Source organism: Halodesulfovibrio marinisediminis DSM 17456 (genome assembly GCF_900129975.1).
GTDB lineage: Bacteria > Desulfobacterota > Desulfovibrionia > Desulfovibrionales > Desulfovibrionaceae > Halodesulfovibrio > Halodesulfovibrio marinisediminis.
Window position 1 is genome coordinate 488,307 of the sequence record NZ_FSRG01000006.1, and the last position, 57,671, is coordinate 545,977.

The following is a 57,671-nucleotide window of genomic DNA, read 5'->3' on the forward strand; positions in this document are numbered from 1 at the left end:
GCTGACAAAAATCTCGATCATTCCTATACTGCTTCTGACCATGATAGCGCGCAGTTTGACCAGTCCATGCGTTCTTTAGTTCTAGTGTAACAAGTGGGATACCATTGATAAACAATGCCATATCCATTTCTTGAAGCGGATTTACCAATGAGTATCGAACTTGGCGTGTGCAACTGAATAAATTAGCAGCAAAATTTTGCTTTACCTTATCACTACTGCTAGCCAGCGGCGCAGGATACATCAAATTGAAATGTGCATTGTCAACGCTGAGTCCTTTCTTCAACAAATACAAGACACCATGCTTTTTGATCAGACGGTCGTAACGCTCAAGCAGCTTTCTTTGCCAATCTGTTGGATTATTTTTCTTAAGTTTGACAAGCTCTCGCTCTTGTGTCTTTTCCAAGAATTGCCAAAAGAACCGCTCATCTAACGCATATTGCATATTAAAGTCTGTAGGCAAACCAAAATGGAATCCGGCACCATCTCCTTGGGCGGATACTCCAGCTCTTCTTTCTTCGCTACTTATACCAACCAAATATTTTTCTATGGCTGATTCAAGTGCCTGCTCGTTCGTTTGACTTGTCATTCCCACAAAATCCTTATTCAAAATTCTGTTGCTTCAAAGCACCTGAAGCTTTTTGTAATAAAGCTTTCAGGGCCTTCTCTAACTTGCTCATGTACCCTAAAAGCCAGGCTATTGTCTGCTGCCGTGCATCTCTATTAACAACCTAAATTTTATAAAAAAATTTGATACGCGAAGATTTTTTATTATCTAAACGCAGCCATTCCAAACTCTCACCAAAAGTACGCTCAATCTCGTCCTTCATTCCAACTTGGTAATCAAAGAAAAATTTATTATCTTCAGTCACAGCACGACTAACCTAAAGTTTGACACGCAACTCCTTTCGTGGAAATATCAAACCATAAGAAAAGCCGCTTAGTCCCGAACCAGCAGCGAGCGTTGGCTATTGCCAAGATTAAGCTTTACTTCACCCAAATCAAGAGCATCAAGAAACTCACAAATACGCGTTGCAGCACGAGCTAGAGCACTATTAAAATTAAGTACTAAGCCAGACTCACATGCAGCAAACTCATACCAATCAAAATACTGTTGATAAATTTCAACCACCTGCCCTTTAGTTAGACTAGCACTATAAGACGAATAGTTAGGAGCTTGCCAAACAACATCACGGCCACTCTCGTCCAGCTTGTTTTCGATAATAACCAGGATGCCTTACTTATCCCGCACCAGCAGGTCTAGACGTTCACGGCTATCATCAACTTTTGAATACTCAACAATTCTTCACCGAACGCATCAAGTTGATAGACCAACCATTCTTGAAGATGCTTACGTTCAGTCCCCCCAAATCACTAAAGAGTTTTGTTTTAACCGAAGTATCCGACTAGGTTGACAATTAACCATGAACATACTTTCTCCAAACCTACAATTCAGCCATTTCTGGGGTAATTCTAAATTTTCCAGTAATGACACTGTTAATAAGAGTAGTTTTATACTCTTTTAATAATGCAATCTGAGAACGCTGAATATCAACAACCTCATCAATCCGTTTAGATTCATTGGAAACAAAGTTGAGTATTTCTCTCTGTTCTTCCACTGGAGCTACAGGAACAGGTATATCAAACAGCTCATCTGAATAAAGACGAATTAAACCTTCTACAATACCAGTAGCACGAACAACAAACTGCTGAATATATTTGGGGTTCCTGAACAAAAGTTCTAGCAACTTCAAATTTTCGACATAGGCTTTAGGCTTGTAAACAGCATAATCAGGACTAACCAGCCCCTTGAAGTTAATACTACTTTTAAAGAAAACTCCGAGATGCGCTTTAAGCTTGTTAAAGACTAAGTCATTTTTATAGACAATCTTATTACCAACGCTACTTACAGCAACTTCTGCCTTATCATGGTACTCGGACCTAACGACTAGCCCATAGATCTGACTAACCATTAAAAGAGGCTCTTCTCCTGTCTTTGAACGCTCATTACGTTCTTCTAAAATGTACTTTAGTCGTATAGTGTCCCAATGTTCTGGAATCTCACCAATCCAATCTATCCCTGAATCTCTCATAGGTACATCAGGATCTAGCCCTTGAGTGATTGCTTTTTGAATAATGGTTTGTTTACGCTCATTAAGCAATGCGACCTGTCGTTCTTTGATGGCAATAGCTTCATCTATTTGCGCTGTTTTTCTAGCAAGAAAATTCGTTATTTGAGTTTGTTCTATTTCAGTGGGCTCAACAATATACAAATTAGACAACTCATTTGAGTTTATGGCAGGATAGCTCATACCTTTCGCAACGGTATCAACCTGATCAGTAAAGGCGTTACTCTTAATAAAGTTTGTCAAATAGGCTGGATTTCCAAAAGCCTTTGGTGAAACAACCGCAAACCCTGTAGAATATACATATCTTGATAATTTTTCATTAATAAAAGCAATTGCTTTCAAGTAAGTCCTGACTGTCGACACTACCGTATCACCAGGCTCAGCAAGCCTTCTTGCTCTTGAAGGCGAATCACCAAATAAAAATTCTTCTATTTTTTCTATCCCATTCTCAAAACTAACGCTGCCAATATCTACATATTTAATGCGATAACTTGCACCAGTATTCTCCGGAAGAGATTGACTATTTATCGATGCACAGAATTTGAGTTTTTTCACACACCAATGAGATGGAATTAAACCTATTTGTGTTATTCCTGACTCTATATAAGAATCATATTCTGACACTCTTGCAACAACCATGGTTTTATCCCCCCTAGCCTTGCCCGAGGTTAACATCGAAACCCAGTATTTGGGCTATCAACCCTTCTGCTTTTTGTTCAAGGCTAATTATATCAGTTGCAACTTCTACTAAAGAGCGAAGCGGCCTATGGCGGTAGAAATGCTTATTAAAGTTAATTTCATAACCAATTTTGACAGAATCAAGGTTAATCCAAGCCTCTTTCACATATTTTTTTACTTCATCCAAAAAATATTGATAGATGGTCTGTTGCAGTGGAATTGATTCTGTATCGCGCAAAGCAGCGCTAGTTTCATAGGTGATGAATTCATCTTTTTTGCCTGTCGGGTAGTAACCAAAATCCGGTAATTCCTCTAGATTGCACCCGTAACAGTCAAGTAACTTATTCAACTTATCGTTACTTAACTTAACTACTTTTTTAATAACCTTAGCTGCTGTTTCATCGTACCAACTGACAGAATTCAACAACGAGTTTTTTTCGGTAGCTGACAGTTTTATTTTACGAGACTTAAGCTCTGCTTCAACAGAAGCTTTGAACACGTTAAAGTCACTGAATTCTTCTTGACCGATATTTTGCATCAGCAACTCTGCCGTTTCATATAAGGCCCTTAGCGACAACCAATGCTTAACATCAAGCAACTTCGACTTAGCCTTGGCCTTGAGAGTAATGCCATTATCTTCACACCAAGCTAACGTATCTTTTTCAATTAATTTCAACCCATCCTTTTCATAAACCTTATCACCATGCTCAGCATACATATATTTCATTGGTTCAAGTAACTGTTTATCAAAACGCAAAAGTTGAATAGCACCCATAGAAAACTTTGCCTTACGACGATCCGGGCGCTCTATCGCAACTTTGTAGTAGCCAAATTCCTCATTTTTTAACACCTGGCTAGCAATCCCTACAGGATCTTTATTTGCATCTACCACACGTTCGATGGGTGCATTGTCCAAATATGTTTGTGTAATTTCGTTAATATGCTTTGGTGCAAGCTCACAATTCTTGTTACCAAGATTTTTTCGTAACTTACGGAAAAGTAAGCTCGCATCAATAAGTTGAATCTTGCCTTTGCGAGTTGATGGCTTGTTATTATTCAAAATCCATATGTAGGTGGTAATGCCGGTGTTATAGAAGAGATTATTTGGCAACTGAACAACCGCCTCCAACATATCTTGTTCAATAATGTACCGACGGATATTACTTTCCCCACCACCAGCATCACCAGTAAAGAGACTTGAACCATTGTGAACAGAAGCGACCCTGCTACCAAGAGAGCTCACCTCTGGTGATTTCATTTTGCTGACCATTTCCATCAAAAATAGTAACTGCCCATCACTGGAACGAGGCATAGCATCAACACTAACCTCATTTCCCCAATAATCTTTCAGTACAACCTTAAAACGAGGATCTATGACCTCTGCTCCATCTTTGATGTGCTTTTGTTCGGACGTCCAGCTTTTTCCGTATGGTGGATTAGATAGCATAAAGTCAAAACGCTGAGAGGCAAACTCGTCTGTAGACAATGTTGAACCAACCTTGATGTTCTCAGGGTTATTACCTTTGATCATCATATCTGACTTACAAATTGCGTAGGTTTCATCGTTGATTTCTTTACCATACAAATAAATATCCCGATGAATTTTCAAGCTTGGATATTTTTCATCGATGAACTTTTGTGACTCAGTCAACATACCGCCACTACCACAGGCAGGGTCGTATACCGTCAATACATTTGGCAAATCATCCTTGACAGGATCAAAGACCAAATGCGTCATCAATTCGATCACCTCTCTTGGTGTAAAATGCTCACCAGCTTCTTCGTTGTTTTCTTCGTTAAATTTCCGAATCAACTCTTCAAACACATAACCCATGCCCAAGTTTGAAAGTGCTGGCAGCTTATTACCGTCAGGATCTTTAATGAGTTTTGGGGTAAGATTAATATATGGAGAAACAAATTTTTCAACGACATCCAATAGAACCTGTTTGGATGCCATATGACGGACTTGCGCATTCAAATTGAAGCATTCAATAATTTCTTTAACATTGTCACTAAACCCCAACAAATATTCTTCAAAGTTGGCTAACAATATCTGTTGATTGTTGGTCGCCGTGTTAAACAGGCTCTTGAGTGTCCATTTGGAGGTATTATAAAACACATAACCAGATGCCTCTTTTAATGGCTCATCATCAAGCTCTGTGGCATTCATTTCGTCTTTTTGGAACTTAACCTCTTTAAGTACCGCATCCTTGGTTGGCTCAAGCAAGCTATCTAAACGACGCAATACAACCATTGGCAAAATAACATCACGGTACTTGCCGCGCACATACACATCACGCAAACAATCATCAGCAATGTTCCAGATAAACGAAATCAATTTATTGTGAACACTATGGTCCATATTTATATCCTATTCTTTTGAGACATTCGCTCATTACTTATGAAATTATATTCAATCATCAGAGGCAGCAGATAGATATAGAACTCTGTTCTTTTTGAGACAAGAGCAAGACATTAGCTCCGCGTAGCAAGTTAGTATTACAACAAGCACGAATACTCAACTGAATGGAGCAATAGGGAAGGAGACTAACAAGTTAACTTAAGCCCATAAAGTTCTTGCAGGAGTATTCTTCAGCCGTTGTCGAAAGTCATTTTTTTGCCTCAATCCTATCGATAGAGCTATAATTTGCGTCAATAATAACGATAAGATTTCAAATAACAAAAGGCGAGGTTTCCCTCACCTATCAACGCCTCAGAACTTCCTTTTAGACCGTATCGATGCATTCAGTTTATCTGGTGAGAAAACTGCAATCTCATCCACCGGAATCCCCCAACAGCCAGGCATCTTCTCAACAGGAAGAACAACTTTTAATTCACAAAGCTGACGTAACGCCTTTTGAAAGCTGCGTACTCCCATTCCAGCAAAAGTGCATAAAACTTGAGGCGCTGCCTGACAAAACGTATACCTATAAAGTTCATATGGAGACCCAGGTCCAAGTATCAAGCGATCTTTTTGAAAAAACACCCCAGGCACCTTGGGTACTTCAAAAAATTTCATAACCGGAAACAAGGCCCGGGCAGTATGGCATAATAGACTCCACGCCCCTCCTTCAATCAATAGTGAGTTTATCTTAATCTGCTTCTGCCCTTCCATTCTGGCAAGTCTATACTCATAGCAACGCACTCCGGAAAAATTCACACTTAGCCCTGAAGTCTCTATAAGACCAACCTGTTGCAGTATTTTAACGGCGCGAACAACACTTGCTCGAGAACATCCTGACTTGATTGCCAGTTCATCTTGAGGCACATGCGCATGTAACTCTTCGCCAGCTAAGCAACACATTACAATATAGACACCTTTAGCAACGGTTGCCAACGAGTGCCACGTGCTTTCAACTACACTCGTCTTGCCTTGCGATTTTCCAATTACTCCATTTGGAAGAAAAAATGGCCTAGGAACAGGTTTCGTCCAATAAAAGCTACTCATTTGAACTCCAACTATAAAAAAGGCACCTTACGGCGCCTTTTCATCTACTCATTAACCAAAGAGTTTAAGACTGGAACAATTGGTTCCCACCACTCCATCAAAACAGCCTTGCCATCCGGCTTATTCAACCATGCCTCGCTACGGTTTACAGCCTTACGCTGTGCCAACCAAAATAACAGCCTATCACACTTAGCCTTACTAAAACCTATTGGGCGCTTAAGCTGGCCAACATTAAAAACCGTCCCTAAAGGATTCGTCATCCCCCATTGTATTAGCAACTTTATTAATGGCTTACACTCTTCAACCACAGCGTTTTCTTCGGCAGTACCGAGCACTTTGATCATTTGTTCTGCAAAATAAAGGGCTAAGTTACAAGCACCATGCATTGTATCTCGCTCAATAAGACTTCCTGATGCCAAGGGAGAGCGTAGCGCGTGGAGAACCATTGCAAGTTTTATAGCTTGAAGATCTAATTTTCCAGCAACGTCTTTAAAACCCTCAAATAAGTTTCCTGGCTCTATAAGTTTATCCACACACACCCGGAACAGACTAAAGCAATCTGCTGCAGCATCAGACAAAGTAAATTTTAAGCTTTCCCCGCTACTCTTCGCAGCAACAGAAGCACATAAAATCCGACTAAAAAGTGAACCTAACTCCCTCTCGGAATCTGAAGACACAAAACCATACCGGGAAAATTTTGCATCCGTAATGATCAAAGGTAAAATGCGAGCAACCAACCCATTCTCACGATATTTTGGCACTCGAAGTAATTTAATTAACGGCTGATCTTGCCATAATATTCCCATAATAAATGTAGGGTTGGGATGAAAAAACGCATGTTTCTTTGTCACATCAGAAATTTCTTCAGAGGACCAAGCACTTAAAAGAGGTCTTATTTTTTCAGGAGACACTGAGTAAAGCTCAGCCAATACGCCCCCCTCAGCATTTATATTCGAGCCTATGCCATCTCGAGCAACTAGCTCCTTAACTATAGAGTACGGAGTAAATTGTGCCATTAGAGGAGATTGAGGAATAACAATCCGGTTAATTCGCCCCTGTAATTCAGAATGCTCGCGAGCCAATAATGCTCGTGCATTCACATCCTCTTCCTTAGCGGCTGCCCGCTCTAGAGCTTTCAGCCTTGCGCTTTCTACTTCACGAATACTAATACGCTCTTGAACCTCTTCAGGTGAAAGCAAGTAATTTTTTTTTAGCGATTGTGTAGCAAGCGCCATTACTCGTTCTAAACAAGGAGTTTTCCCTGAACTAGGAGGAGCTCCTGCTGCAAAATAAAGAGACGACCCTACGACAAAGGATGGTGACACCTCGCAAGTGCCCCCCATAAGCAAAGTTGCTGTTGCAGCAAGGACTGGAACTGCTACCAAATCTGCGCTCACTCCCAATTCACTCGCCAAGCCATAAACATAATCACTAGGTATTTTCGGCAAGCTAGTTGCTGGGGAACAAGGTGAAAAAACATTAGAATAAGGCACGCTGAACCTCCCATTCTTTAGCTAGCCATTCAATAAAGGCTCCTCGTGGATAGGCTACACGGCCACCAGAAATCTTCACCCTTACTGCAGGACCACACCCTAAGCTGTCTTTATTTGCCAAAGTCTTAACCTTAACTGCCCCACCTGTAATCTCTTGCGCCTTTTTTCGTGTAACGACGACTGGACATAACGCCTTAACATCATGAAGTAGCTGTTCTACTGTCATAAAAAAACCTCCCGTCAAATTATGAAGGGAGGCTATGGATTAATTTGCAAAAAAGAGAGGACAAACTTTATTTTTTGATTGTTTTAAAAAAAACAACACGTTATACCGTTAACCTATTTTAACATTTGCGATCCCCATCACGGCAGAATTAAAGTCACGTTTAAGCTGCTTGCTATCAACCCCTCTTCGAAACTCAAATATCGAAACATCTGCTTTGTCATTTTCATAAATATTGAGGTACTCATTCATCGTTCTTCCCAACGACCACTTTTCAAAAGTAACTTTATCCCACATCCATAACCCCAGACAACGGGACAAAAAAGCACGCTGTTCTCTACCAGAGGTAAATGCACGGACTGTCTCAATAGATTCATTAGTCAATAAATACTTATGGGGAGAATGCCAGCGTTGGTAAGAAACTATAGAATCAGTAATAGTATTCCGTACAAGTGGAGGAAGCTTAGCACTATTCTTAATTGACGGATTCTTCTCTATTACGATTTGTATGTCTGCAGAATCAATCTCTCCATAAAAACAATTTTGCTTCGGACGTTTTCTATAATTCTGATAAGCAGCTAAAGCACTTTTCACTTCACTTTTCAAATTAAAACATTCAGAAAGCGAACTAAAATAACAGTAAAAGAAACCAGCTACATGAGCTTCAAAGTATTGTATTTCATCATGCCCTTTAAAATTCGCATCAATAAAATCAACTTGACGCGAATTGATCTTCAAAAAAGTTTCTGCAGAGATTGAGTCAATGTAACTTGAAAGGTTATCCCCTTGTTGCAAACCATAAGCACCCTCCACCGGTAAAGGATTAAGCATCGCCCAAGGAAAATATCCATACTCAACACTTACTGTGTGAAGAAAGCTTAAGGCACTCATGTAGTTAGATTCAGTTCCATTTTCGATTACCGGATAATAAAACAGCTCCTCACCCCCGTCAGACAACCTTAAAGACTTTCCGCGTTCACAATTATGCTTTACCAACAAATCTAAGGGTATCTTGTAGGAGTATTTTGGATTTAATCCAAATTTTCTTTTATGGAAAGCTGCTACTGCCGCACGGAGAGTCTCTACAAAGACAGCTTCTCTAAGCTCTTCTATTTTTTTGTATTTAGTTAATCGAAATAGAGCTGTTTCAAAGTTAGTTTCTTCTGTAACAACATACTTCCTTGCTGCATCACGGTAGCCTTCTACAACACCATCAATCCCTTCCTTATTCTTCTCAAAAACAGTGAGTATGATGCCTGCAACATCTTTTTGTACCACGGATACCATATCTCGATCTTCAAAATCTTCCGGTAGTCCTGCATTACATTTCAAAAATTCATAACGATCTTTTATAAAACGTCTAGTGGTATACTCAAATCTCCAGAACGTTTGTTCAAGATATTTATCTATCGCGCCAGTAGCTTTATTACTCTCTTGATATTCAAAATAGCTTTTCTTGTTACGCATTTTCTCCCTCCTTTAAAAAAAAGAGAGAGTTAAAAACAAAAAGCAGCATGTCAAACCGTTAATTCAGCAAAAAATTTCTCATTGCTAAGTCATTCTTCCAAAACCTTCACTGCTTCTCTTAATCCATCTGGTGCTAAATGAGCATACCGTTCCGTCATTGCAATAGTTGAATGCCCCATTAATGACGCAACTGTATATAAAGGAGTACCTCTCTGCACAAGCCAACTTGCAAATGTATGACGAAGCGTATGGAAAACAACTCGTTGTCTAGAATCCTCAACATTCTCATTCAACCTCAGATCATCTACTAGCTCTTTAAACAAACGTGATACTTCATTCATAGGACCACCAAAACGTCCTATAAAAACAAGTCGCTCTTCTGAATAATCACTTTTGACGTCTTGTTGCAACTTCAACTCACTAAACAACAACTTGGTCATGTATACATGGCGGTTCTTGCCACTTTTTGTATCTCGGATAGAAAGCATCTCGTTAGCAAAATCCACATCTTCCCATGTGAGCTTTAGAATCTCACCTGCTCTAAGTCCTGTATAAAGGGAAAGAAGCATCATGCGATACAGTACAATGTTCCTAGCCTTCGCCCGATCAAGAAGCTCTTTGGCTTCTTTTTCATTCAAAAATCGAGTACGTCGGTTATCTTCTTTAGGCTTTTTGACGCGAGAAACGGGATTATCCCCATGATATAAATCATACGAAATCATCACGTTAAACATTTGGCGGATAACAGCTAACGCATACTCTACAGAACGCAAACTTGCACCTTTTGCTATCATCGCAGATTTAAGTGTTTCTAAATCTTGTACTCCAATCTCAGAAAAGACCTTATGCCCCAATAAAGGAGTGATCCAAATTCGAAAAAGACTCTCTTCACGCTTCCAGGATTTTTCTGCTTTGTTATGTTGAGCTTGAGTAAAGTAATGCTGTTCCCAGACATTGACTAAAGTCATCTTATCCTGCTCTGCCAAACAATACGCCTCTTTCTCTTTTCGTTCAGCTACCTCCGCAAGCTCACGTTTTTCAGCAAGCGTTTGGAAGCCAGTCTTTTCACGATGATTTCGCTTAAGTTGGTTTAATAAGTCAGATACATCTGCTGGCTTCACACCTTCTGAGGCCCATCCAACAGCTTCTGTTTTAGTTTTGCCATTCAGCTTATAGGTAATAGTGTAATATCTATCCTTCTGCCGACCATGCAGACGAGATTGATGCTCGCGATACCTCACGCCAGGGTACTTCGTCTTCATCCATTTTTGAGCAGCCATCACTTCCTCCTGTACAACCATTGTACAACTTTTGTACAACTCCTGTACAACTTTTTGCGTGTACAGCCAAGGTCGCTACGGGAAACTTTGGGCACTCAAAAACTATTCAAGTACTGATTTTAAAGGACTTTTCAAGGAAGCACGGGAAGAAAAAGTAAACAATGGGAAAGTGAAAAATACGGATTCAAAATCCGCCGGCTTTACAGCTGTGGGAGTTCAAGTCTCCCTCTCGGTACCATGTAATTAAAGGCACTTACGTAAAAACACGTAAGTGCCTTTCTTTTATCCTGCCTAAAAAATGCTAGTAAATTGCTATAAAAAATATTGTGACGTCTAGTGCCAATCGCTCCCCGTAATTTTACCCGTCAAGCTGACAGTTCAAAATTAAAGTTTTCAGTGATGATAACTAAAAATTCTGCTGAAAGGGGAAGGTCAACCGTTAAAAACATCATGCAATCACTTTGTATGACAACTTCTACCAGTAACTGGTTTCCATCCCTCATAAAGATAATGGGATAAGTATCAATTCAAGTTATCTGATCTATAAATCTTATTAACCAGTTTATTTTGGGAATCATAATACCAAAAGCCCTTCAGCTATTTTCAGAAGGGCTTTTGAATATAACCTAAATAACTATTGAACGCTTAAGCCCTCATCCAGATATTTAATAAGAGGGTAAATAAAGAACTCAATAAGTCGTCTTGTACCGACATTGATTTCAGCAAGTACAGTCATACCTGAACTCATAGGTACCATCTCACCTTCAACCTTCAGGCGAGGGTCTTTGACAGAGACATAAACTTTGTAGATATCGCCAAGCTTTTCATCTTTAATACTGTCTTTGGAAATCTGGCTCACAGTTCCTTCAAGAGTTCCATACCGTTGATATGTAAAAGCATTAACTTTAATAGTGACGGGCATGTCTTTTTCTATAAAACCGACATCCTTGTTCAACACCTTGGTTTCCACAACCAAAGGACTATTCTTAGGGACAATCGAAATTAGTTTTTCAGCTGGGGTAACAACACCGCCTTCTGTAGTAATGAAAACTTCATTGATCGTACCGGTAACAGGAGAAGCTATGTTTTGTTTTTTGTTAGAAAAAGAAATTCGATCTAAGCGAGCCTTTGTTGAAGCAAGCTTCATGGACGAATTTGCAAGCTCCTCACTTAACTTGTTTGTAAAATCATACTGCAATGCTTCTTTTTGATGCTGAAGCAGTTCGATATGCGTTCTGACTTCTTTTATTTTTGCGCTTACATTGTTCGACGCAATTTCATTTTGCAGAATCTTCCGCAGTAACTCATTGTACTCATTGCGAGGAATAATATCTACTATCGGATCAAGGCGCTGCTTTTGTTCTTCGTAGGTTAACAGCAAGTCCTCGTACCCTTCTTTTTCTAACGATAGCGCTTTAAGCTGCTGGTTTGATTTATGCAGTTCATCATTCTTTGCTGCAATTTGTTTCTGATGTCCATTACGTAATGACGTGTAGATGTCGCGCTGGACCTGAATGCACGCTTTGCCGAAGGCTTCTTCATCAGGGACAAAAGGACGGCCTGAGATAAGTGACTCAAGACGCATGATAGTTATTCCATATGTCTTAAGCTCCTCCCGCAAAGATTCTATCGCCGGGTCAGTTGCGGAAGGATCGATCTCAACTAGCAATTGCCCCTTAGATACTTCATCACCACGGTCGCACAAAATTTTGCGGATAACTCCGGTTTCCAACGGCTGTACAACCTTAACTTTTCCAGAAGGAATAAACTTGCCTTGTCCGGAAACAACAATTTCCGTTTCACCAAACGTAAGCCAAATAATACTTACAAAAATGACTGTGATGATAACCCAAAGAACTAGTGACCCCAGCGGATTTGGCGGTGTCTCTTCAATTTCAGTTAAGATTGGTTTGAAATAGTGGCTGTCATCTCGTGACAAAATTTTTAGGAACCTCAATCTGTGCACTCCTGCAAGGTATACAGTTTCTTGTAGTAGCCATTAGGAATGCGCATGAGTTCGTCATGAGTACCAACCTCAACCAGTTCCCCATTATCCATGGCTAAAATTACAGTACAATTTTTTACGATAGAAATTTTGTGAGCAATAATGAACATTGTTCTGCCGTTGGCAATATGATGCAGGTTTCTACGGATAATAAGCTCTGACTCAATATCAAGGGCAGAAGTAGCTTCATCGAAGATTAAAATACGAGGGTCAGTGATGAGCGCACGGGCGATTGCTATGCGCTGGCGTTGTCCACCGGAAAGCCCTTCGCCTCGCTCCCCCACTTCGGAGTCATATCCTTTAGGCATTCGCGATACAAAGTCGTGAACACCTGTAATCTTGGCTACATGAAGTACCAGATCCATGGAAGCATTAGGTGCACCCATCACAATATTGTCTTTAATCGTACCACTGAATAGATAGTTTTCTTGAAGTACTACGCCGATATTACTTCTAAGCCATATTGGACTTACGTGATTAATATCAACATCATCAATCCGCACACTACCGGAGGAAGGCATGTATAGTCGTTGAATTAACTTTGACACAGTGCTCTTACCGCTTCCGCTTCTACCAACAATACCGACACATGCTCCCGCAGGAATTGTAAAATTGATTCCATTAAGAACCATCGGTGAATCTGGTGCATATCTGAACTGAACTTTATCGAAAACTACATTACCTTCCAGCTTATTCAGCACGATCGCGTTTTCACTCTGTATTTCAGATGGGTGATTCAAAATGTCAGACAACTTTTCTACAGAAATAAGTGTCTGCTGAAGCTCGCTCCAAACACCGATTAATCGCAGCACCGGCCCTGCAAACTGTCCGGAAAGCATATTAAAGGCAATGAGCTGGCCAATAGTTAAATCATTATTAAGTACTAACCGGACTCCTAAATAAAGAATTGAAATTGTCATCATCTTTTGCAGGAAACCGGCAGTCCCTCGAGTGATATTGCTCATGTTGGTCATTTTAAAGTTTGAATGAACATAACGACCAAGATGGTCCTCCCATTTTCGCTGAATACTTCCCTCAATGGCCAATGATTTTACCGTCTGGATCCCAGTTACCGACTCAACAAGGTAAGAGTTAGACTTAGCACCCATTTCAAATTTAGTATTCAACCTTCTTCGAAGTTCAGGAGTAATACATATATAAAGAAGGCCAATAGCAGCCACAAATCCCAAAACAATAAATGTCAGTTTCATGCTGTACATAAGCATAACGACAACAAACACGACTGAAAAAATGAGGTCGATTATAACTGATACTGTTTTGTTGGTAACAAAGTTGCGGATATTTTCCAGTTCCCGAACACGAGCAATTGTGTCCCCGACTCGCCTGGATTCAAAATAAGGACAAGGCAACGAAAGCAAATGGCGGAACAGTTGTGCCCCCAACTTTGCATCCATCTTGTTTGCTGTATGAGTAAAAAGATAATTTCGTGCAAGGTTCAAAACGTACTCAAATACTGCAATTACAATAAAGCCAATCGCAAGAATTTTAAGAGTCGTCATCGCCCGATGAACGAGTACCTTATCAAGAATAACTTGTGTAAACAGTGGTGTTACTAGACCGAAAAGTTGAACAACAAATGAGGCCAGCAGGATTTCTGCCATGATACCTTTTGCATTGAAAACTTCTTTAAAAAACCATCCCAATCCAAATCTGACAGACTCTGACAACCATCTATGGCTAAGGATAATGTGACGATCCGTTGTCAGTTGGCGGTATTCCTCCATGGAAATAGAACGGGTTGCGCCTTCTGCAGGAATGTATACAAGGACAGTTTGTTCCTCTTCCTTATATCCCAGCACAACAAAGAAAGTATCATCACTTGCTTGAGCAATAATAGGATATGGATATTTTTTATGACATTGATCCAACGTAATATTTTTCTTTTTTGCGCGTAAACCAAGACGCTTAGCTATCCGGACAAGCTCTTCACTAGAAATGTCATCGGATGATATACAATGCTCGCGAACAATGTTGGGGACATCTATTCGCACTTTATTTATACGTGCAACAACCTCAAGCGATACTAAGCCACTATTCATGCTTTGTTGCCTCCATCTGGTACTGCAAGCGCAACAATTCATGCGATAACTCTATAACACTTTTGTCGAGAGCTGTTTTCTGTTCTAGTAATACAATACTGCGACGAATTGCAGTTTCGGCATCTATTTCTTTAGCTTTTTTCAAGCGGTTGAGCATATTAAGTTCTTTTTCGAGAATGTTTACCATCTCACGTTTTTGCTTTTGATCATTTATCAAATACTTATACTGTCGCTGACTGATATTCAGTTCTGTTTGCAGCTGTTCTTTTAATTTACGTTTTTCAGCACGGATGCGTTGCTCAGCAAGTTCAGATTGCTGCACCTTATGTCTATTACGTAATGCATCCGATAAAGGAATCACCAATGAAACACCGACCTTGAAATTTGACTCAGATACGTCTTCATACGCTTTCACCATATCCTTACTATTGGAGCCATATAGTAGGTAAGAGCCGTACAAGGATACCTTTGGAAAATATTCACCTTCAGATGCCGCTGTTTCTGCTTGCTGGCTGGAAAGTTCGTTTGAATATCGTTCCACGCCGGGATGTTTATCAATATCAAATAAAAAATCGGTAAGATCCGGCCTTGGAAGTTTGGAAAATTGAACATTACCTTGTAAGGAAGAACCTGTATAAAAATTAAGTTCTTCAAGCTTCTTATTAAACTCAAATTCACACAAAGAAAGCTCGTTCTCTTTTCTTTTTAGTTCTGCATACTGTCTTGCCGCATCAATAGGTCCCTTCTTACCTGCAGTAAATAGACGGTCACAAATAAGCTTTAACTCTTCGGAGTATTGAACAATTTTTTGTAGATTCCGGACTTGTTGGGAAAGCGCCATTGCCGCCGAATATGTTTGCAAAACATTCAACCGAAGCTTTAGTTTTTCTGCCAACGCGGTCGATTTAGAAGCAAGAATTGCTTTTTTTAATGCAAGTTCCTTTTGAAATCGAATTCCAAAATCGTAAAGAACATAATTTGCGCGTACCGACATCGAATTTTGATACTTTGTTCCAGTAGACTGAACAACATCACCTACTGAAACGACCGAGCCCCACCCATTACTTAAATCAGAAGAGTATTCAGTGTTACCTTGCGCGCGTAGAGTGGGGTAAAAATCATACTGCTGCTCTTCTAACCGCTCCTGTTGAAGTTTAGTCTCTGTGGTATACTTATCAAGGTCTGGAGAATGCTCTATTGCTTGCTTTTCTAATGTATCTAGAGAGATTATTTCACAATAACACTCTGTCACTCTAGACAAAGTCATAAAGAGAATTCCGAGTAGTAGAACGAGTACAGCTTTTTTCGAATAAGACACAGTTTGCACGTATTTCTCTCTAATTAACAAAAAAAGCCCGCCATACTGCTATAAAACAGTATGGCGAGCTATCGTATTAGTTATCCCAAGCAGCAGTGACAATACTCATAAGTTCTTGACTATTCTTCACATCCTCAACAGATGTAAAGTCAAGACCATGTTCTGATGCATAGTTAGATAAGTCAGCAACAATCTGGTTTATCTCTGCTGAAGAAAGAGAGCTTCCAGATGCCAATTGAATGTTTTCAATTGCATTCTTGGCACTAGCCTGACCTGCAATTGTTACTTGATCACTTTCACCATAAGAAACAACCAAGTTTTGTCCTTGCATGAAGAAAGAAACATCTTTTTTGGTGATTCCTTTTCCAAACTTAAGAGTGTCAGCCTCTTCATTTACAACACAAGACAATGTGACATTATCTTGAACCATATCTATTCCATCGCCTTTATTGAAGATATAAGTATCTCCACGATGGCTTCCAAGCATCGTATCGTTTCCAGTGCCACCAACAAATGTGGTTTTTGCTATTGTTGCAGAGATCATGTCATGTCCAGCCCCACCGTACACTGTGGCTCCGCCTGTACCCAGAGAAATGCGATCATCTCCAGCACCTCCATCAACAATCACAGGGTCGGCCCCCATGACCATAATGGTGTCCATACCGTCATACCCATTAATAATGGTTGTTTTTCCAGTTGGGGAAGCGACATGGAAGTCTATGCCCTTGGTAAGTTCCACAATGGACAATGCTGAGGATATTTCAAGCTTAGTTCCATCTGCAAAGCAAATTGATTCAATTCCTGCAGACTTTCCTGACTGAGCTCCAACAATTCTGATAGAGTCTGTCTCGTTACCTCTGAAGTTAATGATAAGATCATCGCCATCAGATGAGTAACGCAGATCTTCAATTGCAATTCCAGAACCCAACTTCAACGTATCAAGGCACTTACCCGCAGGATCAACTGACGCTTCAACAATCGTGTCATGACCATCTCCGATATTGAAGATGTAGGTATCGCTACCAGAACCGCCTGTGAGCGTATCGTTACCGATTCCGCCTGTGATGGTGTCATTTCCGCCACCGGCATTAATGGTATCGTCGCCTTCACCGCCAGAGAGGCTGTCTGCTTTCGCACCGGTTGTGATGGTGTCATTTCCTGAACCGCCGTTAATGGTCGCGGTGGTGTCACCTGTAGTAATCGTGTCGTTACCGCCTTTCGCGTTAACAACAGCTAAGTACTTATCAGCAGGTACCACAATGGTGTCATCATTATCAGTAAGTGTTTGACAGGAAACTACAGCAGCGACTGCAATGGATGTTCCATCAGCCAGAACGATTTTTTCAACACCGTGGGAAGGATCAACCAATCCACCGGAAATGCGGATAGAATCGTCATCGTGATCTTTGATGCCGATGATCAAATCGTCGCCATCAGCACTGAAGATAAGGTCATCAGCTGTTACGCCAACGCCAATTTTGATGATATCGACGTCTTTGCAACTGCCATCACAAGCACCTTCATGGATAGTGTCGTTTCCGTCACCAATATTGAAGATATATGTATCACCGCCGGTTCCACCTGTAAGGATATCATCACCAGTGCCACCAGTGATGGTATCGTTGCCGCCGCCAGCGTTAATGGTGTCGTTGTCAGAACCGCCGGAGAGGACATCGTCTTTGGAGCCAGTTGTAATTGTGTCATTACCTGAGCCACCGTTAACTACGGCAATAACATCACCACCTGTGATGGTATCATCACCACCTTTAGCATTAACAACAGCAATAAACTTGTCTGCTGGTACCACGATGGTATCATCGCCATCTGTCGAGATCGGACAAGAAACTACTGCAGCGACCGCAATGGATGTTCCATCAGCCAGAACAATTTTTTCAACACCGTGGGAAGGATCAACCAATCCACCGGAAATACGGATAGAGTCGTCATCGTGACCTTTAATGCCAATGATCAAATCGTCGCCATCAGCACTGAAGACAAGGTCGTCCGCTGTTACACCAACGCCAATTTTGATGATATCGATGTCCTTGCAGCTGCCATCACAAGCACCTTCGTGGATAGTGTCGTTTCCGTCACCAATGTTGAAGATGTATGTATCACCGCCGGTTCCACCTGTAAGGATATCGTCATCAGTACCACCAGTGATAGTATCGTTACCGCCGCCAGCGTTAATGATGTCGTTTTCAGAACCGCCGAAAAGGACATCATCTTTTGAACCAGTTGTAATTGTGTCATTACCTGATCCACCGTTAACTACGGCAGTAACATCACCACCTGTGATGGTATCATCACCATCTTTACCATCAACAACTGCAAGAAACTTATCTGCTGGCACGACAAAGGTATCATTACCATCTGTCAGGATCGGACAAGACACTACGGCAGCGACTGCTATGGATTTTCCATCAGCCAGAACGATTTTTTCAACACCGTGGGAAGGATCAACCAATCCACCGGAAATGCGGATAGAATCGTCATCGTGATCTTTGATGCCGATGATCAAATCGTCGCCATCAGCACTGAAGACAAGGTCGTCAGCTGTTACGCCAACGCCAATTTTGATGATATCGATGCCCTTGCAGCTGCCATCACAAGCACCTTCGTGGATAGTGTCGTTTCCGTCACCAATATTGAAGATATATGTATCACCGCCGGTTCCACCTGTAAGGATATCATCACCAGTACCACCAGTGATGGTATCGTTGCCGCCGCCAGCGTTAATGGTATCGTTGTCAGAACCGCCGGAGAGGACATCATCTTTGGAGCCAGTTGTAATTGTGTCATTACCTGAGCCACCGTTAACTACGGCAATAACATCACCACCTGTGATGGTATCATCACCACCGTTAGCATTAACAACAGCAATAAACTTGTCTGCTGGTACCACGATGGTATCGTTGCCATCTGTCGAGATCGGACAAGACACTACTGCAGCGACCGCAATGGATGTTCCATCAGCCAGAGCAATTTTTTCAACACCGTGGGAAGGATCAACCAATCCACCGGAAATGCGGATAGAATCGCCATCGTGACCTTTGATACCAATGATCAAATCGTCGCCATCAGCACTGAAGATAAGGTCGTCAGCTGTTACGCCAACGCCAATTTTGATGATATCGATGTCCTTGCAGCTGCCATCACAAGCACCTTCGTGGATAGTGTCGTTTCCGTCACCAATGTTGAAGATATATGTATCACTCCCGGTTCCACCTGTAAGAATATCATCACCTGTACCACCAGTGATGGTATCGTTGCCGCCGCCAGCGTTAATGGTGTCGTTGTCGGCGCCGCCGGAAAGGGTATCGTTGCCAGAGCCGGTCGTAATTGTGTCATCGCCGGAACCGCCGTTAACAACTGCAACAACATCGCCACCGGTAATAGTATCGTCACCACCTTCAGCGTTAATGATTGTCACATATTTATCTGCCGGGACAATAATAGTGTCATTTCCGTCAGTAAATGTCTGACAGGAAATCACAGCAGCCACAGCAATAGAAGTTCCATTAGCAAAACATATTTTTTCAATGCCATGCGAAGGATCTGTTATGCCACCAGAAATCCGAATAGAGTCATTATCATGCCCCTTAATTCCAATAATCAGATCATTGCCGTCAACGCTGTAGATAATATCCCCTACAGAAATTCCGACGCCAAGATTAATAACATCGATATCTTTGCTGCCGTTACAGCCACCTTCATGAATAGTGTCGTTTCCGTCACCAATGTTGAAGATGTATGTATCACCGCCAGTTCCACCTGTAAGGATATCGTCACCAGTACCACCAGTGATGGTATCGTTACCGCCTCCAGCATTAATGGTATCGTTGTCAGAGCCACCGGAAAGGATGTCGTTGCTGGAACCAGTCGTAACAATATCATTACCCGAGCCCGCATTGACGATTGTCGTTGCACTCCCTCCAGTAATGGTGTCATTACCGCCACCAGCGTTAACTATTGCTATAAACACATTCGCAGGGATTTGGATAATGTCATTCGCATCAGTAAATGCCTGATAAGAAATTACAGCAGTAAGCTCAATGGAGGTTCCGTCCGCAAAGACGATTTTTTCAATGCCATGGGAAGGCCCTGTAAGAGCGCCTGTAATGCGGATAGAGTCATCGTTGTGGCCATTAATGCCAATGATTAAGTCATCACCATCAACGCGGAAGATAAGGTCACCAGAAGTAACACCAGCACCTATCTTGATGATATCTATATCAGTACATGTATTGCCGCACGCACCTTCTGTAATGATGTCATGACCATCACCAATGTTGAAGATGTATGTGTCACTACCTGAACCACCAATAGTGACATCATTACCGCCACCAGCGTTAATTATATCATCACCTTGTCCGCCAGTGATTTGATCACCTTTTGAACCCGTGGTAATTGTATCATTACCAGCACCACCATCAATTACTGCGGAACTGTCTCCAGTGGTGACAGTGTCATTACCGCCACCAGCATTAATCGATGTAATAAGGTTACTAGTAGGAACGTTAATGATGTCATCATGTTCTGTATAGCGTTGTTGAGAAAGGATCGTTGAAGAAGATAGGGTAGTGCCATCTGCAAACATGAAGTTGTCAATACGGCAATAGATATTACCCATTGCATTAACAATGCGTATTGAATCAGTTGATGTGTTGGTAAAGGTAATTAACCAGTCATTACCATCAAGAGTAAAGATCAGATCGTCTTTTGAGATTCCCTTACCGAAAGAGATTACGTCAGAATTCCATCCAGACGGGTGCTGTTTCGCAACATTGTCATGGATAGTGTCGTGACCGTCACCAATGTTGAAGATATAGGTGTCTTCACCTGCGCCACCATGGATTACGTCATCGCCTGTGCCGCCCTCTATCCTGTTATACCCCCCAGTGACGGTAATATCGTCATCACCAGGCGTTCCTTTCCTTGTATTACTCATAATAACTCCATTAAAAACAATTTAAGAAAAAAATTAATGAATTAATTTGCTCAAAAAAATGAAATAATGTTTTCATAAAATATTATTTAGTTATCCAGTAAACACTGTTCGACATGCAACAAGCGCTATCACCTTGCCAATAAAACCTGAAGAAAAAAATAAGATAACTTTTTAAAATCTTAGAGAAAAAATATTTTAATTAAAAAAGTTAATATTCTCTTATTAAAATAATGATCAAATATTTAAAAACTAGAATTCATATTTATATCTATAAATAAACTTTATTTTATTCATTATGCATCATCTTTAATTCCATAAAAAAAAATTTACTTGCTAAATTTATATATTTTGAATTTCTTGCATATCTATTTTAGTTTTATTTCCAATAATAATGTATTTTAACTGCACCGCTGCAATGCTTTTATACGTTCAATGCTAAAAATAAATAATTTTCAGCAAGCAGTGTGAGAATTATCTATTTTTTTCATCTACCTGATTAGTATGTAAGCAATTACTTCTTTAAATCCATATAGCTTACACTTTAGATACATTTAGATTTCTTTCTTCAAATAGTTATTTCAAAAAGGAAGACTAGACAAAAAAAAGCCCCTCTGGGCAACTGATATGCCCCCCATTAGGTGGACAAGGTAAGAAAGCCCCTCTAGGCTGATGTACCTTTCCACTTAATGGGGGTTTTGCATGAGCAATAGGAAAAACAATAGTTATAGCAGAGAATTCAAAGAGGAAGCTGACGGTATTTGATCGGTGATCAGAGCTACCAGTCCCTAAGTGAAGAACTGGGGATACGTGACAAAAAGCAATTGAGAAATTGGGTTGCTAAGGTGAAGCGTGGCGAGTCCCTTGAAGACATGCGGGGAAAACATACTGGAGGGCGGAAAGGACGCCCGCGAACAACGTTCGCCTCAATTGAAGAAGAATTAGCATATGTTAAGGCTGAACGAGACTACCTAAAAAAGCTATATCGCTCCCGATTCGACAAAGAGTGGGGAGCCGAGTAAAAAGTAATTATTTCAAGATAATTCATACACTTTCAAGCGTACACCCTTTGTCATTATTACTTAGGGCATCAAACTTATCTCGATCAGGATTTTATAAATGGCGCAGACTGAAGGCTAAACGCAAATCCTCTCATGATGGCCACTTAGAGTTGCTAATCACAGAAATTCATTTCCAATGGCCTTTTTATGGCTATCGTCGCATAACGTCGGCTCTTCGTCGCACTGGAATAAGCGTCAACCATAAACTTTGATGAAGGCGTTAGGAATTCAATCTACTATTCGGAAGAGGCGTAAATATTTTGGAAAAAAGGAAGCGCTGTTTTCTCTAATTTGCTGCAACGTGATTTCACCAGTTTAAAACCTAAACAAAAGCTTGCAACAGATATTACATACCTTCCTGTTATGACAGGTTTTCTCTACCTTTCTGCTGTGCAGGATCTGAATAACAATGAGATTGTCAGCTATAAGATTACAAAGAAAAACTCTCTCAATCTTGTGCTTGAGACTGTGACAGCCCTTAAAGGGACAGTCAGTGGTGAAACAATTCTACATTCTGATCAAGGCTTTCAATATACATCAAAACATTACAAGCAAAAACTGCAAGAGATCGGAATACGAGGCAGTCATTCAAGAAAAGGGAATTGCCTGGACAATGCTTGTATCGAATCATTCTTCTCGCATTTAAAGACAGAAGCACTGTCACGTAAGATAACTCTTTCAGAAGAAGAAATGATTGCTCGAGTTGGAGAATACATTACTTTCTACAATAACGAGCGATTTCAAAAGAAATTCGGCCAGCTTTCCCCAATTGAACATCGGGAAAAACTGGCCGCTTAATGCCTAAGGGCTTTTTAGCCTGTCCACTTGACGGGGGTCAGACCAAACACCAGGGGGGCTTTTATACTACATTAGGATTAATTATTTTGAATAATCATTTGAATCAGTGCCATTTGATCTTCTATACCCTCAGGAGACTCAAAAGTGATAACTTGAGAATGCGCAGAATCAGGATGTACAGTGACGGTGTAGTTCACATGATCTTGACTCACATGATCTTGCGTAACCGTTACGTAGTCATCAAAATTAGATGCGGTTAAGTCAACATGACCGCCTGAAACATCGAGCACACTACTTATATTCAAGGTATCTCCATCAGATGCATCAAAGCCTTTGATAGTAATTTCGTCACTATTCTCTGCAATAATAAAGCGATCTGCAGCATCTGTTGTTCCGTTAAGAATATCCATACTTCCATCACTGACTGGGGAATGCACTTCATTAATCGGTTCAGTGGTAACATGTAGATCGTGTGTAACAGAATGCTGAGTAGCAGTGTCCGTCACTTTAATATGCAAAGTCTCATCAGTGGCGTGCGCACCTTCAGCCAATTGAATTTGACCAGTTGCAGCATCAATTGAGTATGAGGTGTCGTCCGCACTTAATTCATTACCATTCTTGTCTACCAAGGAGAATGCAAGATCGTCAGCATCATTCAACGGAGCGGCAGTTGCTACCACATGAGAGCCAAAGGAATCATCATAGTACACGGTTGAAGTTGCAGAACCTTCAGCCCCGGCTGGATGCGATGCTACACTTATATCGTCAAGCAGAATACCACAGGACCCCCTATCATATTCTCTAAATTCAAGGATTGCTGAGCCCCCATCAATATCATATTCCGCAAAATCAATTGTTGCGACAAACTGACTCCATTCATCTCCACAATGAATGTACTTGTCATTTACTTTATGCCCGTTAAGGAACACACTGAATTTTTGCTTGCCGTCAAAGATGCCTGAACCGCTTACTCTTTCCTTATAATAAAATGCTAACGTCGCAGTCGTGGCTCCCTCTTCAAAAGTAACTTCTTGAGTCAAGGTGTTACCAATCCGACCAGACTTTCCATCTACGGAGTCAAGCTCAACGAAGTTACCACTATGAGCAGTTCCCCAAGTTGGGGAATTACCCTCTGCAGATTGAATTTCTATCTTACCCTGATGTATCCTATTACTCCAGTGAGCGCTTCCTTCTTCAAAACCACCATTAAGAACTTCTTCTGTGTTGTACTGCACAAATCCAGAAAGAAGCGGGGAGTTGTGGACGGTGTCATGATGATTGTTTCCTACGTCTGCAACATCTTTAAATGTCGCTCCCGTGCCACCATCATCTAGCACTGCTTCGACATGAATCTGCTTACCCACATCGCTGTTTTGCAGAACATAATCTTCACCTGTTCCGAGTTCATTTCCGTGCTCGTCAAGCCATTTATAGGAAATATCGATATCATCAGAAGCGGAATCTACATCTGTATACTCTAGCTTTGCAGAAAGGGTTGCCCCCACTTCCATAACACCGTTAATTTCAACACTACCTTCAGGGGCTTCATTCACATCTGTGACTAAAACAGGAATAGTCTCTTGAGTAGGGGTTACATCAGAACTTACAGCCTCTACAGTTAATTCATATACAGGGGTTGCATCTACCGATAAAATTTCAACCTGTTGCAGGTTATTTTCTCCACCAGTTGCACCAGTAAATCCAAAGTGAGCAGTAGTGCTATCCCCTAATTGGGCAGATAAATCACCTTTCCACTGAAGAACCTGACCGGAATCCAATGTAGCTTTAAACAGTTGCTCGCTGGCATCCCAAGTGAAAACAACATCATGCCAAGCTCCATCCTCAAGTTCTCCTACAGCAACCACGCTAGGATCATTTTGTGAATGAACAACATTTCCGTCTGTGTGAATTGCCATGTGATCATTACGCAAGTCATTGTGCCCACCATTATGGTACGTATCAAATTCAACGACTAACGCCTTATCAACATCAGCTCCAATAATTCCGCCGTGGTTAGTTTGATCCACGTCAACCGGTTTAGAACGGAGCATGAACGTCATTCAGTCCGCACCATCCTTATTACCGAAGAACATTTTTGCTGTAAGCGTAAAGTCTTTTGTTACGTCAAAAGCTTGCTCTGACCACACAGATCCTTCCTGGCTATTCTCTGCCGTTGTTAACGTGTAAACAGAACCATTATTCTTAGCATCACCAACAGTATCATAGGACCAGCTTGGTGATTCAAAATCTAGCTCCACGCCTTCTTTAACAGTTACGACACCACTCTTAGGATCAATTTCAAACTTATCGTTATGTGTTAACAAACGGTACTTAACGATTGAGTCACCAGCATCTAAGTCTCGAGCATCAAGATCTAAAACAATCCGATCGCCTGTTTTAGTAGCACCATGCACTGTCTTAGGAATCTCAACAGGCTTTAGAGAACTCGTAAATTCTGGGGCAAATTCATTCACATCAGTTACTTCGATTGTAACAGAATCAACAGTTTTATTGCCAGCTAAGTCTGTAACCTGAACTTCTAATGTGCCGCCAGGATTTGAAGATTCTGCATCCATAACACCGGCAGCAATACCAGCTGGAGTTACAGAGATTGAACCACTATCATCAATAGTGAACCAGTCATTGTCATTACCACTTACGATTTCAAATGTTACCTGCTCGTTTGCAGAGACCTTAGCAACATGCTGACCATCGCTGTTTTCAACAACTGGACTGTTCGTAATAGTTACATCTGGAGCAGTCAGGTCGACTGTCATGTCTTTCACCACGGTGTGGTGCAGGTTCTCGTTACCGGCTTTGTCGATGCTGCTTACGGTAAACTCAAGGCTCTTGCCGTCCCAGCCATCTTGCACCGGTACATCAAAGGTGAAAGATTTGTTCGCTATATCCGCTGCGGTCTAAACATGGTGATGACCTGCAAGGGAAGCGGACTCGCCCTCTGCGTATACAGACAGCACTACCTTGTCGCCTGCTTCAAGGCCGGTTCCTTCGAGACTGTATAGCCTGCACGCAGTCGCTTACCTCTTTGATATTAAGGTAACCGCCAGCACCTTCGGATACCTCAAGAACACCATCGGACGGAGCCTTTGTATCAATTATCAAGTCAAGAGCTGTTGACTCTGAAAAATTACCAGCCAAATCTGTTGCTGTTACTGCAAAAGAGTGACTCCCATCTTCCAGAGCTGTTTGACCAGCGCCTAAAAGGCTAAGACTCCAGCTTCCATCACTTCCGGCGGTGGTAGTTCCTACGACAACTCCATTTTCATCAGTAATCGTAACTAAAGAATTAGGCTCCGCAACTCCATTTGCAACCGGAGTCGCATCAGATGTTAAGCCATCTGTAGCATCACTTCCTGAATCTGAATCAATAGAAAGCTGTGAAGGTGCGGAAGGAGCCTGTGTATCAATAACGACTTGAAGGGGCGCTGAAGGATCAGAAGTATTACCATAAGCATCAGCTGATGTAACAGAAACAGAATGGGCACCATCACTCAACTTTGAAGCAGTGTAAGACCAATCACCAGCAGCATTTGCTTTTGCTTCACCAACTGCAACACCATCAATGAACACTGTGACAAGAGCATACGGCTCTGTATTACCAGTAAAAGTTGGAGCTGCAACATTGGTAATATTATCAGAAGAAAAGCGTCCAGAATCAGAGGCTGCGATCATATCAACAACACCTGGAGTTTCTGGAGCAGTAACATCAACAGCCCCATCTTCTAAGACGGCACCTTCAGAGCTATGTACTAACTCAAATGTTCCGGAAGTTTTTTCAAGGGAGTCTCCCCCGCCCAACAACTCTCCAAACCCCTCTTCAAAACCAGCCATCCCACTGGTAAGAGAATTGGCTCCTGCAGATCCGTCCCCCCCCGGCAGCAGTAACAACGTCTGTAACCCCTAACAGTAAATCTTGTAAGGACATCTCGAGGTTATTAATCCGAACGTCGACATGCTCCATAAATTCAGAAAAATTCTGCAATACATAGCTTCCGCCATTTGCAAAAGTGATGACGAGATTTTCTGCATCATCAATAGAATAATCAGCCATCTTAGGATTAAAAGTGATATTAAGATCAGTCTCAGCAATTAATTCAACTTGGTTGCTAGTGCCAGTTTCAGGCACAGGCATATCGATTACTGCATTTAAAGTAACAATAGACATCCCCCCCCAGGGTAGAAAATTATATTAGCTCGTAAACATAGTGTGTTACACCCACTCAAAAAACTACAACAGCCGAAGCTAAAGCAAGTTAGCGCTGTTTACTTTATACTTTTTCAACCGACAACCCATTTTTTTACTCTCAAGAAAACGAAATAGTTGGCTAAAAGTAGGCCATCTGTCCAACGAACTATCCTTTTTCGTAGGCTGCCGACTATCTATTCTGAAATCTATTTCAAGTATGTTTTTTGCACTACTTCAAACAAGTTATTTTCAAATTAACGTTTATAATATAAGCACATTAGGAGCAAAACTGCGGCTCCAACAAATTAATAGCTCCCCTCTGACAGAAAGATTAAACAAGACGTCCTTATTCTTAAAGAGTTTCCCCATCGAGGGCTCGCTCCTTAAGTTGCTCCTTCTCCGCTTCTATTCATTTCGCAAACAGAAAAATTCACACAGCCCTCAATATAAGCTATTGTATAAGATACGACCTAAAAAAGGAGTCTCCCCAATGCTTAAACGGGTTCTAATAGGCTGGGTTGGTCTAATACTGTCTTGCGGAGGGCTTGAAATTGCACTCTACGGACATTACAGCTGGAATTATCGAAATCCAATTGCAACAAGAGTGATGGATGGGCTTATGGGTATCATCGGTATCTACATGATCTTATATGCATTTGCCCCAAACATAGCTCTTAAAATTTCAAAAAAAATATTTAGGCGGCAGGAATAAATCGCAAGACAGCAACTAAACTTACTGCCCATCGTAATATTTAATTCTGATCAGTTGCCATCATATGTTAATGTAAAAAAATCCTAACATTGGAGAACAGATAGTGGGAACTGATTATTCTAAAAACATCCTAGCTGCCATCACAGACGGAATTTATGCTGTAAATAAAGAGCGTAAAATTTTCTTTTGGAACAATTCCGCTGAAAAGCTGACTGGGTATACTTCTGCAGAAGTGCTTGGTGCACGCTGTGCTGACAATCTGTTATGTCATGTTGATGCAAAAGGTACAGAGTTGTGTAGCAATGGCTGCCCTCTTGAACCTGCCATTGAAGATGGAATCTATTCAGAACTAAGTGGTTTTTTTCATCATAAAAGTGGGTATCGCGCACCAGTTACAATTAAAGTTTCTCCATTAAGAAATGATTATGGCAAAATCATTGGGGCAGTTGAAAACTTCTCTTTGGCTACCACACGCAGCACCTTGTTAATAAAGCCTGAAAAATTAGACAATTCTCCTCTCGAAAACAAACTAGCCGAACTGAACAATGAGCATTTCAATAAGACTTCATTACTGAGCATCGCTCGCCGATCATCTCAATATGGATTCCCCTATGGCATCCTATTCGCCGATGTAGATAACTTTAGCTATGTAAGTAAAATTTGGAACCAGTCTGTTGGGTATGACATTATCAAAATGATTGGTAATTCTCTAAATTTTGGAATTCGAACATTTGATACGATTTCCCATTGGGGAGGAGAAAGATTTTTAATCGTTTGCCCTTACTGCAATCATGACGAGCTGGCTTACTTAGGTGAAAAACTACGTATGCTGGTTGAAAATAGCTGGTTTGAATATGAAGGAAATTTCATCAAGGTTACAGCGTCAATCGGCGGTGCAGTTGCCAACCATGAAGAAGAGGTTTTTTCAGTGCTGCAACGTGCAAAAAAACAAATGGACCTTTGCAAGAAAAATGGAAAAAACTTGGTGCGGATCGACAGCTGACCCTGACTCTCCTTATAACGCAAGGACCATTTAACCTACCTCTCCCCCAGCACCATCGATATTAAAAAGCCCCTACTTTTAATCAGATAAAAACTTTTTATACCATCAGCAGCATGCCCTGTTTGAAACCTTTCTTTGCACATAGTTATCCCAAAACGTAACATGCAAGGCCCTCATCAAGGCTCCTCAACTAAATTGAGTCTTGTACCCTTTCTTATTTTTTCTTCTCAAATGTAATACTGCGGTTAACCATTACGTTGCTTATCATCGAACATCCCCCATATGCAGTGCACACTAGGACCAATATAATATTATTAAAGTAAAGCCAGCCCCAGCCTAGAAGGAATAAGACTATGGAACTGCCCTACGTGTTGGAAGTACCTTATTATATGGGAGTACTTATAGGCATAATTGGGATCGTGCTATTTGGCATCGGGGTGTTTTGCTTAGCCACGGCATTTATCTTGCCATTGATAAATCGCAGCCGCATTAACAAGCTACGAAAAAAACATGTCCGGATTTCTAACGTCATTAAGGAACTAACTGTTCTTCTTGAAAAGGATGGAAGTCCCCCCCACGATGCACTCAAGCACGAACAGCCGTCCACGTCTGCTCAACCGCACCAAAAGCTTAACCCAACTGTTGTACCACAAGACAACGCAAAGTCCCCAAAAAAACTCAACGATGAAAATCCGTTTGACATCCCATTGCAAGTTTGGGGCAGTAGTATTGTCCTTATCTTTGCAGGATTTTTCCTATTTAAAAATTCAATGGAAGCATTCATTGGTGTAACTGGTTGGTTATGCTGCTTGATTATGCCATGGGTAAATCGCAACAGTATCAAAAGACTACATGAAGAGACAGAACGACTCGCGACTATCGCAAAAAAGCTAGCAGTTATTCTAAAAAAGAAAGGGCATTCTGTCCCAGACAAACTCAATCCCTCTCCCTTGGCTCCTGCTCAAACATATCCTCACTCAGACTCAACACCAGCAACAGATACAATATCCAGTAGCAACGCTGAACAATCATTTCATACACAGCTAACAGTCTTAGGCGGCTCAATCTTCCTTATGTTTACAGCGTTCTTCCTACTTAATATTTCAATATTAACAATCATTGGAGTGTGCCTTGGGCTATTTTGTTTGACGAATAGAACCCTTATCAACAAACTACTTGAAGAAGCTGAACGGCTTAATTCTATCGTTCAAGAACTAACGACCATTCTTGAAATAGAAGGGAGTTATGCCCCGGAAACGCTTAAGACCGAACTATCTTTGCACGTTACTCCAGCATATGATGTCCCTGCTCCAGCAATCGCAACAGAGAATGCAGTTGCGGATGGCGAGGAGCTAGAATTTACATTCGAAAAGGAAGAGCCTGTTTCAACACCAGATGAAGCTAAACCAACATCAAAGGGTAATATCGGATTTGAGCAACAATTTGGTGTACGGCTTCCGGTGTGGATCGGCGGTATTGCCCTTACACTTTCAGGCTTTTTCCTAGTTAAATATTCAATTGATATGAATCTGCTTACCCCTCCTATTCGTGTCATATTGGGTGGTCTGTTAGGTGGAATATTACTTTATGGTGCAGAATGGGTACGAAGAAAACCACACTTTGCCAACGGCATTCGTATTGCCCAATCCCTATCCGGATCTGGAATTGCAGTGCTTTACGCATCTCTCTTCGCAGCAACCAGTCTTTACCAACTCATTCCATACTTCCTTGGCTTTTTGGGAATGGGAGCAGTTACTGCTATAGCCGTTGCTCTTTCATTAAAACATGGTTCCCCTATTGCATTGCTTGGTCTCATAGGTGGTTTTTGGACACCAGCCTTAGTAGGATCAAGTGCTCCCCACACACTCCCCTTATTTATTTACCTGTATTTATTATTCATCGGCTTAATGACTGTCATAAAACGTAAGAACTGGTGGATACTGTCTATACCTACCTTGCTTGGTGCATTCTTCTGGGTAGTTTTTTGGACAACCAACATATTTACTCAAAGTGATACTGTTTGGCTTGGACTCTTCTTGATTGCAGTCAGTGTCACCATCGTTATCAGTTCAAAACTGTCTTATGAAAAAGAAATAACAGATGTCAGGACAACATCCTATTATACCTCCATCCTAAATTATGGCGGGCTTAGTGGTGCTCTAATACTAATGGGGATTATCACAGGCAAAGCCGGATTTGACGTTCTTGAATGGTCACTATTTGGCTTACTTACAGCTGGAGGTATTAGTCTGGCCTACTTCAATGATCGCTTATACGGGTTTGCACCCTGGGTATCCATGGTCGTAACCATAGGAATGCTCATTGCGTGGAAAACTCCAGATATACACACGTTTGCATTAACACTTACTGCTTTTGCATTAACGTTTGCGGGAGCCGGATATATTTTACTGTGGCGCACTAAGTTGCCACTACTCTGGGCTGGTCTCACTGGAGCAGCTACTATTGTTTTTTATCTACTGGCTTACTTCAAACTGCGGCATACGGGATTGGTAGATGCTATTGCATCATTCTGGACCATCACGGCTATCACGCTTGCAGGGATAGCAGTCTACACAGTGCAAAAAATACGATTCTACTACCAAGACCATCCGTATCAAGACCACTTGCTGGCACTGTTTGCAGCAAATGCAACAGCATTTATCTCCATTGCACTCACCATTGAATTACAACGAGACTTCCTGCCCGTGGCATTCGCAGCAGAAATGTTTGCCATTGCATGGATCAATAGCCGGATACCAATCAAAGCATTACGTCCTATCTGCATGGCACTAGCACTGTCTTTTGTCATCCTGTTACTCCCGCAGCTACATCTACTAGTAACCCTCCTGATGATATCTGGCATATGGCTTGACAAACAACGTGTAATAGAAGGGCTTAGTATTCCTATTGTTCAATGGCCCGCATTCCAGCTTGGTATTCCAGCAACTATGTTTTTGGGTGCGAGCTTCTTCCTCCGACGAGATAACGATGACAATTCGGTACGAACCTTAGAGTTAGCAGCAGTAGTACTGACTACAGTGATGGGATATTACCTGACTCGCCATGCATTCTATGTTGGTCTGGACGACATTCTCTTTGCCAAAGCAGGCTTGCTCCAACGTGGTGTGATCACAAATCTATTGTTTATCATAGGACTAGCATGGTTATTCATTGGTGGACGGTTTGAGCGGATCGCCTTGTCCTTGGGCGGAGCAGGACTATGCATAATTGCTATATTCCGAATCGTATTTTTTGACCTATTAATCCACAACCCACTCTGGGCACACCAAAGAATCGAAGGATGGCTTGTGATTAACAGTCTGCTACTACCTTATGGCCTCCCCCTGCTATGGACATGGATTGCTGGTAGCAAGCTCCCTCTCAAAAATAAGGAGCCGTGGACAAACTGCACACGCGGATTCACGCTTCTGCTACTCTTTGTTTTGATCAACTTGAACGTCCGCTATTTTTTCCATGGAGAATATCTGGATATCGGCATCACAACAAATGCGGAAATCTACACCTACTCCGTCACATGGCTAATACTTGCTGTTTCCCTGCTGCTTGCAGGCGTTGTTTCACAGGTAAAAATGCTGCGCTACGCCTCACTTGGGGTCATGATTTTAACGGTCGGGAAGGTATTCCTCTATGATGCTTCCGAACTAGAAGGTTTGTACCGAGTATTCTCCTTCTTAGGATTGGGAGTAAGCCTGCTTGGCCTCAGCTGGTTCTACACTCGTTTTATTTTCAAAGAGAATGTGCCGCCTCCATCAAAATGAACGAAGGAAGACATTCCTTTAACTAATTGAAAAATAAAATTTACGCTGAAGGACCAGCATGGTGCAGCAACATATCCAGCAGAAAAATTCACACAAACCAAAAGATAAGCTATGATATGAAATACAGCCTTTAACAAGGAGCCCAGAACATGCTTAAAAGAGTCCTAATAGGCTTGGTTGGCCTAATGATAACCTCTAGAGGAGCCCATATCGCGCTCTACGGACATTTCACTTGGGACCCTCGAGATCCAGCACAATCAAAATTGATGGGAGTTCCTATCTGCATCTTCGGCATTGGCATGATTATATATGCAGTTGCTCCAGACTTTGCCCGTAAAATACGAAATATAATATTGGGCAGGGACGAATAGCCCAACCGACTCTTTAATGTGTCCCCTCACATGAATAACGACAGCATACGCGACTTTTTTCTGTATCATGTAATCCTGTTTCTAAATACGATTGAGGGACTCATCCCTATCGGCTTATTTTTTCTTTGTCTTTTAATAGGGTGCATCATACTGAGCAAAATCATTATAAAACGCGCAGAAAAAATTATGTTTAACTGGGTAAAAAATAAGCAGTATCAACTTATCTTTTACAAAAGACAAAGAGCAGTTCGTATCTATTGCGTCTTTTATATCGAAGTCATCACACCATCTGGCCAACTGAAAAAAGGATACATTAGATGCGGGGACTTACTGTTTGGTATCCTCGTCGATACTGTGGATGTTTCATGGAATGAAGTAATAAACACTCCAGCCCCCTAATCCATTGGAACACAAGTCCCCCCCTGCCAACATCACACATTATTCCTCAAAACAATACGACCCGCCGCAACACCCCACCCAGAATGTCAAATCAAAACCCCCCATACAACATTTCACCAAAAGCACAATACCAACTCTAAGTTCCTAATAATCCCCCCAACCACATGCGACATTAAACAATCATTCCATAAAAACAGAGACCTTTAACTAATGATGGATGACGTATCATTAATTAAAGGTCTCTGTTTTACCACTGCGAATTAGATAATGTTTAAAAAACATAAAGTTAGCCTACCACCTGCTTAACACATATCATCTCACAATGGTCCCCTCTTTTTCCATCAGCCTCTGCTTTAAGGCTCATTCTCCCCAACTAACCCAGCTGAAAAAGCCCCATCAGTAAGCTGACAGAAATAGTAAACACTATCCAACAAGCGTAGCAATCTCCCTACGCAACTTTGCTAATACATTATTGAAAGCTTGTTCTGAGTGCAGAATCATATCGAGCTGACGAGTATGCATAAGTAGGTGCCCGATAACATGAAGCCTGCGCTCAATGTCTTCTACTGACATGTTTTCGCACCGTGCTGAAAGCCGGTCTTTAACCACACTTACTCTAAAATCATGCTCATCGAGAATTATTGCTATCAGACGAACTCGCGCATTCTTTTTCTTTAAATCAGCCGCACCACCTGAAAACTTCATACAAATAAAATTCTCTGCAGACACATCCCCACCAAGTGCTTCTACTGTGCAGAAGTGATAACCAAAACGAAACTGCAAGCAACAAAACTTACTGCTTATAAGAAAGTAGTTCCGCATCGAGTACACAGAGCTTGCGTCCGGCACGAGAGATGGATCACAAGTTGATTCTGCTAAAATCGATAAAAAGCTTTTAGCCCTCACTGGGGGTGGTCCTGCCCATTTTACGGCAGTCATTCCTTTCCAGATAGCAAGCATTGGACCGGATGAGATGTTGTCGAATGTAATAAATTTCCCTGTCGGATGCGTAATAAACCCATCATCCAAATCTACAACCCAGTACTGCATAGGGCATTTGTCATACAGCTGCTTAGTCTTGCCGGATGGAATATGCATGTCCCTTCCGATACGAAACATTTCATCAATTGCATACTCATGACAAAAGCGTGTGATGTCATGAAGTGTCCTACAATTTTCTGCCGTAAAATCAGGACTGGTTGGATCAGTTAAGTGCAGCGGAACTATTTTCTCTACTGCTGAGGCAAGCAGTTGATAGACAGGTGTTCCTTTAATCGACCTGCTTTTTCTGCTCCACAATTCCAACAACGCATCTACCTTTCCTGCATATACCTTACGGTATGGTGCATCCAAAGTGACTTCGCCTTTGTACTCAGCCAGATTCTTAACATTTCCCACGCCAAAAATTCCCGGAACCCCATACTCTCTTGCGACACTTGCTAAATGTCCTGCCCGTGAGCCTGTTCCGGAAATCACACCATTTGCTTTTGACAAAAGAGGAGCCCAGCGTGGGGACGCGTATTGAACAAGTAAAATAGCACCCTCTGGAAATGTCAGCGCATCAACTTCCCGTTGAACAAACACCAACTCTCCATACCCCACACCTGTAGAGACAGTATCTCCACCTGAGAGCAGTAACGGCGCATAAACCTCAATTGAATGCTGTATACAAGGAGACTGAGCTAACGGACGACTTTGAAGAAAAAGAATCTTTCTATCTTGAGTAAGCCCCCACTCGATATCCTGAGGATAACCGTAATGCGCTTCTATCTTTGCTGCATCGTGCTGCAACTGCTTTAGCTCATCCAACGTCAACACTGGGGCATACTGCTTTTCCGAAGAAACAGGGACTAGTTCAACTCCATCATCCACAGAAACATACTGCTTCTCTTTGTTGGCAATATCCTGCTCAACAATCGCAGTGCAAGTATCCTGCTCCTTACACATTTTGATGACGTCCGCCGCAACTCTGCCATCCACTACTCCCTTAGGAAGCCCATGAGCAGCATGGATAGTGGACACATTTCGCGAGCAATCAATAGGATCTGTACTATAGATCACGCCGCCAGCAATCATGTCCTGCATAGGCATTATTGCTACACACACAGCTAGATCACGTGGCGCAAGCCCTTTGGCTTTACGATAGGCAACGGCTTCCGGTGAATATTTAGATGCAACAACTTCTTTCCACCCAAACAGAATGTCATCATAAGCAACATTAAGACGGGAAAGATACTGGCCTGCAAAAGCATGGTGTCGACCATCTTCACCAATAGCACTGCTTCTGACAGCAAAATGCTGTGTTGAAGGATCACCAAGCTTTTTAACAAGGCGCACAATCTCAGTAGAAATTTCTTCTGGGACAGGAGCTTTTATAATGTCCTGACGAATTTTTGAGCAGACAGCATAAAGCTCTGTAAGAGACTGGGACGTAACCTGCCGTAATCTCCGGTCACAAACTTCATGGAGTTCATTATGACACATGAACACCCAGAATGCATTGGAGGTGGTTACAATACCATCCGGTACTGGAACACCTACATTGTTCTTCAACTCGCCAAGATTGGCAGCTTTTCCGCCAACAATAAGGGCGTCATCAGCTGTAATATCAGAGAAAGGCACCACTAGCGGACTTTCTGTTGCGGAAGGGATAGTTAACAGCTCGTCATTCAGCGTCTTTTGAATTTCCAAAAAACGTTTCCTGACAGGAGCAAACTTTTCGGGAGAATATCCTTCAATGCACGTAATCAACTGGAACACGGCGGTATTGACGCGCGTAACCTGCGTCCGCACGTACGTCGCATCAAACTCATGCCCTTCTGTTAACGCAAGCTCCATCTGCGCCATAACATCCAGAGCCTTGTTATTCGCGCTGATTAAGCGTTTAAAGTTCGACGCAGCCTTAGAGAACTCTTGCTGTAACGCCTCTTCTCCCATACTTTCAGAGGAGAAGAGGCATTTTGTCGTTTCAGCAAGTTCCTTCAAGCACTGCGTAACGTGATGAAGGATCTTCATTCATTACACTTCCTTTTTTGAACCGCCTTTCATAGCAAGTCCTACACCCTCACATAAGAAGAATAGAGCGTATCCCCACCATAATGTGTACAGAACATAGAAGACCAGTGCAAATGTCAAGATACCATAGCTGGTTGAGGCTTTTCTTGGCTCAATGCCGAAGTAGTTATAACCAACCTCAACTCCCCTAACCATCACTGCATTTACCACTACAGCCTCAGCGAACAACTCTTGGCGTTTCAGGGACTTTTCAGTTTCTGTAAGCGTCTGCCACCATCTGTACATAGCTACTTTAGGAAGCATGCCGTACTTTTTCATAAAGGTGGCTTCATCATTGTAGAACGCTTTATCACTGTCTGTAATGGCTTCAGAAAGCATAGCACCAAGAGAACCATTGTACTCCAATGCTTTAGCATCCTTAATTGTGACAGTACCTACACTGGACAGAAGCAACGCTGCCTGTTCAGCTACTTCCTTACTGCTGTATTCCAAAGTTACAGCAACGGATGTATTTTCAACTGCTTTATTCTGTTCTCTTAACTGACCAATATAGTGGGTAGAACCTTTTGAAATTGAGTTGAACAAATCGTCCGAGGCCTCGAAAGCACACCTGCCGTTACCGTACCAAGGCATGAACAATGCGGCAAAAACACATCCGAAGCTTATGGCCATTGCCAACCCAAGCATAAAACTTTTTCGATCACGAACCAGCATGACTAGTCCCTCCTCAGTGTTGGTATGTTGGTAATAAACTTAGTAATTACCCACAGAGCAAAAATACTTACCACAACAAAGAACGCGTAGTTGCCCCAAGTTGCCATTGTTTTTGCTATCTCAGGAGAGATGTCCAGAATTTCCATTTCCTGCAGTTTTACCGGCAGTGCAAACAGTCGGTTAACAAAACCGGCTAAGATTGCGGTTGCGTAAAAACCGCGGATGTAGATGCCTTTCACAACGCGAGTTGTAAGTGCACCAAGCTGGATACCGAGCAAGGAACCAATAAGCATCCCCATTGCGAGGGTGTAGAAAATAAAGCCGTAAATCGCATACTGTGTGATGGAAGCAAAACCGGCGGTAAAGATGATCTGAAGGATATCAGTACCAACAGTTGTAAAGCTGGACACACCCAGAATGTATACGAACATCGGGAAGGTCAGGAAGCCGCCGCCAACACCCATGATTGCTGCAACAAATCCTACGAATGCACCACAGAGAGCAACGAAAACGCCTGAGATCTGCTTGCCGCCTGGTACCAGATCTTCATCAAATGTGATCATTGGCGGTAAGTTTACACCCTGAAGCTTAGAAGACAGCCCCTGTCCATCTTCAGGGCCGGAACCATGTACATCGCCGCCATCATCATTTTTACGCAACTTCAAGAAGTCATTCAACGCGTAGAACCCAAGGAATCCGAGCAAAACGACATAGATTGCACTAATAAAGGTGTCACTCAACACCGGATTAATTTCATAAAGAGCCCTGTTAACAAGACCGCCACCAACTACGCCGCCCAGCGAACCCACGAGAAACGCTATAGCAAGCTTTGGTGATACGTTACCGAGTTTTTTATGAACTGCTGTTCCCATAATTGCTTTTGCAAAGATATGGAAAAGGTCGGTACCTACTGCCAAGATACCTTTAATACCAGCACTCATAAGAGCCGGAGTGATAATAAAGCCACCGCCGGCACCGATACACCCGGTGATAAGACCTGCAAAAAGACCGATAACAATTGATACTACAAAAATTCCAGGTGTGTAAAAAGCAGGTGAGTATGCCTTTTTTCCGCCCAAAATTTCAGGCATAGCATCGCCGGCCACTGCCAAGGACACAACGATTGCTGGTAACGCCAAAGCCAACAGTATCAACATACGTTTTTTGCTTCGCAGTATATTGTGCGAAACCTCTAGTTCCCACTTCGCGTGCGCTCGCGAAGCTGCCATTAATACAGCATAGAATTTCCTCATAACTTCCTCCTAGATAGCTATCCACACGTTCTAAAAATCTGCCTCTAAGAACGGTGTGAATTATGTACACTTGCTGCATCGTGAACTTTAAACATCAGTTCATCGATGTCGGCAGGCTTAAGCAAATAATCATAGGCACCAAGTGCCATGCCGCTGATAGCAACATCTAAATCCGCATGACCTGTAAGCATGATCACTTCCACATCCGGCATTTTTTCTTTGATCCGGCGTAGTGTTTCAATGCCGTCAATTCCCGGCATCTTCACATCCAGAACAACCACTTTTACAGGTTCTGCTTCCAATTTATCCAAGGCTTCCAAGCCGGAGGATGCAACACTTACAGAAACATTTCTTCGTGCAAGTCTGCGTGCGATAACGGACAGAAAATCCGGTTCGTCATCAACTAATAGTAATTTTAATTCTTCCATTTGCTCACCTCTCCTTTGTCTGGCTGCCTACATTGCAGGCAGAAAATCCACCTCTGCCACTGGCAGAGTCAGCGTAAAACTACTTCCCTTTCCTGGACTTGATTCCACAGAAAGGTTTCCGTTGTTACGCCTCGCAAGAGCATGAGAGATCGACAATCCCAGTCCGGTGCCCTGCCCCGCTGCCTTTGTTGTAAAAAAAGGCTCAAAAATTCTATTTTTCAGCTCGAGTGATAATCCGGCGCCTGTGTCCGTTACTCGAATAAGAACAGACTGTTTTGTACTGAAGGTTGAAACAATGACCTTACGTGCTTCACTTTCGCTCGTAGCAACGGCATCAATGGCGTTATTCACAACATTCAATAAAATCTGCTGAACATGACCTGATGACGCATATGCAGGCACAAAAGCATTCAATTGCCATTTAAACGCGATACCAAGCTCTGTTGCCTTAGGCTGTAAAAGGTGCCCGACATCTTGAACCACTGCGTTCACATCAACTTCAGCTTTATTCTCAGCGCCCTTGCGCGACATTCGCAGCAAGCCATGCGTAATGTCCGCGCAACGTTTGCCCTGTTTGCGCATCACATTGAGCGACTTATCCATCTCCGCAAACGTTGCACATAGCGCCTTTCTCGGTTCCTTATTCAGCAGATCAACCTGCTCCTGAAGATCCTCAAGCAACTCCTTAACCCAACCCGCTTCCTGAATCATAATGGCAAGCGGCGTGTTAATTTCGTGCGCAATTCCTGCAACAACTCTCGTTTGAGCAGAAAGCCGATTGGACTCAATTAACTTCTGTTCAAGTTTTTCCCGCAGTACCCTTTCCTGTGCGAGCTTCTCGTGAACAAAGCTTGAAAAAATGACTGAATTAAAAATGGATGTAACAAGAAGGGAAAAAAACAACGTCAGACACAAACCGAATGAGAAAGTAGCACCGGGGAGCAGGGACTCTATGGATACGCCATAAAAGACACTGCCTGCCCCCGGTACATACACATGTAGCCATACGCTGGAATTTGGTGAAATCGGCCACATGGGAACATATATTGAGCTTGTATGATCGCCGTTCTGGTTATGAACGGTTTCAATAAGACGCATTTGCTCTTCGACATCTTCAATGTTTGAAGACGTTATTGCATTTACTTCATTCTGGAGAATCCACTGCCCGCTCGGGAGCAACATGGACAACTTCACACGCATGTCCTCCGTAGTACGCATCTCGTGGCTACCTACCAATGCCTGCGCGTAACGGAGAGCAGGAGTTGCTGCATCCTCCAAAAAGTTTTGAACTACCCGACTGCACAGAACCACAAACAGAATAAACAGCGGTCCAATGCCAATCAAAAAAATTCGTGCTGCAAGCCAGCGGAAGGAGTTATGCGAGGAAATATACATACCCTACTCCTCCCGCGCAGCTTTGCATGACAACAGTAAACGAATGGCCCCAACAACACGTTCAGCCTTCATTACAATGCGTTTCATCAAGAGTGCCTGCTGACGATACGGAACAACTACGCTCAGCAGTCTCAGTATCGTTGGGATAAAAAGGTATGCAATGCCACCACATACAATGCTAGCCTTCACCGTGGAGATACAAGCTGCAGCAAAAGATGTGATCGAATCTTTCTGGCTGGCTGCGAGGAGCTTTTCTCCACAGACAAGGTTCTCAGTCCCATCGAAGAATAAAAAGGTGGTGGCACCTTTTTCATTCCACATGCTAGGACGACGAGCCTGAGTACCAAGCGCTGCCGGGAAGTTATATGTAGTAACATTGCATACCATGCTTTACATAAGGCAAGCGCTGTGCCAACTTTCACGACCTGTAGATAAAACAATAACCATCTATTTTTATAAAACTTTTTACAAACAACAAAAAAGAGTGCACCCAAAACAGGCACACTCTCTCGTCAGGATATTTTACAGTTGGTATAGTATTCTTTTACAGTTTCGTTCGAAACCCTTTACACCAGCCGTCCAAATTCCTTCACAATTCAGGACAACAAAAAAGGGCAGCTATGTTGCCGCCCTTTCTTATTTATTGAAACGCTTCCGGCGTAGAAAAGGTATCTACTTCCTCCGTAAAGGAAGACAGACCTTATCTCATCCGGTATTATTTAGAACTTGTCAGGCTACGCCTACCGTCCCTTATCTTTTAACCCGTATTTTTCAATTCGACTGAGTAACGTTGGTCTGGACATTCCAAGTAGCTTGGCAGCACGGGTTTTATTCCATGAAGCCAATTCCAGCGCCTCATTAATCACAATGGCACCGAAACGGTCTGCAAGAGTTTCAAATGTCTTTTCATGGTGTTCTGTAAGTAGCACTCGAGACACCCATGCACGCACATCTTCTTCATCACCTTCAGACTGAGGAGCTGCAGCAGCACCGTCCACAAGTTTTATGATGTCTTCTCTATCAAGCGGAAGCCCGCGGCTGAATATCAGCGCCTTATGCATCTTGTTGCTCAGCTCACGGACGTTTCCAGGCCAAGAGTATTTTTGCAGCGTTGCAAGCGCTTCTTCAGTTAACCCAGGATTATGCATATCAGAGGCACTGGCATGCATTGAAAGAAAATGCTCCGCAAGCATAGGAATATCTTCACTACGCTCACGAATTGGAGGCAGTTTAATGCTCACCACATTCAAACGATAATATAGGTCTTCCCTGAATTCTCCATTTGCAACCGCCTGTTCCAAATCCTTATTTGTTGCAGCAACAACTCGTACATCCACGGATATTGGCTGACTGCCCCCGAGACGTTCGACTTGCCGTTCCTGCAACAGGCGCAAGATTTTAGCCTGAATTGACATCGGCATATCACCTATTTCATCAAGAAAAACAGTACCGCCGTTTGCCAATTCAATTTTACCTGCCTTACGCTGGGAAGCACCAGTAAACGCGCCTTTCTCGTACCCGAACAATTCGCTTTCGAGCAGCGTATCCGGAATGGCAACGCAATTGATAATCTGAAACGGCGCTTTTGAACGCAGGCTGTGTTTATGAATAGCCTGAGCAACCAACTCCTTACCGGTGCCGGACTCACCACGGATGAGTATTGTTGCATCAGTAGGGGCAGCCCTGCCAATTTTCTTACACACGTCCTGCATAGCCCTGCTCTTCCCGAGCAGTATCGGTGTTTCAGAAGACATCGGAGTCGCGTTGGCCGTAGCTTCTGCCGCCTGAATTGCTTTTTCAATAAGGGAAAGAATCTCAGGAACATCAAAGGGCTTCATGACATAGTCAAATGCCCCCATCTTGGTTGATTCTATGGCGGTATCTGTAGTGCCATATGCCGTCATGATCAGAACCGGTAAGTCAGGATACAGCGCACGCAGTGCCTTAAATGTTTCAAGACCGTTCATGCCCGGAAGGCGCACATCAAGCACTGCAATGTCCGGACGTTCTTTTTCTGCCAGCTCAACACCTGTTTCACCGCAATGCGCTTCCACAACATCATACCCTTCCGCGCGAAGGATATTTTGAAAACTTTTACGCAACTGAGCGTCATCATCTACTAAGAGAATTTTTGCCATGTGTTCCCTCTTGTTGCTGGAAGCGCAAGTAAGAATGTTGTTCCCTGATTTTCAACCGAAGTAGCATGCAACCAGCCGCCATGCTCTTCTACAATTCGTCGTGCTATAGCAAGCCCAAGACCGGAACCTTCTTCTTTTGTACTAAAAAACGGTTCAAATATCTTTTCAAGAACTTCCTCAGACACTCCAGGCCCTGTGTCTTCTATTCTGATGAATACAATGGTTCCCAACGGATCAACAACGTCAGTTTTTTCCGTAATAGTAATTGAGCCCCCCTGCACCATTGCATCACATGCATTTAACAGCAGGTTAACAAGCACTTCTTTTAATTGTCCGCCATCAATAGGAATTGCAGGAAGAATTCCCGTTCGCTCCACAGAAACATTCACTTCCTGTGATTCAAAACGGTACTTCAGCAAACGCAACGCCATATCAACAACTTCTGAAGGGCTTTGAATCTTTGCCTTCAGTTCAGGTCGACGAGAAAATTCAAGGAAGTTTTTCGTGATGTTATCAATATGAGAAATCTCTTCACTTACAACATCAAAATCTTCTTGCTGCTGTTCATCAAGCTCTAATGATCTCTCTAAAGAGAACAGGCGCATTTTTACAGATGTAAGCGGATTACGGATTGAATGCGCAACACCGGCTGCAAGCTTACCAACCAGCGCCAATTTCTCTGAATGCACCAACGTTTCCTTTTTGGCATCAAGCTCTTTTTGTGCATCATCAATATGCGTAATCAACGATTCAACCTTATTGCTTAGTGCGAGCACATCGTTTTTTGTGGAAAGAGCACCACTTTCGCCCACATCACCTGTGGCATGTGCAAGGGTACGGATTGGATCAAGAATCTTTCTATATAAAAAGACAATAAGAAGAATCTCTATAAGCGCTGATAGAATTAACCCAGCCACAATAGTATCACTGAAAATCTCTGCTTCTTCCTCAAACTCTATACGATTCTGCTCAACGGCATGCAGGTAAAGTGCACGAAATTCTTTACTCAACAATAATAACGTGTTGAATTCATCACGGATCTTCCAGTGCAGTTCTGCCCCTGCTTGCGGCTGTCCCTCTTTGTATAGTTCAATAACTTCTTTCCTGCTTGCGTCATATTCCGCATACAATTTTTCAAGGTCAGCCAGAACAAGGGAGCTTTCTGGGGAAAATGCAGACTCCTTTGCTTTTTTTAACCAACCTTCAAAAAGCTCACGCTTTGTATCCAGCTCTTTTAACCACGCATCATCATGGGACAAAAGATAATATGTTGTGTTTCCCTTTTGATCCATCAAAGAAGCAGAGAGGCCGTGTGATGCTTCCAGCGCAGCCACGTTTTTCGCAGAAAGCTGTACCTGAAGACTTTGCGTCCGGTTTGTATACCACAGTGTTATACCCGCGCCAGCTAAGTTCAGAATAATAACGCAGAACAGTAACAATGCTATTCGGGTGCGTAATGAAAACATGCTTACTACCTTTTTTACTGCTTTCCATAAAAAGATAACGGGCCGACCTAATCACGAGGTAGACCCATTATACTTGTGTGCGCCAATGCCGTAACCAAAATATACTCTGCGTATTCCACACAGGAAGCATCATTATGGCTCTGCACCAACCTGCTCATAGGCTGCCATAACCGTGATGATAAGTGTTTCAAAATCTACAGGCTTTGTCATGTAAGCAAAAGCACCTAACTGCATTGCCTGCGTTTTTTCTTTTTCCCCACCGTGACCAGTTACGATTATAACCTGTACACCAGGGTAATTTTGCTTAACCCTTTCGAGCACCTCAAGTCCGTTAATACCCGGCATCATTATGTCGAGCAACATAACATCTGGAACGCCTTCTTCAACAATGGATAGCGCAGTTTCGCCATCCAGCGCAACAGTGGATCCAAAATCGCGCAGGCGTAGCCGTTCCGCAAGGGTCTCTACAAAATCCTGCTCATCATCCACCAATAGTAGCTTAATTTCGCGCATCTATACTCTACTCCACATTAAATAGTTACAAGACCATAGCGAACTTGATCTTGTCTAAGCCCCACTGTTTCCATAAAGGACATAAACTCTTGCTGCTCAGGTTCAGCAAGAGACTCCTTTTTGCCCATAAGCTGTCGGGCAGTATCCAAATGCCCTGCTTCTGCATACGTCATTGGAACAAACAGATTGTCCATTACGTCAAAAACTGTAGTTGCTTTTTCACGTTCAATACGGGAGGCCCAGTCTCCTTCTGCCATTGCTGCAGAAATCATATGGTCTTCCAGCCATCCATCAGCTGGCTGAGACAGCTTTGCGATATCCCGTGCTGTGGAATGAAAACCTGCTTCTGCAAAGGTTGCAGCTGTAAACGACTTTTCTAAAAACATAAAAACACCCTGCATGACTTCCTCCTTAATGTTTTCTTTGCCAGCCCTGCCCGACCGCAAAGATTGCCTCATTCTTTTCCTGTTCTACGCCTTCTTCGGTTCCATTGAGAAAGGCAACGTTATGGTGAACACACTTCCTGTACCGACATTACTGGTTACAGAAATGTCGCCGCCCAACTTACGAATAATCCCGTATGAAATGGCCAATCCGAGTCCGTTTCCGGCATTTCGTTTTGTGGTGAAAAACGGCTCGAAGATCCGGTCCATAGTTTCTTCACTCATACCGCAACCGTTATCCCCGATAATGACTTTAACCCCGTCTTCCATAGTTTTACTTTCGATATATATGACACCGCCCTCTTCCACTGCTTCCAGAGAGTTGCTTACAATATTTAAAAATACCTGCTGCAACTGCCCCTTATCGGACTCAATCTCAGACAACGCTTCTTGCAACATAAGGTTTATGGAAATTGAACGCTTGGTAAGTTCCTTTTCCAAAAACTCCAAAACTTCTCTGACAACCTCGTTTATATCCAGCCACTCTTTCTTTGGCTCAACCTTACGGGCAAAGCCAAGGAGTCTATGCGTTATAACACTGCATCGTTCAACCGAAGATGTAATTCCGCCAATTTGCCGATTAAGCATTCCAGTCAGTTCTGTTTCCGGAGCCCTCGCCAATATGTCATTCATTAGCCCTGACTTTTCTTTGATCACGGCAAGAGGATTGTTAATTTCATGAGCAACCCCTGCGGCAAGTCGGCCAATAGAAGACAACTTTTGTGTATGCTCAATTTCTTTCATAATATTTGCGCGGCATTCATCTGCCATCATCAGCTGACGGATAAGCACATTTGTCAGCCCGAACGCAACAAGGGTAATCAGCACGGCACCACCTATGAGCACCGCCAACAAGTCAGACCGTAATGAGAACCATGCTCCATTGCCCTGTGTGTCCGGCCGCATAGCCATCAATATGAATTCCGGCTGCATAAAATTGACGTATGTCGCTGAAAAATTGCCCTGCTCCGTTGTTATGACCGAATTACCACCTCGATACGCAGCATGGGGCAACTCAAATGGAACTGTTCCCAGTACAGGCCCAAACAGTCTGGACTCCGTTTGCAACACTTTGTTCTTATTGAGAAGAAATGCATCCACACCGGGAGCAAGATTCATGAAGGAGATCAGCTTAGAGAAAGGTTCAGTTGCAATGGTCGCCCGCAGAACCCACGGCTCGCCATCTGCAGATACGCTCTCAACTGCAATCGCAATGTGAGGCAGTTTTCGATACCCTAAAAATACGCTGCTTATATATGTTCCACGCACTCTGGTTTCATTAAACCAGTCATGCTCCGAATAATCGTTTCCTAACAGGTTGTATGGCCCTGCATATGCAACCTGCCTTCCTTCAGAGTTAATCAGCCCTAAATCCACAAGCCCTTCAAATTCTTCTTTTGCCTTATGGAATATTTTTCGAAGGTTCTGCGTATCTGAAAGCTCTTCAATGCTGTGTGTTGCAGCAATAAAACTCACCGCAGAGAGCCGCTCATTTAAATACAGTTCAAAAGAATATTTAGTCTTATTAACGAGGCTAAGGGTAGATAACCGCTGTTCTTTTTCCAAAGAAGTCTTGTAAATATGGAAGTTGATCAGCGCCATAAGGCACAATGGAACAAGTGCCACCATCCCGAAAAGTCCGATCATCTTAAATCGCAAAACATTATACCGACGCAATCCGCCTTCCTCTTTGGGGATAAAATACTTCCCGAAAAATTTTGATAAACGACTCAATGCAACCATCAGCTATATCCCCACTCTAAACGACATTACAGGGCATTTGCTTATTTCACTTGCCAAACTAAAAGCAAAAGGTGTTCCACTTTTTTATCCATACAAAACAAGACAATAGGCAGCTCAAAATTTTCAGAAGCCCAAAAAAAACGTCAGTTCTCTTTACAATCGTAAAGAAACCTGACGCATACACAGACACCCTGACAGTACTGATTCTACCTGTATTTCCAAGCTCAAGCACAGCTATCGAAAACACATAATCAACCTATACGACACATGCCACAGCCCTCATTGCCTAACTTAAAAATTGATTGAGAACCTATATATTCGACAATGCAAGTTCTCAAAATCTAATTGGTCTTTCCATCCCAGCACCGTATATTTTTATAATACCATTTTCCCTAACCTAAACTCCTTAGGAGTCAGCCATGCTCGTTAATTGCTTTAAAGATGCTGACAATTCGTTCAAGGTGTATTTTTGTAATGCTCATAAAAAACATAAATCGATTCCGGAGAACGCACAGCTTGTAAGCTCACAGCCCATTGAAAGGTGGCAGAGGGCTCCACTTTACAAACACCACGACATTTTTGAAACTATTCAGCGCCACGGAGTCTGCATCGTTGACCACAACGTCAAGTAATCACCAAATTTCTATGACAATGCCCCACATAGGATACTCTTATGCGGGGCATTGTCTTTGTATTCAATATATTATGTAAAAAAAGGTAGAACTTGGGATTACACACAAAAAAAGCCAAAAGTGAACCGCCTGAAGCCCCTTTCGGGAGCGTAGTGCTTCAGGCGGTTCGGTAGACTTACTATCCCCACTGTAGGGAGTGTAGGGGGGGTAGAGATCTATCCGAAAGTAATGGAATCTCCATTATCCAGATAGGCTGTGTCTTTAAACGAAGTCGAGTGTGCCTTTAACGTCAAGTGATTCAGCGCTAATAAACTTCTTGGCACACAACACACCCGTACAATGGTTGCAGCCAATATATTCGACTCCGTATTACCCTCAGGAGATAACTAAGCCATAATATGTAATCTCTCAGACTTCAGATGCTGAGAATTACAAAAAAACAATAGGTGAAAGGGAAAAGATACCAATAAGGATACTAAGTCCCTTTGACAGCGGCAGCTCTTTTTCAGTTGCAAGCAGTTCATCAAGGTACTTACTAATAAATTTTATAGTCCCCCAACGGAGCTAATGTGCTTATTCTCTGTCTTATTGGACGGTTCACCTACAAAATAAACTGCTAAAAAGGGGGAGTTAGAAAAAAACTTCGAATCATCTTCACAACAAATCCCCCTCAAACTCCTGCATTGCTGCAAAAACCAAGTCTGTTGCTTTTACATTGCAATGCTTCTCTGCTGCATAGGAATAGAACAGAATATACCTACGTACAATTTCAGCTGCGTGTCCTCTATCCCGCTCCCTTAGCGCATGGATCAACTTCACATGTTGAGCGAACATCCTGTCCCGTTCTTCCTGCGTCAACCGCGTGATTATTGTTCCCAACAACTCAGAATAGGAAAAAAGCTGCTCAACAACCGTTACCAAATACTGGTTATTAGTTCCCTGCGCTAATATCCGGAAAAAGCTAACTACATCATCATAAATAAGAGTTGTTTCACCGGACAGTAGACTACGAGACAACGCGATGTTAGCCTGCTGTAATCTATCAATAAGCCGCACACCTATATTTTCCGCACTCTGTGCAGCCACAATGGGAAGCAGCAAATACGATCCTTCATTCCGTTCTGCCATCTCCCGTACTGTGTCATGTCCTCTGGATTCTTCCATGTCCTCTGGATTCTTCCATGTCTTCGGCGTCCAGCGAACACGTATGCAAGTAGGTTCCACTCCCTTTTCGGATTGACACCAACCGGCACGCTTCCATTTTATGCAGAATATTACGCAACGTATTTCTGGAAACACCTAATAACGGTGCAAGTTCCCTTTCCGACGGAAGACGATCCCCCGGCTGAAGATTGCGTTCCTGCACAATTGCTGAAAGCTTTTTCACTAATTCCTGGTAGCTTTTCACACACCCTCCCGCATAGCTTGTGCTGTATCGCTACAGGTTACAGTAAGTTGAAAGTTACCTTCCTCAAAAATCAATAACAATAAAAAGTAATTTTTTATACTATTGTTAACCCAATCTAACGCAAAATAACCCAAAATTGCGATTGGGTGAACCAGTTGGAACAAAAAAAACCACCCGTACTTTCGTATGGGTGGCCTACTATTTAATATAATATCACAAACTCGACATATTGAACGTACTACATTTTGCCAAAATCACGCCGTCTCCATGTCCATGCAATATCCATAAATGGTTTTAGCATCTCATCATAGGAATCAAACAACTTATCTTTGAACATAGAAGTCTTTTTTGAACAGACAATAACTACGTTGCGCAATACCCCACGAACGTAATACGGCTTTGCATAATAGGAGCGGATTCCGCGTGGGACAAATATCGCCCAGTCAATAGGTTTAATACTGTCGAGTGTATCATCCACAATAAGATACTTATGATTATAATGCTCAATATCCTGCGCAATAGTTCCTTTGTGCGGGTGAAGTTCTCCCTGAACAGCACCTTCCAAAAGCCTTCCCACTGTAGTAAACAACTACTTTGCCTTTCCGCCTCAAGACCTCAGAAAACAACAAGCCGTCGGTTCCCTCTTGCAGATGCAGCTGTTTTTCCATTGCCTTCAACGCATCTACGATATCGATCTTATACTGATTTCCTGCAGCAGGAGTCGGCTTGGGATCTTCTTGCTCCAAAAGCATCTGCGAACTTTCTACAAGTTCATCTTCCGCTATCCTCGTCACCACAGCTGCAGTGTCTGTCACATCACTTAATGTTCCGTGATAGTAATTTGAATCATATGAACTATGCGTGCCAGTCAGTTTAAGCCACATTCGTTTTCCAAACTTATTAGTAATTCGAAAAACTGTGGAGGCACTTTTACGTTCCTTCATCCTGTCAAAAAATTCGTCGACCCGTTCTTTTTCTCCGGGAAGCAACAGCTTGTCCCTGAAAGCTATATTTTTCATGAACAACGCTGTATCTTCATCTAAACCTTCGATGACGAATTCATTCAAAATCTCAATTCGGGAACGGGGGATTTCAACTCTCCACAGCAACGCCTGTAAATCGTTAACAAAACACAGCAGCTCATGATCTGATATGTTCGCTACAGGTCTGAGGCACCCTTCTTTTTCCTGATCCATGTGTAATCCGTCTTAAAAAAATACGAGTTAGCGGAGTAAAATTATCCAAAGAGAAAAGATATGAAGCTCTCAATACAAATTGCAAGCCCTAAAAAAAATAAGTTGTCACACTCCCTAAAGAAAGCAGAAAGTAATACATTGTTTATTTTATACAAAAGGACAATAGCATTTAATAAAATTTAAATTTGACTTCTCAATTAATGCCTTATCAAGAATAACTTGAGAAGCATTTTTATACAAGAAAAGCAAATAGTAAAACCGCAGTTACTCCTTAAAAGCTCTGTGATGAAAAAAAGATCTAAGAGATGTCATGGGTAAGAAATTTCATCAATTAGTCACACTTTGTTAACGAACTTGACATAAAGAAACATCTATGTCGGATTACCTACTTCATCCGTTTCAAGGATGCCCAAACGATTCTAATTAGCTACATCAAAATTCAATAACGACCTCTAAAACATAACGAGATACTGATGCATTCCTCATTGCCTGACACACACAAAAACAACCATAACGACACGCCTGTGTTAGAATTTGCAAATGTCAGCTTCGCGTGGCCCGGCGGAGCGGGGCTACATAATGTTTCATTCGCTGTCCCCAAAGGCCAATTCGTACTCATTTCCGGTCCATCCGGTTCTGGCAAGTCCACACTTTTACGACTTGTTGTCCGTCTGGAAGAAGCCAAGGAGGGACAAATTCTTCTACACGGCACTCCGATAACTAATTTTTATCCGCCGTTATTGCGTACCCATATTGGCTTTGTACAACAGCAACCAACTCTGGTTGCCGGCTCTGTCCGTGAAAACCTATTATTTCCCTTTAGCCTGCACAGCAGAAAGACTTGTAATCAGCCTGAAGAAGAAAGTCTTATTCATTGGCTCAATAGACTGGCACTAAATAACATTTCATTGGATGACCCTGCTGAAACATTATCAATAGGTCAACAACAGCGACTCTGTTTTATCCGCGCTGTCCTGACAAAACCAGATGTAATCTGCCTTGATGAACCTACCAGTGCACTTGACCGTGAAAGCAGGCAGTGCGTGGAACATGCTGCCGAAGAGCTGGCACAGCAAGGTACAGCAATTATGATGGTTAACCATACCAGCTATCACCCAACCTGCCCGCATATGCATCTTTCTGTTGCAAACGGCATTGTGAGTGTAAGTTGATGACATCATTTATTTCCATTTCATGGACACAACTTGTAATTGCACTCGGACTTGTCAGTGTTTCAGGCGCAGCATCCCTCTATTACCATCTAAAACTGGAACGCGACCTGATCGTCGGCGTTATCCGAACGTTTGCCCAGTTGCTGGCGATGGGGTACCTGCTAAACATCCTTTTCGGTCTGAACAACGCATTTCTCGTACTGGCTGTATATATCCTCATGACATTCGCCTCCGTACATATTGTACATGGACGTGTTAAAGAAAAGCAGGTTGCCTACTTTGCTCCGACAACTCTTGCGGTGATGATTAGTTACTCTCTTATTACTATTGTTGTGACTAAGGTTATTATCGGCGCTGATCCATGGTGGAGTCCTCAGTATTTTATCCCTATTGGCGGTATGATTGCCGGTAACTCAATGAATGCCCTGTCACTCTCGTTAGAACGTTTCTTCTCGGAACTTCGTACAAAACGAAATCAGGTTGAAATGTATCTATGTCATGGCGCAGACTACAAAGAAGCAACAGAAGCCATATTCCGAACCTCCCTGCGTGCCGGTATGATTCCGGCAATTAACTCCATGATGAGTGTAGGGCTGGTATCTCTTCCTGGAATGATGACTGGTCAGATTCTCGCAGGAGCGGACCCGCAAGAAGCTGTCCGCTATCAAATTGTTGTTATGCTGATGATAGTCGGGTCAACAGCACTTGCATCAATTTTGGTTCTTCTACTGGTTCGCAAACGATGCTTCACCTCTGCAATGACTCTTATTCTCACAAGACAAAATCCTTCATCTTAGCAAGTTCTCACGTCTGACATCTAAACAACAAAAAAAGAGCCTGACATCGAAATGTCAGGCTCTTTTAATTGTATTTCTATGTGGCTAGATTCGCTTCAGTCCATCAATTACCTGAGTTAATTCACCGGACAAGCGTGCAAGCTCACTCATTGCCAGAGCAGATTGGCTCATAGATTCAGCTGTTTCACCAGCAATTCTATTCACTTCCTCAGTATTCTGACTGATCTGTTCAGAAGCAGCAGATTGTTCTTCGGCTGCCGTAGCAATGGTGCGCACCTGATCAGATGTTACTTCAACAATGCGTACGATTGTGCCAAGAGCTTCACCAGCCTGCTCTGCCAGTTCAGTACTAGCGCCTACGGTTTTCACCGCGTCCTGCATACCAACAATATTTTCACGGGTTCCCTGCTGAATTGCTGAAACAGCGCGTTCTACTTCAGAGGTTGCCTGCATAGTTTTTTCAGCAAGTTTACGTACTTCATCTGCTACAACAGCAAAGCCACGTCCAGCTTCCCCGGCACGAGCAGCTTCAATAGCTGCGTTCAGAGCAAGCAAGTTAGTCTGATCTGCAATATCAGAAATAACATTCATAACGTTGCCGATGCCTTCAGCCTGAACACCTAAATCGCCCAATCCGGCTTCAAGCTTAGTAGCTTCTTCATTAACTCGCTGAATGGAGCGAACGACTCCTTCAACAATTTCACCACCAGTCTCTGCATTCGAACGTGCTTCATCCGCACTTTCAGCAGCTTGTCCTGCATTCTGAGCAACTTCGAGAACAGTTGCGTTCATCTGCTCCATTGCAGTCGCAGCTTCTGCAGTACGTTCTCGCTGAACGTCAGCACCACGGCTCGCTTCATCAACCTGTGCAGCGAGCTCATCAGACGCTGAAGAAATCTGCATTACGATACCTTCAAGCTGTGACGCCGCCTGAAGCATACCTTCACGCTTAGCCACTTCAGCCTGAGCACGAGCTTCTTCAGCCTGTTCCAAAGCAATCTCGGCTTCACGACTTTTGGTTTCTGCTTCCTTGGTTTTCTCGTCAGCCATGCGCATATTATCCAGTAACTTGTTTACCATATCCTTCATAGCAAGATACAAGGTAAGAAACTCACTGGAGAATTGCTTTTCATCAGGCATAGCCTCATAATCACCTGCAGCCACGTTTTCAGTTGCTTTAATCAGTACTGCAAACGGCTTAGTGAGGTAAGTAACAATAGCAAAAATAACCAATGAAATAAGGAGAACTGCAACAATAGAGAACATAACGCTAAACTTCACAAACTCGTTTGCGTCCTTGAAAATAGTCTCTGTTGGAATAATTATGAGAATACTCCAAGGGCTGTCAGTTCCAGAAATGGTAATAGGATCAAAAGCATACATGTACTCCTTATTGTCCAGAGGAGACACGGCTGTAAAATGAAGTGCTTCACCATTCTTTACTGCATTGCTAATCTTAGCTCTATCTTCAGGGAAAAACGCTTCGGTAACATTTTTGCCCACAAGATCCGGATTCGGATGCGCAACCATATATCCGCTTGTAGACATAATTGCGGCATGACCAGTACCCATCGGTCTAATCTTCTCTACCATGTCCTTAAACGCAGACAGAGTGAAATCGATACCCACAATTCCTAAAAACTTTCCAGATTCAAACAGTGGCACTGTAGCAGTTGCCATGTACTTCTTTGCTACAGGGGCAAAGTACGGCTCTGTCAGTACAATAGAGCGCTTGTCTCTCGGCTCCATGTACCAGCCTCTATTTGTTTCTGGACTGTGCTGTGTTAAATCTTCTGCTTTGAATGTACCGTTAGCTTTCCAGAAGTAAGGTCCGTAGCGTCCGTCTTTACCCCACCATTCTCGCTTGCCCGCATACTCTGCGTCGCGACCATCAAGCCCGTTCGGTTCAAATACAGCCTGAATACCGTAAAAAGAATGACCATCACGAATTGAATCTTTCATCATCTGGTCGATAGCATCACGATCCATTGTCTCAGGATTTGTGCGCATTGCTCGAACAACTTCAACCAATGTCTGAGACACGCTAATCGCTTCTTCAATTTCGAGTTTTACCTCGTTACCGTATTTTCCCCCAACAAGCTTTGCCTGTTCTTCGGCCTGTACAACTGCCATCTGTCGAGCTTCGCCAGAAAGCTGGTAAGAATACACGCCAAAAACAATACACATCGCAATACACAAACAAAGAATAATCTTATTCCTAAACTTCATGCGATCGAACATATTAGCCCCTTCTAACAAACACGAACTTTCTCGCACCAGTACCAGTTCTCGTGTGTTAAACATGATTCCGAAAGGGAATAATCACCCCAAAGTTTCTGCCATTGTGCCGGTCGCAATAATACTGGCTCTCTGCCATAAAGAGTACGAATGAACACTCTATGTATTTAATATTGCAAATAAAAAAGTCAACAAAAGCTATGTTGACTGCTATTATCATAGGCTTTAAGAATCTAAGTAGTTATTTACTAATAATTACCATAATGCCATCGCCCGTGATTCAACACATACGTCAGTAAACTTAGCCAACGCATGCTTATCGGCTAATAACTAAATAACATTACAAGAAAAAAACAATACATCTTGTTGCAAATATTCAACATTTACAGTCAATCACCGACTGTTAATCTTAATTTATTATCTTAATTACACCTTTCAGCAAACCTTTTAAAGAATATAGCCTTACAATATAATTGCGTGCCATTGAAGCCGGTAACGAATCTTGAAACATTATTCTTGCAAGAAAACGAGCATTTTTTTGTGCCGACTCTGCTCTTTTCTTTTGACGTTTTACATACTTTTCCAATGCTAACGAAAGATAGTCCGCATCGGTACGGGACAATTCATCAGCTAAAGCCGATGCTGAATCCATTGCCATAGACGCGCCTATACCCGCAGTAGGCAAAAGTGCTGTTGCAGAATCACCTAACAAAACAACGCGTTTCGAAAACCATCGTGTAGCACGGCAATCTTCCAAATCCCAAAAGTGTGCACTTTCAAGCCCTTCCAAAGACTGCAAGGCCGACTGCAAAATACCAACGGGAAGTTGCTTGCGGATCTCCTCTACAAACTCAGCAGCGGTAAATTGTAAAAGCTTACTCTTGTTACCCCCCATAAAAACAGCAAGCTTATTGTGCACAGGATAAATCCCTACAAACCAGCCATCAGCCCATAACTCTCTATAAGTTGCTCCATCAAACCCTTCCAGTGAGCGCCATGCACCCCAACCGCCCCAGCCTGTTGTCTTATAAGCATAATCTTTCTGTTGGAAGATCATGGTACGAACATCAGAATGGATACCGTCTGCACCGACAACTAAATCAAACTCCTGTGCTGAACCGTCAGAGAATGTCACAACCGCGCCGTACGGGTTATTCTGTATATGCTGCACAGTAGCATTGTAAAAGATGTTTTCTTCCGGAATGCTACTTCGTAACAAAGCAAGTAACAGCCCTCTATCCACTCCGCGAATATCCCCATATGCATCGTTAAACTCAGTCAGGGAAAACTCTTTAAGAACCTTGCCTGTGCTATTGTGTAAAATATACCGTTCCATTTTTCGGCTTATCTCTTGATATCGCACGTACATACCAAGTCCGTGCAATACTCTTGCCCCCAGAGGATACAACCCAAGGACATACCCGCTAGCACCATTCTTACCACCACGCTCCACGACCACAGGATATTCTCCATGCTGATGAAGCAGCGCTGCCAGAGTACTTCCAGCTATGCCCCCTCCTACAATAAGTATGCGTAGCCTTGCTTTTTCCAACACAGGCCTCATACAGCCTCCGATAGTCAAACGGCACATGGATTGTTGCGTGGTCATGGCATTCCTCCCGAGTAATAGGACTTCTCTTATAGTACGAAAATAACGAAGGAACGACCTGTATTTTGTATTACTAACCCACATTTCGACATTAGTCGTTTAGACGTTTGCCCATAAAAAAACCTCCCTAAAGGGAGGTTTGATTTCATACATATCATGTAAGCCTTTCATCGGCAGCGACATTTTTCTTATCTTCTTCCAAAGCATGCTTCCAGGCAGCCCTGCCGATAGTCCGAATTTCTTTCTCGCCATGTTCTTGGACCCATAAATCCGCCGCTGTTGTTCCATCCGTAATAATATTAATACGCTCTGGATCATCGGTCTGCGTTACAAGAACATCTGCATTAGGAAACATTTCTTCAAGAGCAGCACGAACCACCGTACAGAACTTTTCCCGCTCTTTTACAGACTGAATCTGAACATCTGTTCGCAACACGTTATATTCAATACTATTAATTCGCTCGTAGTAGTCGAAAAACATATAGCACCCCTTTTTGTTTTGCTGACTATTTTACCACAAGCTGCACACAGAGACAGCAATACGCGAACAAGTTCTGAATATTAATCATCGCTTAACATTGAAACCGGATAACACACTGTCACGATAAATAAATTTGTTCCCTCAGGCTCTTAACCTACCTGTAGCCTCCTAAAAGAAACGCTTTCATAATCCATCTTCTTTATGCGCAATGATACAGTGAGTACTGATGGGACAACACTGGAGAAAAGCTTATGGTGCCTGCAGCAGAATTTCACAGAATATTACAGCTAGGGAACAGAAACTTACTGCTTTTCGCAGTATCCCTTGCCATAGCAATGGGCATCCGATTTCCACTTTCGCAGGAAATGCTTCACGCTTTCAATTTCACGACCCCGCTGGTTGCCATAATCTTTCTTGCGCAGGGACTGAACATGAACTTCAGCCATGCAAACAAAATCAGGACATACCTTCGCATCATCATCGCAGGAGCCATACTAGCTGTCATCGCTTATCCGGCATTAGCGCACACAGCCGCCAGCCTGTTTACACTCAAGGATGATCTTGCACTGGGTTTTATTCTTATCTGCTGTTTTCCAAACTCACTTGAAGCTGCTATGGCTATGAGCATGAATGCCAGTGGAGACCGTATTACCGCTGTGGTTCTTCTTGTTGGCCTGAGCCTCATAGGAATTATCAGCATTCCTCTTAATATTTATATATGGATAGGAGAAACAGAACAAATTAGTGCCTCAATAGTACTGACTAAAATCATCGGATACATTTTCATTCCAATAACCATCGGGCAACTTCTGAGAAAAGTATTTCCAAAACTTCCGGACAAAACCAAAACACTCTCCCACTATGTACCTATATTCTGTCTAGCCGCTCTCGTGTATCTTTCCTGCTCACGAGAGGCTGAAGTAATCCGACAACTCCATCTAGGTGACCTCATACACACATTTTTTCCCTGCGCATCACTTCATCTCTTTGTACTCATTACAGCACTGGTTGTTGGAAAACACATCCTGCACCTTCCCAAAGCGGACAACCGCTCCTTCATTTTCATTATTTCCGAAAAACCCATGTCGCTTTCTGTGGCATTATGGAGCGTGACGTATGCAGCCTCGCATCCTACTTCTATCTTTCCGATTCTCGTTTTTTATATTGGCCAAATGGTTATCGACAGTTTCATCATTTCACGTATGAAACTAAGGGATTATTTAGAACAAAAATAAAAAAAGCGCGGCCTGACATGACCGCGCTTTTGGTACTAACCTATTTTGCAATAGGGAATCCGGCATCCTTCCATGCTCGTATTCCACCGTCCAGATGCAAAACAGAAAGTCCGGCATCCTTCATTATAGTCTTTGCACGCTGGCTACGATTGCCAGAACGACAATACACCACGTACGTTACATTTTTAGGCAACCGCTTAACGGCGCTTTCAAAGCTAGATGCAGAGATTGGAAAAAACTCTGCGCCCTCAATATGTCCTTCTGTGAACTCCTGAATACTACGCACATCAAGAATAAGATACTTTCCTTTATTTGTACGTATAAACTCATGCACTTCAGCAGGAGAAGCATCAATTACCTGCAGCTTCTGTGCCTGCGCTGTAACAGCGAGCAGCAGAAGCACCACCATTAAAACAGTC

At 42.5% G+C, this 57,671-nt stretch carries 45 protein-coding genes (2 of these 45 cut by a window edge); 9 read left to right on the forward strand and 36 right to left on the reverse strand.

What is annotated here, in order from left to right:
* From BUR09_RS13450 to BUR09_RS13510, 13 genes are all read right to left on the reverse strand, one after another.
* Positions 1–586, reverse strand: partial view of a type I restriction endonuclease subunit R gene (locus tag BUR09_RS13450; RefSeq protein WP_074217456.1) — the start only. It extends 2,429 nt beyond the left edge of the window; 586 of the gene's 3,015 nt are visible here — the first part of the coding sequence; its start codon is at positions 584–586; its stop codon lies beyond the left edge, outside the window.
* 142 nt (positions 587–728) lie between these two features.
* A complete protein-coding gene (locus BUR09_RS16990; RefSeq protein ID WP_217694186.1) occupies positions 729–869 on the reverse strand; it encodes a DUF4268 domain-containing protein in 141 nt (46 codons plus the stop codon).
* A 573-nt stretch (positions 870–1,442) separates the two neighbouring features.
* Entirely contained in the window at positions 1,443–2,765 is a 1,323-nt protein-coding gene (locus BUR09_RS13460) for a restriction endonuclease subunit S (protein ID WP_074217593.1), read from the reverse strand.
* 13 nt (positions 2,766–2,778) lie between these two features.
* Complete coding sequence (locus tag BUR09_RS13465) at positions 2,779–5,166, reverse strand: type I restriction-modification system subunit M (protein WP_074217457.1); 2,388 nt, start codon at positions 5,164–5,166, stop codon at positions 2,779–2,781.
* Between the two features lie 351 nt (positions 5,167–5,517).
* Entirely contained in the window at positions 5,518–6,252 is a 735-nt protein-coding gene (locus tag BUR09_RS13470) for a helix-turn-helix domain-containing protein (protein ID WP_074217458.1), read from the reverse strand.
* A 44-nt stretch (positions 6,253–6,296) separates the two neighbouring features.
* Positions 6,297–7,745: a DUF3987 domain-containing protein gene (locus tag BUR09_RS13475; protein ID WP_074217459.1), complete on the reverse strand. Its 1,449-nt coding sequence runs from the start codon at positions 7,743–7,745 to the stop codon at positions 6,297–6,299.
* Positions 7,732–7,971: a hypothetical protein gene (locus BUR09_RS13480; protein ID WP_074217460.1), complete on the reverse strand. Its 240-nt coding sequence runs from the start codon at positions 7,969–7,971 to the stop codon at positions 7,732–7,734. Before BUR09_RS13480 ends, BUR09_RS13475 begins: the two co-directional genes overlap by 14 nt.
* 108 nt (positions 7,972–8,079) lie before the next feature.
* Positions 8,080–9,435 (reverse strand): hypothetical protein, encoded by a 1,356-nt coding sequence (locus BUR09_RS13485; protein ID WP_074217461.1) that lies wholly within the window; start codon positions 9,433–9,435, stop codon positions 8,080–8,082.
* 89 nt (positions 9,436–9,524) lie between these two features.
* Complete coding sequence (locus BUR09_RS13490; RefSeq protein ID WP_074217462.1) at positions 9,525–10,715, reverse strand: tyrosine-type recombinase/integrase; 1,191 nt, start codon at positions 10,713–10,715, stop codon at positions 9,525–9,527.
* 634 nt (positions 10,716–11,349) lie between these two features.
* Positions 11,350–12,672, reverse strand: coding sequence for an HlyD family type I secretion periplasmic adaptor subunit (locus BUR09_RS13495; RefSeq protein ID WP_074217463.1), 1,323 nt, complete (start codon positions 12,670–12,672; stop codon positions 11,350–11,352).
* A complete protein-coding gene (locus BUR09_RS13500) occupies positions 12,669–14,780 on the reverse strand; it encodes a peptidase domain-containing ABC transporter (protein WP_074217464.1) in 2,112 nt (703 codons plus the stop codon). Before BUR09_RS13500 ends, BUR09_RS13495 begins: the two co-directional genes overlap by 4 nt.
* Positions 14,773–16,047: a TolC family protein gene (locus BUR09_RS13505; protein ID WP_074217465.1), complete on the reverse strand. Its 1,275-nt coding sequence runs from the start codon at positions 16,045–16,047 to the stop codon at positions 14,773–14,775. Before BUR09_RS13505 ends, BUR09_RS13500 begins: the two co-directional genes overlap by 8 nt.
* Positions 16,048–16,174: 127 nt before the next feature.
* A complete protein-coding gene (locus tag BUR09_RS13510) occupies positions 16,175–21,049 on the reverse strand; it encodes a beta strand repeat-containing protein (protein ID WP_074217466.1) in 4,875 nt (1,624 codons plus the stop codon).
* A gap of 758 nt (positions 21,050–21,807) precedes the next feature.
* Here BUR09_RS13510 and BUR09_RS13515 point away from each other — a divergent pair.
* Genes BUR09_RS13515 through BUR09_RS13520 form a run of 3 tightly spaced genes read left to right on the forward strand, consistent with a single transcriptional unit; the run spans position 21,808 to position 22,905 of the window.
* Positions 21,808–22,068, forward strand: a complete 261-nt coding sequence (locus BUR09_RS13515; RefSeq protein WP_217694187.1) for a hypothetical protein — start codon at positions 21,808–21,810, stop codon at positions 22,066–22,068.
* Positions 22,053–22,319, forward strand: coding sequence for an IS3 family transposase (locus BUR09_RS17245; RefSeq protein WP_407645278.1), 267 nt, complete (start codon positions 22,053–22,055; stop codon positions 22,317–22,319). Before BUR09_RS13515 ends, BUR09_RS17245 begins: the two co-directional genes overlap by 16 nt.
* A 43-nt stretch (positions 22,320–22,362) precedes the next feature.
* Positions 22,363–22,905 carry an IS3 family transposase gene (locus tag BUR09_RS13520; RefSeq protein WP_139296848.1) on the forward strand — a complete coding sequence of 181 codons (543 nt, stop codon included), beginning with the start codon at positions 22,363–22,365 and terminating at the stop codon, positions 22,903–22,905.
* Positions 22,906–22,982: 77 nt separating this feature from the next.
* On the opposite strand, the gene BUR09_RS17160 is transcribed toward BUR09_RS13520, so the two are convergent.
* The 4 genes from BUR09_RS17160 to BUR09_RS13540 form a co-directional block, all read right to left on the reverse strand.
* Positions 22,983–24,965, reverse strand: a complete 1,983-nt coding sequence (locus tag BUR09_RS17160; protein ID WP_074217467.1) for an L-type lectin-domain containing protein — start codon at positions 24,963–24,965, stop codon at positions 22,983–22,985.
* Positions 24,966–25,778 carry a lectin-like domain-containing protein gene (locus BUR09_RS17270; protein ID WP_074217468.1) on the reverse strand — a complete coding sequence of 271 codons (813 nt, stop codon included), beginning with the start codon at positions 25,776–25,778 and terminating at the stop codon, positions 24,966–24,968. It lies immediately after the preceding gene.
* Positions 25,779–25,899: 121 nt separating this feature from the next.
* Positions 25,900–26,757: an Ig-like domain-containing protein gene (locus BUR09_RS13535; RefSeq protein ID WP_074217469.1), complete on the reverse strand. Its 858-nt coding sequence runs from the start codon at positions 26,755–26,757 to the stop codon at positions 25,900–25,902.
* Positions 26,744–27,091 carry a hypothetical protein gene (locus tag BUR09_RS13540; RefSeq protein ID WP_074217470.1) on the reverse strand — a complete coding sequence of 116 codons (348 nt, stop codon included), beginning with the start codon at positions 27,089–27,091 and terminating at the stop codon, positions 26,744–26,746. The genes BUR09_RS13535 and BUR09_RS13540 overlap by 14 nt, the downstream gene beginning before the upstream one ends.
* A gap of 511 nt (positions 27,092–27,602) precedes the next feature.
* Between BUR09_RS13540 and BUR09_RS13545 the strand changes: the two genes are divergently transcribed.
* The 3 genes from BUR09_RS13545 (at position 27,603) to BUR09_RS13555 (ending at position 32,606) form a co-directional block, all read left to right on the forward strand.
* Positions 27,603–27,824, forward strand: a complete 222-nt coding sequence (locus BUR09_RS13545; RefSeq protein ID WP_074217471.1) for a hypothetical protein — start codon at positions 27,603–27,605, stop codon at positions 27,822–27,824.
* Between the two features lie 103 nt (positions 27,825–27,927).
* Positions 27,928–28,827, forward strand: a complete 900-nt coding sequence (locus BUR09_RS13550) for a sensor domain-containing diguanylate cyclase (RefSeq protein ID WP_074217472.1) — start codon at positions 27,928–27,930, stop codon at positions 28,825–28,827.
* 353 nt (positions 28,828–29,180) lie between these two features.
* A complete protein-coding gene (locus tag BUR09_RS13555) occupies positions 29,181–32,606 on the forward strand; it encodes a DUF2339 domain-containing protein (RefSeq protein ID WP_074217473.1) in 3,426 nt (1,141 codons plus the stop codon).
* Positions 32,607–33,799: 1,193 nt separating this feature from the next.
* Here the strand turns inward: BUR09_RS13555 and BUR09_RS13570 are convergent.
* From BUR09_RS13570 to BUR09_RS13645, 15 genes are all read right to left on the reverse strand, one after another.
* Entirely contained in the window at positions 33,800–36,391 is a 2,592-nt protein-coding gene (locus tag BUR09_RS13570) for a PEP/pyruvate-binding domain-containing protein (RefSeq protein WP_084539490.1), read from the reverse strand.
* 3 nt (positions 36,392–36,394) lie between these two features.
* Positions 36,395–37,105 carry a hypothetical protein gene (locus BUR09_RS13575; protein WP_074217476.1) on the reverse strand — a complete coding sequence of 237 codons (711 nt, stop codon included), beginning with the start codon at positions 37,103–37,105 and terminating at the stop codon, positions 36,395–36,397.
* A 2-nt stretch (positions 37,106–37,107) separates the two neighbouring features.
* Entirely contained in the window at positions 37,108–38,358 is a 1,251-nt protein-coding gene (locus BUR09_RS13580; RefSeq protein ID WP_074217477.1) for a sulfite exporter TauE/SafE family protein, read from the reverse strand.
* Between the two features lie 44 nt (positions 38,359–38,402).
* Positions 38,403–38,786 (reverse strand): response regulator, encoded by a 384-nt coding sequence (locus BUR09_RS13585; protein ID WP_074217478.1) that lies wholly within the window; start codon positions 38,784–38,786, stop codon positions 38,403–38,405.
* Positions 38,787–38,813: 27 nt separating this feature from the next.
* On the reverse strand, positions 38,814–40,181 hold the full coding sequence (locus BUR09_RS13590; protein WP_074217479.1) for a sensor histidine kinase: 1,368 nt from the start codon (positions 40,179–40,181) through the stop codon (positions 38,814–38,816).
* Positions 40,182–40,184: 3 nt separating this feature from the next.
* On the reverse strand, positions 40,185–40,568 hold the full coding sequence (locus BUR09_RS13595) for a hypothetical protein (protein WP_074217480.1): 384 nt from the start codon (positions 40,566–40,568) through the stop codon (positions 40,185–40,187).
* A 353-nt stretch (positions 40,569–40,921) separates the two neighbouring features.
* The gene (locus BUR09_RS13600; protein WP_074217481.1) at positions 40,922–42,319 is read right to left on the reverse strand and encodes a sigma-54-dependent transcriptional regulator; all 1,398 of its coding nucleotides are present in this window, start codon (positions 42,317–42,319) and stop codon (positions 40,922–40,924) included.
* Positions 42,301–43,785 carry an ATP-binding protein gene (locus BUR09_RS13605; RefSeq protein ID WP_074217482.1) on the reverse strand — a complete coding sequence of 495 codons (1,485 nt, stop codon included), beginning with the start codon at positions 43,783–43,785 and terminating at the stop codon, positions 42,301–42,303. The genes BUR09_RS13600 and BUR09_RS13605 overlap by 19 nt, the downstream gene beginning before the upstream one ends.
* Positions 43,786–43,917: 132 nt before the next feature.
* The gene (locus BUR09_RS13610; RefSeq protein ID WP_074217483.1) at positions 43,918–44,298 is read right to left on the reverse strand and encodes a response regulator; all 381 of its coding nucleotides are present in this window, start codon (positions 44,296–44,298) and stop codon (positions 43,918–43,920) included.
* Positions 44,299–44,315: 17 nt separating this feature from the next.
* Positions 44,316–44,699 carry a hypothetical protein gene (locus tag BUR09_RS13615; RefSeq protein ID WP_074217484.1) on the reverse strand — a complete coding sequence of 128 codons (384 nt, stop codon included), beginning with the start codon at positions 44,697–44,699 and terminating at the stop codon, positions 44,316–44,318.
* A gap of 69 nt (positions 44,700–44,768) precedes the next feature.
* The gene (locus BUR09_RS13620) at positions 44,769–46,484 is read right to left on the reverse strand and encodes a sensor histidine kinase (protein ID WP_074217485.1); all 1,716 of its coding nucleotides are present in this window, start codon (positions 46,482–46,484) and stop codon (positions 44,769–44,771) included.
* Positions 46,485–47,770: 1,286 nt separating this feature from the next.
* Complete coding sequence (locus tag BUR09_RS13630; RefSeq protein WP_084539491.1) at positions 47,771–48,280, reverse strand: FCD domain-containing protein; 510 nt, start codon at positions 48,278–48,280, stop codon at positions 47,771–47,773.
* Positions 48,258–48,524 (reverse strand): GntR family transcriptional regulator, encoded by a 267-nt coding sequence (locus BUR09_RS13635; protein ID WP_074217488.1) that lies wholly within the window; start codon positions 48,522–48,524, stop codon positions 48,258–48,260. Before BUR09_RS13635 ends, BUR09_RS13630 begins: the two co-directional genes overlap by 23 nt.
* A 238-nt stretch (positions 48,525–48,762) precedes the next feature.
* Positions 48,763–49,089 carry a hypothetical protein gene (locus BUR09_RS13640; RefSeq protein WP_139296849.1) on the reverse strand — a complete coding sequence of 109 codons (327 nt, stop codon included), beginning with the start codon at positions 49,087–49,089 and terminating at the stop codon, positions 48,763–48,765.
* The gene (locus BUR09_RS13645) at positions 49,028–49,720 is read right to left on the reverse strand and encodes a hypothetical protein (protein ID WP_074217490.1); all 693 of its coding nucleotides are present in this window, start codon (positions 49,718–49,720) and stop codon (positions 49,028–49,030) included. The genes BUR09_RS13640 and BUR09_RS13645 overlap by 62 nt, the downstream gene beginning before the upstream one ends.
* Before the next feature lie 473 nt (positions 49,721–50,193).
* Here BUR09_RS13645 and BUR09_RS13650 point away from each other — a divergent pair, with 473 nt between their 5' ends.
* Both BUR09_RS13650 and BUR09_RS13655 read left to right on the forward strand, forming a co-directional pair.
* Positions 50,194–50,892 (forward strand): ABC transporter ATP-binding protein, encoded by a 699-nt coding sequence (locus tag BUR09_RS13650; RefSeq protein WP_074217491.1) that lies wholly within the window; start codon positions 50,194–50,196, stop codon positions 50,890–50,892.
* Positions 50,892–51,689: an ABC transporter permease gene (locus BUR09_RS13655; RefSeq protein ID WP_074217492.1), complete on the forward strand. Its 798-nt coding sequence runs from the start codon at positions 50,892–50,894 to the stop codon at positions 51,687–51,689. The genes BUR09_RS13650 and BUR09_RS13655 overlap by 1 nt, the downstream gene beginning before the upstream one ends.
* 84 nt (positions 51,690–51,773) lie before the next feature.
* Here the strand turns inward: BUR09_RS13655 and BUR09_RS13660 are convergent, their stop codons facing one another.
* The 3 genes from BUR09_RS13660 to BUR09_RS13670 form a co-directional block, all read right to left on the reverse strand.
* On the reverse strand, positions 51,774–53,930 hold the full coding sequence (locus BUR09_RS13660; protein ID WP_074217493.1) for a methyl-accepting chemotaxis protein: 2,157 nt from the start codon (positions 53,928–53,930) through the stop codon (positions 51,774–51,776).
* 406 nt (positions 53,931–54,336) lie between these two features.
* Positions 54,337–55,536: an FAD-dependent oxidoreductase gene (locus BUR09_RS13665; protein WP_175566039.1), complete on the reverse strand. Its 1,200-nt coding sequence runs from the start codon at positions 55,534–55,536 to the stop codon at positions 54,337–54,339.
* 154 nt (positions 55,537–55,690) lie between these two features.
* Complete coding sequence (locus BUR09_RS13670; protein ID WP_074217495.1) at positions 55,691–56,017, reverse strand: hypothetical protein; 327 nt, start codon at positions 56,015–56,017, stop codon at positions 55,691–55,693.
* 251 nt (positions 56,018–56,268) lie between these two features.
* Between BUR09_RS13670 and BUR09_RS13675 the strand changes: the two genes are divergently transcribed.
* The gene (locus BUR09_RS13675; protein ID WP_074217496.1) at positions 56,269–57,252 is read left to right on the forward strand and encodes a bile acid:sodium symporter; all 984 of its coding nucleotides are present in this window, start codon (positions 56,269–56,271) and stop codon (positions 57,250–57,252) included.
* A gap of 40 nt (positions 57,253–57,292) precedes the next feature.
* Here the strand turns inward: BUR09_RS13675 and BUR09_RS13680 are convergent, their stop codons facing one another.
* Positions 57,293–57,671: the 3' portion of a rhodanese-like domain-containing protein gene (locus BUR09_RS13680; RefSeq protein WP_084539493.1), read on the reverse strand. 14 nt of this gene lie beyond the right edge of the window; 379 of the gene's 393 nt are visible here — the last part of the coding sequence; its start codon lies off the right edge, out of view; the stop codon is at positions 57,293–57,295.

Coding starts and splice junctions, on each gene's coding strand:
- BUR09_RS13500 (WP_074217464.1), bottom strand. CDS start 14,780: ATGAATAGTGGCTTAGTATCGCTTGAGGTTGTTGCACGTATAAATAAA.
- BUR09_RS13600 (WP_074217481.1), bottom strand. CDS start 42,319: ATGGCAAAAATTCTCTTAGTAGATGATGACGCTCAGTTGCGTAAAAGT.
- BUR09_RS13620 (WP_074217485.1), bottom strand. CDS start 46,484: ATGGTTGCATTGAGTCGTTTATCAAAATTTTTCGGGAAGTATTTTATC.
- BUR09_RS13675 (WP_074217496.1), top strand. CDS start 56,269: ATGGTGCCTGCAGCAGAATTTCACAGAATATTACAGCTAGGGAACAGA.
- BUR09_RS13490 (WP_074217462.1), bottom strand. CDS start 10,715: ATGGCTGCTCAAAAATGGATGAAGACGAAGTACCCTGGCGTGAGGTAT.
- BUR09_RS13665 (WP_175566039.1), bottom strand. CDS start 55,536: ATGACCACGCAACAATCCATGTGCCGTTTGACTATCGGAGGCTGTATG.
- BUR09_RS13555 (WP_074217473.1), top strand. CDS start 29,181: ATGGAACTGCCCTACGTGTTGGAAGTACCTTATTATATGGGAGTACTT.
- BUR09_RS13605 (WP_074217482.1), bottom strand. CDS start 43,785: ATGTTTTCATTACGCACCCGAATAGCATTGTTACTGTTCTGCGTTATT.
- BUR09_RS17160 (WP_074217467.1), bottom strand. CDS start 24,965: ATGACGTTCATGCTCCGTTCTAAACCGGTTGACGTGGATCAAACTAAC.
- BUR09_RS13660 (WP_074217493.1), bottom strand. CDS start 53,930: ATGTTCGATCGCATGAAGTTTAGGAATAAGATTATTCTTTGTTTGTGT.
- BUR09_RS13610 (WP_074217483.1), bottom strand. CDS start 44,298: ATGCGCGAAATTAAGCTACTATTGGTGGATGATGAGCAGGATTTTGTA.
- BUR09_RS13470 (WP_074217458.1), bottom strand. CDS start 6,252: ATGAGTAGCTTTTATTGGACGAAACCTGTTCCTAGGCCATTTTTTCTT.
- BUR09_RS13535 (WP_074217469.1), bottom strand. CDS start 26,757: ATGGCTGGTTTTGAAGAGGGGTTTGGAGAGTTGTTGGGCGGGGGAGAC.
- BUR09_RS13655 (WP_074217492.1), top strand. CDS start 50,892: ATGACATCATTTATTTCCATTTCATGGACACAACTTGTAATTGCACTC.
- BUR09_RS13670 (WP_074217495.1), bottom strand. CDS start 56,017: ATGTTTTTCGACTACTACGAGCGAATTAATAGTATTGAATATAACGTG.
- BUR09_RS13570 (WP_084539490.1), bottom strand. CDS start 36,391: ATGAAGATCCTTCATCACGTTACGCAGTGCTTGAAGGAACTTGCTGAA.
- BUR09_RS13580 (WP_074217477.1), bottom strand. CDS start 38,358: ATGAGGAAATTCTATGCTGTATTAATGGCAGCTTCGCGAGCGCACGCG.
- BUR09_RS13595 (WP_074217480.1), bottom strand. CDS start 40,568: ATGGTATGCAATGTTACTACATATAACTTCCCGGCAGCGCTTGGTACT.
- BUR09_RS13465 (WP_074217457.1), bottom strand. CDS start 5,166: ATGGACCATAGTGTTCACAATAAATTGATTTCGTTTATCTGGAACATT.
- BUR09_RS13590 (WP_074217479.1), bottom strand. CDS start 40,181: ATGTATATTTCCTCGCATAACTCCTTCCGCTGGCTTGCAGCACGAATT.
- BUR09_RS13510 (WP_074217466.1), bottom strand. CDS start 21,049: ATGAGTAATACAAGGAAAGGAACGCCTGGTGATGACGATATTACCGTC.
- BUR09_RS13630 (WP_084539491.1), bottom strand. CDS start 48,280: ATGGAAGAATCCAGAGGACATGACACAGTACGGGAGATGGCAGAACGG.
- BUR09_RS13460 (WP_074217593.1), bottom strand. CDS start 2,765: ATGGTTGTTGCAAGAGTGTCAGAATATGATTCTTATATAGAGTCAGGA.
- BUR09_RS13650 (WP_074217491.1), top strand. CDS start 50,194: ATGCATTCCTCATTGCCTGACACACACAAAAACAACCATAACGACACG.
- BUR09_RS13480 (WP_074217460.1), bottom strand. CDS start 7,971: ATGACAGTAGAACAGCTACTTCATGATGTTAAGGCGTTATGTCCAGTC.
- BUR09_RS13585 (WP_074217478.1), bottom strand. CDS start 38,786: ATGGAAGAATTAAAATTACTATTAGTTGATGACGAACCGGATTTTCTG.
- BUR09_RS13575 (WP_074217476.1), bottom strand. CDS start 37,105: ATGCTGGTTCGTGATCGAAAAAGTTTTATGCTTGGGTTGGCAATGGCC.
- BUR09_RS13505 (WP_074217465.1), bottom strand. CDS start 16,047: ATGACTTTGTCTAGAGTGACAGAGTGTTATTGTGAAATAATCTCTCTA.
- BUR09_RS13545 (WP_074217471.1), top strand. CDS start 27,603: ATGCTTAAACGGGTTCTAATAGGCTGGGTTGGTCTAATACTGTCTTGC.
- BUR09_RS13540 (WP_074217470.1), bottom strand. CDS start 27,091: ATGTCTATTGTTACTTTAAATGCAGTAATCGATATGCCTGTGCCTGAA.
- BUR09_RS13645 (WP_074217490.1), bottom strand. CDS start 49,720: ATGGATCAGGAAAAAGAAGGGTGCCTCAGACCTGTAGCGAACATATCA.
- BUR09_RS13615 (WP_074217484.1), bottom strand. CDS start 44,699: ATGCAGGGTGTTTTTATGTTTTTAGAAAAGTCGTTTACAGCTGCAACC.
- BUR09_RS13485 (WP_074217461.1), bottom strand. CDS start 9,435: ATGCGTAACAAGAAAAGCTATTTTGAATATCAAGAGAGTAATAAAGCT.